Origin of the sequence: Chelativorans intermedius, from assembly GCF_025398255.1 — a bacterium.
In the GTDB taxonomy this organism is placed as follows: domain Bacteria; phylum Pseudomonadota; class Alphaproteobacteria; order Rhizobiales; family Rhizobiaceae; genus Chelativorans; species Chelativorans intermedius.
In genome coordinates this window covers 1-56656 of sequence record NZ_JAODNW010000018.1, presented here as the reverse complement: position 1 = coordinate 56656, position 56656 = coordinate 1, and the positions used below count along the sequence as shown (strand labels likewise).

General features: G+C 64.5%; 51 protein-coding genes and 2 pseudogenes (1 of these 53 cut by a window edge). 33 read left to right on the top strand and 20 right to left on the bottom strand.

The features are described 5' to 3' along the window. Positions 1 to 955, bottom strand: the 5' portion of a protein-coding gene (locus NYR58_RS13540) for a glycoside hydrolase family 140 protein (protein ID WP_261521406.1). Its footprint begins 413 nt before the window's first position; only the first 955 of its 1368 coding nucleotides appear in the window; it begins with the start codon at positions 953 to 955; the stop codon falls past the left edge of the window. Between the two features lie 277 nt (positions 956 to 1232). Here NYR58_RS13540 and NYR58_RS13535 point away from each other — a divergent pair, with 277 nt between their 5' ends. Next, positions 1233 to 2684: an oligosaccharide flippase family protein gene (locus tag NYR58_RS13535; protein ID WP_261521405.1), complete on the top strand. Its 1452-nt coding sequence runs from the start codon at positions 1233 to 1235 to the stop codon at positions 2682 to 2684. Between the two features lie 19 nt (positions 2685 to 2703). On the opposite strand, the gene NYR58_RS13530 is transcribed toward NYR58_RS13535, so the two are convergent. From NYR58_RS13530 to NYR58_RS13520, 3 genes are all read right to left on the bottom strand, one after another. Beyond that, on the bottom strand, positions 2704 to 3633 hold the full coding sequence (locus NYR58_RS13530) for a glycosyltransferase family 8 protein (protein WP_261521403.1): 930 nt from the start codon (positions 3631 to 3633) through the stop codon (positions 2704 to 2706). After that, on the bottom strand, positions 3630 to 4607 hold the full coding sequence (locus NYR58_RS13525; protein WP_261521401.1) for a glycosyltransferase family 2 protein: 978 nt from the start codon (positions 4605 to 4607) through the stop codon (positions 3630 to 3632). Before NYR58_RS13525 ends, NYR58_RS13530 begins: the two co-directional genes overlap by 4 nt. 127 nt (positions 4608 to 4734) lie before the next feature. Beyond that, a complete protein-coding gene (locus tag NYR58_RS13520; protein ID WP_261521400.1) occupies positions 4735 to 5913 on the bottom strand; it encodes a glycosyltransferase family 4 protein in 1179 nt (392 codons plus the stop codon). A 333-nt stretch (positions 5914 to 6246) separates the two neighbouring features. On the opposite strand from NYR58_RS13520, the gene NYR58_RS13515 reads away from it, so the two are divergent. Then, positions 6247 to 7374 (top strand): glycosyltransferase family 4 protein, encoded by a 1128-nt coding sequence (locus NYR58_RS13515; protein WP_261521498.1) that lies wholly within the window; start codon positions 6247 to 6249, stop codon positions 7372 to 7374. Here NYR58_RS13515 and NYR58_RS13510 read toward each other — a convergent pair. Then, positions 7364 to 8578: a glycosyltransferase gene (locus tag NYR58_RS13510; protein ID WP_261521399.1), complete on the bottom strand. Its 1215-nt coding sequence runs from the start codon at positions 8576 to 8578 to the stop codon at positions 7364 to 7366. The two genes, NYR58_RS13515 and NYR58_RS13510, sit on opposite strands and share 11 nt — an antisense overlap. 278 nt (positions 8579 to 8856) lie before the next feature. On the opposite strand from NYR58_RS13510, the gene NYR58_RS13505 reads away from it, so the two are divergent. The 3 genes from NYR58_RS13505 to NYR58_RS13495 all read left to right on the top strand — a co-directional run bounded on the left by NYR58_RS13505 (position 8857) and on the right by NYR58_RS13495 (position 11482). Further along, on the top strand, positions 8857 to 9732 hold the full coding sequence (locus NYR58_RS13505; RefSeq protein WP_261521398.1) for a glycosyltransferase family 2 protein: 876 nt from the start codon (positions 8857 to 8859) through the stop codon (positions 9730 to 9732). Between the two features lie 122 nt (positions 9733 to 9854). Next, on the top strand, positions 9855 to 11114 hold the full coding sequence (locus NYR58_RS13500) for a polysaccharide biosynthesis/export family protein (protein WP_261521397.1): 1260 nt from the start codon (positions 9855 to 9857) through the stop codon (positions 11112 to 11114). A gap of 128 nt (positions 11115 to 11242) precedes the next feature. Then, on the top strand, positions 11243 to 11482 hold the full coding sequence (locus NYR58_RS13495) for a hypothetical protein (RefSeq protein WP_261521396.1): 240 nt from the start codon (positions 11243 to 11245) through the stop codon (positions 11480 to 11482). 16 nt (positions 11483 to 11498) lie between these two features. On the opposite strand, the gene NYR58_RS13490 is transcribed toward NYR58_RS13495, so the two are convergent. Together NYR58_RS13490 and NYR58_RS13485 are read right to left on the bottom strand one after the other, a co-directional pair. After that, positions 11499 to 12341 carry a sugar transferase gene (locus NYR58_RS13490; RefSeq protein ID WP_315903338.1) on the bottom strand — a complete coding sequence of 281 codons (843 nt, stop codon included), beginning with the start codon at positions 12339 to 12341 and terminating at the stop codon, positions 11499 to 11501. A 199-nt stretch (positions 12342 to 12540) separates the two neighbouring features. Then, the gene (locus NYR58_RS13485) at positions 12541 to 14397 is read right to left on the bottom strand and encodes a nucleotide-binding protein (RefSeq protein WP_261521394.1); all 1857 of its coding nucleotides are present in this window, start codon (positions 14395 to 14397) and stop codon (positions 12541 to 12543) included. Between the two features lie 400 nt (positions 14398 to 14797). Between NYR58_RS13485 and NYR58_RS13480 the strand changes: the two genes are divergently transcribed. The 6 genes from NYR58_RS13480 to NYR58_RS13455 all read left to right on the top strand — a co-directional run bounded on the left by NYR58_RS13480 (position 14798) and on the right by NYR58_RS13455 (position 22210). Then, positions 14798 to 16168, top strand: a complete 1371-nt coding sequence (locus tag NYR58_RS13480) for a glutamate-1-semialdehyde 2,1-aminomutase (protein ID WP_261521393.1) — start codon at positions 14798 to 14800, stop codon at positions 16166 to 16168. Between the two features lie 594 nt (positions 16169 to 16762). Beyond that, the gene (locus NYR58_RS13475) at positions 16763 to 17833 is read left to right on the top strand and encodes an NAD-dependent epimerase/dehydratase family protein (protein ID WP_261521392.1); all 1071 of its coding nucleotides are present in this window, start codon (positions 16763 to 16765) and stop codon (positions 17831 to 17833) included. Between the two features lie 15 nt (positions 17834 to 17848). After that, positions 17849 to 19204, top strand: a complete 1356-nt coding sequence (locus tag NYR58_RS13470) for a DUF4910 domain-containing protein (protein WP_261521391.1) — start codon at positions 17849 to 17851, stop codon at positions 19202 to 19204. Positions 19205 to 19452: 248 nt separating this feature from the next. Then, positions 19453 to 20748 carry a class I SAM-dependent methyltransferase gene (locus NYR58_RS13465; RefSeq protein ID WP_261521390.1) on the top strand — a complete coding sequence of 432 codons (1296 nt, stop codon included), beginning with the start codon at positions 19453 to 19455 and terminating at the stop codon, positions 20746 to 20748. Continuing rightward, complete coding sequence (locus NYR58_RS13460) at positions 20745 to 21560, top strand: sugar phosphate nucleotidyltransferase (RefSeq protein ID WP_261521389.1); 816 nt, start codon at positions 20745 to 20747, stop codon at positions 21558 to 21560. The genes NYR58_RS13465 and NYR58_RS13460 overlap by 4 nt, the downstream gene beginning before the upstream one ends. Further along, on the top strand, positions 21557 to 22210 hold the full coding sequence (locus NYR58_RS13455) for a PIG-L deacetylase family protein (protein WP_261521388.1): 654 nt from the start codon (positions 21557 to 21559) through the stop codon (positions 22208 to 22210). Before NYR58_RS13460 ends, NYR58_RS13455 begins: the two co-directional genes overlap by 4 nt. 16 nt (positions 22211 to 22226) lie before the next feature. Here the strand turns inward: NYR58_RS13455 and NYR58_RS13450 are convergent, their stop codons facing one another. From NYR58_RS13450 to NYR58_RS13440, 3 genes are all read right to left on the bottom strand, one after another. Continuing rightward, complete coding sequence (locus tag NYR58_RS13450; protein WP_261521387.1) at positions 22227 to 24539, bottom strand: AGE family epimerase/isomerase; 2313 nt, start codon at positions 24537 to 24539, stop codon at positions 22227 to 22229. A 152-nt stretch (positions 24540 to 24691) separates the two neighbouring features. Then, on the bottom strand, positions 24692 to 25450 hold the full coding sequence (locus NYR58_RS13445) for a response regulator transcription factor (protein ID WP_261521386.1): 759 nt from the start codon (positions 25448 to 25450) through the stop codon (positions 24692 to 24694). Between the two features lie 291 nt (positions 25451 to 25741). Beyond that, entirely contained in the window at positions 25742 to 26452 is a 711-nt protein-coding gene (locus NYR58_RS13440; RefSeq protein WP_261521385.1) for a Crp/Fnr family transcriptional regulator, read from the bottom strand. Positions 26453 to 26783: 331 nt separating this feature from the next. Between NYR58_RS13440 and NYR58_RS13435 the strand changes: the two genes are divergently transcribed. Continuing rightward, positions 26784 to 27062 carry a hypothetical protein gene (locus NYR58_RS13435; protein WP_261521384.1) on the top strand — a complete coding sequence of 93 codons (279 nt, stop codon included), beginning with the start codon at positions 26784 to 26786 and terminating at the stop codon, positions 27060 to 27062. A 33-nt stretch (positions 27063 to 27095) separates the two neighbouring features. Here NYR58_RS13435 and rfbC read toward each other — a convergent pair whose 3' ends face one another. Then, positions 27096 to 27635, bottom strand: a complete 540-nt coding sequence (gene rfbC / locus NYR58_RS13430) for a dTDP-4-dehydrorhamnose 3,5-epimerase (RefSeq protein WP_261521383.1) — start codon at positions 27633 to 27635, stop codon at positions 27096 to 27098. Positions 27636 to 28069: 434 nt separating this feature from the next. On the opposite strand from rfbC, the gene NYR58_RS13425 reads away from it, so the two are divergent. Beyond that, positions 28070 to 28360, top strand: a complete 291-nt coding sequence (locus tag NYR58_RS13425) for a hypothetical protein (RefSeq protein WP_261521382.1) — start codon at positions 28070 to 28072, stop codon at positions 28358 to 28360. A gap of 10 nt (positions 28361 to 28370) precedes the next feature. Then, positions 28371 to 28544 (top strand): annotated as a pseudogene (locus NYR58_RS13420) (TRAP transporter large permease subunit); the annotation flags it as partial. Between the two features lie 30 nt (positions 28545 to 28574). Here the strand turns inward: NYR58_RS13420 and NYR58_RS13415 are convergent. The 4 genes from NYR58_RS13415 to NYR58_RS13400 form a co-directional block, all read right to left on the bottom strand. Continuing rightward, positions 28575 to 29354: an HpcH/HpaI aldolase family protein gene (locus NYR58_RS13415; protein WP_261521381.1), complete on the bottom strand. Its 780-nt coding sequence runs from the start codon at positions 29352 to 29354 to the stop codon at positions 28575 to 28577. Next, the gene (locus NYR58_RS13410; RefSeq protein WP_261521380.1) at positions 29351 to 30871 is read right to left on the bottom strand and encodes a tripartite tricarboxylate transporter permease; all 1521 of its coding nucleotides are present in this window, start codon (positions 30869 to 30871) and stop codon (positions 29351 to 29353) included. Before NYR58_RS13410 ends, NYR58_RS13415 begins: the two co-directional genes overlap by 4 nt. Before the next feature lie 5 nt (positions 30872 to 30876). Further along, positions 30877 to 31344, bottom strand: coding sequence for a tripartite tricarboxylate transporter TctB family protein (locus tag NYR58_RS13405; protein ID WP_261521379.1), 468 nt, complete (start codon positions 31342 to 31344; stop codon positions 30877 to 30879). A 61-nt stretch (positions 31345 to 31405) separates the two neighbouring features. Continuing rightward, entirely contained in the window at positions 31406 to 32380 is a 975-nt protein-coding gene (locus NYR58_RS13400; protein ID WP_261521378.1) for a tripartite tricarboxylate transporter substrate binding protein, read from the bottom strand. A 171-nt stretch (positions 32381 to 32551) separates the two neighbouring features. Here NYR58_RS13400 and NYR58_RS13395 point away from each other — a divergent pair, with 171 nt between their 5' ends. Then, positions 32552 to 33583, top strand: a complete 1032-nt coding sequence (locus NYR58_RS13395) for a LacI family DNA-binding transcriptional regulator (RefSeq protein WP_261521376.1) — start codon at positions 32552 to 32554, stop codon at positions 33581 to 33583. A gap of 73 nt (positions 33584 to 33656) precedes the next feature. On the opposite strand, the gene NYR58_RS13390 is transcribed toward NYR58_RS13395, so the two are convergent. From NYR58_RS13390 to NYR58_RS13380, 3 genes are all read right to left on the bottom strand, one after another. Continuing rightward, positions 33657 to 34328 (bottom strand): UPF0149 family protein, encoded by a 672-nt coding sequence (locus NYR58_RS13390; RefSeq protein WP_261521375.1) that lies wholly within the window; start codon positions 34326 to 34328, stop codon positions 33657 to 33659. Positions 34329 to 34462: 134 nt separating this feature from the next. Beyond that, on the bottom strand, positions 34463 to 35377 hold the full coding sequence (locus NYR58_RS13385) for a response regulator transcription factor (protein WP_261521374.1): 915 nt from the start codon (positions 35375 to 35377) through the stop codon (positions 34463 to 34465). Then, positions 35370 to 38741, bottom strand: a complete 3372-nt coding sequence (locus tag NYR58_RS13380; RefSeq protein ID WP_261521373.1) for a hybrid sensor histidine kinase/response regulator — start codon at positions 38739 to 38741, stop codon at positions 35370 to 35372. Before NYR58_RS13380 ends, NYR58_RS13385 begins: the two co-directional genes overlap by 8 nt. A 314-nt stretch (positions 38742 to 39055) precedes the next feature. On the opposite strand from NYR58_RS13380, the gene urtA reads away from it, so the two are divergent. The 13 genes from urtA (at position 39056) to ureG (ending at position 49859) form a co-directional block, all read left to right on the top strand. Continuing rightward, entirely contained in the window at positions 39056 to 40351 is a 1296-nt protein-coding gene (gene urtA, locus NYR58_RS13375; RefSeq protein ID WP_261521372.1) for an urea ABC transporter substrate-binding protein, read from the top strand. A gap of 78 nt (positions 40352 to 40429) precedes the next feature. Next, positions 40430 to 42046: an urea ABC transporter permease subunit UrtB gene (gene urtB / locus NYR58_RS13370; RefSeq protein WP_261521371.1), complete on the top strand. Its 1617-nt coding sequence runs from the start codon at positions 40430 to 40432 to the stop codon at positions 42044 to 42046. Further along, positions 42043 to 43221 carry an urea ABC transporter permease subunit UrtC gene (gene urtC / locus NYR58_RS13365; protein ID WP_261521370.1) on the top strand — a complete coding sequence of 393 codons (1179 nt, stop codon included), beginning with the start codon at positions 42043 to 42045 and terminating at the stop codon, positions 43219 to 43221. The genes urtB and urtC overlap by 4 nt, the downstream gene beginning before the upstream one ends. Positions 43222 to 43224: 3 nt before the next feature. Beyond that, entirely contained in the window at positions 43225 to 43971 is a 747-nt protein-coding gene (gene urtD, locus NYR58_RS13360; RefSeq protein ID WP_261521366.1) for an urea ABC transporter ATP-binding protein UrtD, read from the top strand. 2 nt (positions 43972 to 43973) lie between these two features. Then, complete coding sequence (urtE, locus tag NYR58_RS13355; RefSeq protein WP_261521365.1) at positions 43974 to 44678, top strand: urea ABC transporter ATP-binding subunit UrtE; 705 nt, start codon at positions 43974 to 43976, stop codon at positions 44676 to 44678. Between the two features lie 4 nt (positions 44679 to 44682). Then, positions 44683 to 45528, top strand: a complete 846-nt coding sequence (locus NYR58_RS13350; RefSeq protein WP_261521364.1) for an urease accessory protein UreD — start codon at positions 44683 to 44685, stop codon at positions 45526 to 45528. An 18-nt stretch (positions 45529 to 45546) separates the two neighbouring features. After that, on the top strand, positions 45547 to 45849 hold the full coding sequence (locus tag NYR58_RS13345; protein WP_261521363.1) for an urease subunit gamma: 303 nt from the start codon (positions 45547 to 45549) through the stop codon (positions 45847 to 45849). Between the two features lie 18 nt (positions 45850 to 45867). Then, entirely contained in the window at positions 45868 to 46077 is a 210-nt protein-coding gene (locus NYR58_RS13340) for a hypothetical protein (RefSeq protein ID WP_261521362.1), read from the top strand. After that, positions 46064 to 46369 (top strand): urease subunit beta, encoded by a 306-nt coding sequence (locus NYR58_RS13335; protein WP_261521360.1) that lies wholly within the window; start codon positions 46064 to 46066, stop codon positions 46367 to 46369. The genes NYR58_RS13340 and NYR58_RS13335 overlap by 14 nt, the downstream gene beginning before the upstream one ends. Beyond that, a complete protein-coding gene (gene ureC / locus NYR58_RS13330; protein ID WP_261521358.1) occupies positions 46369 to 48081 on the top strand; it encodes an urease subunit alpha in 1713 nt (570 codons plus the stop codon). Before NYR58_RS13335 ends, ureC begins: the two co-directional genes overlap by 1 nt. A gap of 17 nt (positions 48082 to 48098) precedes the next feature. Then, positions 48099 to 48554 (top strand): urease accessory protein UreE, encoded by a 456-nt coding sequence (locus NYR58_RS13325; protein ID WP_261521357.1) that lies wholly within the window; start codon positions 48099 to 48101, stop codon positions 48552 to 48554. After that, positions 48520 to 49209 (top strand): urease accessory protein UreF, encoded by a 690-nt coding sequence (locus NYR58_RS13320; RefSeq protein WP_261521356.1) that lies wholly within the window; start codon positions 48520 to 48522, stop codon positions 49207 to 49209. Before NYR58_RS13325 ends, NYR58_RS13320 begins: the two co-directional genes overlap by 35 nt. After that, complete coding sequence (ureG, locus tag NYR58_RS13315; RefSeq protein WP_261521355.1) at positions 49206 to 49859, top strand: urease accessory protein UreG; 654 nt, start codon at positions 49206 to 49208, stop codon at positions 49857 to 49859. Before NYR58_RS13320 ends, ureG begins: the two co-directional genes overlap by 4 nt. Before the next feature lie 121 nt (positions 49860 to 49980). Here the strand turns inward: ureG and NYR58_RS13310 are convergent, their stop codons facing one another. Both NYR58_RS13310 and NYR58_RS13305 read right to left on the bottom strand, forming a co-directional pair. Continuing rightward, positions 49981 to 50553 carry a gluconokinase gene (locus NYR58_RS13310; RefSeq protein WP_261521354.1) on the bottom strand — a complete coding sequence of 191 codons (573 nt, stop codon included), beginning with the start codon at positions 50551 to 50553 and terminating at the stop codon, positions 49981 to 49983. Further along, positions 50522 to 51286 (bottom strand): SDR family oxidoreductase, encoded by a 765-nt coding sequence (locus NYR58_RS13305; RefSeq protein WP_261521353.1) that lies wholly within the window; start codon positions 51284 to 51286, stop codon positions 50522 to 50524. The genes NYR58_RS13310 and NYR58_RS13305 overlap by 32 nt, the downstream gene beginning before the upstream one ends. A 262-nt stretch (positions 51287 to 51548) precedes the next feature. On the opposite strand from NYR58_RS13305, the gene NYR58_RS13300 reads away from it, so the two are divergent. From NYR58_RS13300 to NYR58_RS13280, 5 genes and pseudogenes are all read left to right on the top strand, one after another. Then, entirely contained in the window at positions 51549 to 52532 is a 984-nt protein-coding gene (locus NYR58_RS13300; RefSeq protein ID WP_261521352.1) for a zinc-dependent alcohol dehydrogenase family protein, read from the top strand. Between the two features lie 293 nt (positions 52533 to 52825). Continuing rightward, positions 52826 to 54178: an oxygen-independent coproporphyrinogen III oxidase gene (gene hemN / locus NYR58_RS13295; protein ID WP_261521496.1), complete on the top strand. Its 1353-nt coding sequence runs from the start codon at positions 52826 to 52828 to the stop codon at positions 54176 to 54178. Positions 54179 to 54212: 34 nt separating this feature from the next. Beyond that, positions 54213 to 54536, top strand: coding sequence for a DUF6455 family protein (locus NYR58_RS13290; RefSeq protein WP_261521351.1), 324 nt, complete (start codon positions 54213 to 54215; stop codon positions 54534 to 54536). A gap of 359 nt (positions 54537 to 54895) precedes the next feature. Further along, positions 54896 to 55285, top strand: coding sequence for a YbaN family protein (locus tag NYR58_RS13285; protein ID WP_261521350.1), 390 nt, complete (start codon positions 54896 to 54898; stop codon positions 55283 to 55285). Positions 55286 to 55456: 171 nt separating this feature from the next. Beyond that, a pseudogene (locus NYR58_RS13280) lies at positions 55457 to 56587 on the top strand (MFS transporter); the annotation flags it as partial. Positions 56588 to 56656 lie beyond the last annotated feature (69 nt).

Sequence of the window (56656 nt, the reverse complement as noted above, 5' to 3'; positions counted from 1 at the left end):
GCGGCGGAAAGAGGCCGGGGCCGCTGAAATGCCATATGGGATTGTTGCCATAGAGATGTCCGAACGCCCCGCTCAAGACCGCGCTGTAGGCCTGCGTCCTGATCCGTCTGGCGTCTGCATCGTGCTCGAATTCATAGGCGCTCTCCATCAGGAAGAACGGCAGGGCGTCGCTGCGCGAGTATTGCCGGCGCGCATGGCTGTGCACGGGGCCATAGGTGTAGACGTTGTTGATCGACAGCCAGGGCTCGCCCGCCCAGTAGTCCATCGCGGCGGTCTCCGGTGCACCGTGGGCCGTATGGAGCGCGCCGGGGTCGACCTCTCGGATGCCGGCGGCAATCGCCCTGACCAGATCCTTGTCCTCGGGGTTGTGATCGCCCCCATGCACCCACACGATGTTGTCGAACCCCTTGTAGCGCGCGCCGACAAAGCGGCCATAGGCGCGAAGCTTCTCCTCGCCGCTTTGCTGCATGTCGGCATACCAGCCGTCGCCTCCCCCGCCAAAGCCCAGATATGCGGGAGCCAGCAGGACGAGAAACCCCAGTTCGCATGCCTTGCCCAGCACCCAGTCGGCATGTGCGAAATAATGCTCGTTGACCGAGCCGAAATCGCCATGGGCAAGAAACGGGCGTTCGCCATAGATATTGGCGGGCGCTTTGGTCGCGAACTTGTGCTCGATCAGATTCACCAGGATGGTGTTGAAGCCGCGTGCCTTGCGGTCGCGCAGATAAAACGCCGCATCCTCGCGGCTCAGCTCCGCGATGAGTGACCAGGGTGTGTCCCCATTCATGAAGAACGGCCTGCCCGCCGCGTCTTCGAGATGGCGTTTGCCCTGCGGAACATGCAGCGGGAAAGCGGGCGCTGCCGCCGGATCTGCCGGCACGCAGGCCCTGCCCGACGAAGCTCCCGCAACGAGCAGCAAGACCGAGGCAAGCACCGCGTGACAGCACCGTTTCATGCGCCTCTCCCTTTGCTGGCAGAATCCTAGCCCGCGTGCGCACAGCCGCAATCTGCACATTCGGCGAGAGGCCGCACGCGCCCTACCACATTCGACGGCCCGCCCCCCCTTGCCACGACCCGGCCTGCAATCACAAAGCACCGTAAAGAGGGCGGCGGCGGCGGCCATCCCATAGTGGTATGCGCCTACCCTTATTGCCTTCATGACAAGTCATGGCCCGGCTGAACTAATCGCCCGAGCGCTGCAGCGGCGGCAAAAGGGAGGCGGGAAAAGCAGCATGGTCGCCGTCAAACGGGCACTCCTGTTCAGCACCGCAGACCGCTATTTCGCGTTGCTCATCGGTTTTGCAACGGTCGCCGCGGTCTCCCGGATTCTGACGCCCGGCGAAATCGGCATATCGGTGATCGCCGCGGCGGTCGTCGGCATCGCCATGTCGGCGCGGGAGTTCACCAGCGGCAGCTATCTCATCCAGCGCACGGAACTCTCCTGCGAGATGGTGCGAAGCGCCTTCACCGTCATGGCGGCGCTCAACGCGGCCGTGGCGCTGACCATTGCCGCAGCGGCGCCGCTGATTGCCCACATGAGCAATGAGGACCGGTTGATCCCATACCTGCGGGTGATTTCCCTGGCACTTTTCATCGAAACCCTTCCCTCGCTGGTCGTCACGCTGTTGCGACGGGACATGGCGTTCAGAAAGGTCGCCACCATCAACGCGTCGAGCGCCATTGCCGTTTCGGCAGCCACGGTGGGCCTGGCGCTTCTTGGTTTCAGCTTCATGAGCTTCGCCTGGGCCTGGCTGGCCGCAGCCGTCGTCACCTGTGCGGTGGCCGTGTTCATCTGCCCCTATTTCTGGATGTTCAAGCCGTCGCTGCACTACTGGAGGGAAATGGTCTCCTTCGGCGGCTACAACGGAGCGACCGTCGTTCTCTACAGGATCAGCGAGGCCACGCCCTATCTCTTCCTCGGACGGCTGGTTTCGCCCGAGGCATCGGCATTGCTGCAAAGGGCCACCATGCTGTGCACGATTCCCGACAAGGTGATCCTGGGGGGAGCGGCTGCCGTCGTCCTGCCGGCCTTTGCGACAGAGACAAGACAGGGGCGCGCCCTGAAGGACCCCTATCTGAAGGCGTTGGCGCTCATCACGGCGCTCCAGTGGCCGGCCCTGGCCGTGCTGGCGCTTCTTGCCCATCCGCTTGTCAACCTGCTGCTCGGCCAGCAGTGGCATGACGTTGTCCCACTGGTGCGGATCATCGCGATCGCCATGATGTTCACCTTCAGCTTCGAGCTGAACTATCCGGTGCTTGTGTCGATGGGAGCCGTAAGAGCCGTGTTCCTGCGCGCCATCATCGTCTTTCCCCTGACAGCGGCAATTCTCGCCGCGGCAAGCCTGCTCGGCCTGGAGGCGGTGGCTTGGGGTTTCATGGTCGCGGTCCCCCTCAATGCCCTCGTTTCGCTGCAAGTCGTCAGAAGACGAATCGGGATGGAGTGGAAAGATATTGCCGCAGCGACAGCAAGAAGCGCCGTCGTGACAGGCTCCACCGCGCTCGGACCGATTGCCGTCGCGGCGGCTGCGCGGTTCGACCTTGCCATGTCGTCAGGCCAGGCCGCTGCCGCGGTTTTGCTGGCCGCGACAGGCTGGATCGCAGCCTTGTGGGCCACAGGCCATCCCCTGCTTGCCGAAATCCGGGGAATGATTCCGGTCCTGCGCCAGGCCGCACAGCGGGGGTGAGGACACGCAACCGGCCCGATCAGACCTGCAGATGCTGGCTGATGAGGTGCGAGATGCGCTGTCGCGCACGGCGCCGGCGAAACCCGTTGGCAAGATATGCCAGGATGAAAATCCGCGGAGGCATCTCCACGGAAAGTTCGGGGACCACCGTCGCTATGCGGCGAAGCAGCGAATGTTCCAGACCATCGGCGCGGTGCGGCTTTACGGGAAGAAACTTCTCAGGGCCCGTATAGTGGCGGATCAACGCGCGCTGCCAGTGGCAAGTCTGGAACGCGGATTTCTGCACGTTGAACCCGATGGGAAGCGTCTCCCAATCTCCTCCGGCGGCCAGGTTGAGCGCGCACTGATCGAGATCCTGGCAGGGACCGTCCCAATAGGGGCAGAACGCCTTGTGGTTCTCCACCGCCGCATGATAGCGCGCGGCCATGGAGCGGTCCCGCCAGCGCGACACATCGATCGACAGGAAGCCCGAATTGAAGTAGCGCCTTGGCAGGCCATGTGTCTCGCAATTGCGAAAAAAGGCCGGATTGTCCAGCCCGGTGGAAACCGAAAGGTCCGGCACGGCGGCGAGGGGAAGGTGGCGCGGCGCGGCCCTGCGCAGGTCGACTGGCCGCATCGTCAGCATGTCGTTGTCGAGATAGCACACATGGTCGTAGGCCCCGGCGACCGCTTCGATCGCTTCCACCTTGGCAAAGGCGGTCGCCGTTATGTGCCCCCATCCCGGCCGGCCGTGCTGCCGGCCGGCCGGCAGATAGTGCGTGGCAAGGCGATGCCCCATCCCTTGCACCCACCGCAGAAGGCTGGAGGGGGGCAGGGCGCGGAAACCGGCCTGCACGACGTGGATATCCAGGCTGCGCTCATGATGCATCGCCAGCGCGGCAATACTGGCATAGGTCAGGTCGTCGCGATTGCCATCCGTCAGATAGACAATGCCCAGTCCGGCGCTCATGCACCTCCCCCCAGACGGCTGGCCACCACCGACGATACACGCCTGAAGGCTCCCTTTGTCCGGTACAGATGTCCGATCGGGGGGATGAGCATCGACAGCGGATTGAGCGCGAAGGCATAGTGCAGAAGCGCCCTGCCCTGGCCGGCATGGCCGCGCACGAAGTGCGAGGCGGCGGACCAGTATGCAGCCTCGCCAATACGGCGCTTCGACAGGGCGTGCAGCCGTGCACTGCCCGGAAGGGAGGCGCCCTCCCGTGCAAAGAAACTCTCGAACGCCCTTTCCCTTTCCTGCAGATCGAATTTCCTGTCCTGCCACATGCCCTCCGACAGGTTGTCCGCATGAAGGCGCTTGATGACGAGCGGCGACTCGATCTCCACCACCGCACCCTCACATGCCAGGCGCAACGCCAGCTCCACATCGTCGAGATGGGTGAGCGAGGCCCGATAATGCCCCACCTCCTTCTGCACGCGGGTGCGCGCGAGGATTGCGTAGGCAGCCAGATCCTGCGCATAGGTCCGGCAGCATCTCTCGATGAAGCGATGGCCGCTGGTGAGCCGCCAGCCGGAGGGATGGCGCTGCTTGCCCGGCTCCTGATCCCCAATGATCGGGCGCCCTTCCGCGCCCAGCAGGAAGGCAGCCTGTGGACAAACCTCCAGGATGTCGATGGCGCGGCTCAGCACCCCGTCCGCCAGGAGGTCGTCAGCGCACAGGATCATGAAGTAATCGGCGCCCGCCAGATCGATGCCTTCGTTGAACGAGGCATGGGGACCGAGGTTGACCGCATGGCGCACGAGGGCGATGCGGCTGTCCATTCGCATCAGGCGCTGCGCCACCTCCACGCTGTCGTCCGTCGAGGCATTGTCGATGATGATGATCCTGAGATCCCGCACGTTCTGGGAAAGGACACTCTCCACGCTGCGGGGAAGAAAGCGCCCGTAGTTGTAACAGGGGATGACGATATCGACGCTTGCCATCAGCCGGCTCCGCGCACACTCGCCGGCCGGTTCCGCACGCGCAGCCCGGTGGCCCGCATGATCCTGCGGTCGCACTTGGGCGGCGCCTGCGTGCCTGGGTGCTGCGTGCAGGCATGTCTTGGTCCGCTCATATGCCATCCACTTCCGCCATGAGTTTCAGATAGATTTCGGCGATGGTGCGCCAGGAATAGTCCCGTGACTTGCGCCGACCCGCCTCGGAAAGCTGTGCGCGCAGGGACGGTTTCCTTTCGATGTCGCTGATCGCGCTTGCCCAGCCGTCCAGATCGTCGGGATCCGCATAAAGGGCTGCTTCACCACAGACCTCCGGCAGGCAGGGCGCGGTGGAGGCCACCACCGGACATCCTGCCCGCATCGCCTCTACCGCGGGCAGGCCAAACCCTTCGATCCTCGAAGGGAAGAGGAAGCAAAGCGCGCCCCTCAGGGCCTTCTTGAGGTCGTGATCGCTGATGCGCCCGAGAAGGCGCAGGTTCTCCGGCAACGGCGCGACGAGCCTGGAAAGCGCCTGTCTGTCGACGTCGCCCGCCATCCACATCTCAAGCCCCATGGCCTGAAGCAGAGGGCAGAGACGAAGAAGGATCTCCACGTTCTTGTATCTTTGCGTCTGACCCAGGCAGAGCACGTAGCCGCGCCGCGCGGGAACCTGCAGGTTCGAATGCCAGGCATTCCAGCGCTCCACATGGTCGCTGCCATTATAGGTGACCGTTATCCTGTCTTCCGCGGCGATGCGATGGCCGGCCAGATGCTGCCGGGACAACTGCGAAACCGTGGTTATCCGGGCCGCCCGCCTGCCAAGCAGCGGAAGAATGATGCGATGCGCCAGACGAAAACCGAACCCGTAGCTCTCGGGCATGAGGCGCGTGTGCAGATCGTGGATACAGACGATCTGGCGCTTCACGAGCACCGGCGCGAGATTGCAGAAGCTCAGCAATCCGCCCTGCACGTGCCGCGGAAGCTGTACCTGAACCCAGAATTGCGGCAATCTGGGCCGCGAAAATTCCGGCACGATGCGGACCGCAATCGCTTCCAGGGGCAATGCTGAAGCTCTCGGCGCGACGAGTTCAACCTTCAGCCCGCGCGCAAGGGGATGGTCCTGCGCAATCAGACGATCGAGCGCCAGCGTCACCTCCCGCGCATAGCGGGCGACACCATTGGGAGCAAGCGCAACGAAATCGCCATTGACGGACCAGAAGCGCCGTGCCGGTCCATCCGCTGCCTGGCGCCGGACCGCCGGTCGCGCTGGTTCCAGCCGTTCGATATCGGAGTTGCCGTCCTGCCGCCCGTCCACGGTCTTGACCCTTCCCGCAACGGCGCACGTTCGCAGGCGCGCGCCACGATCCCAAACATATCATCGAGACAGGGGGCGGGACCTCCGCTCTTCGGCGTATCTCCCCCTCGCACCTCAGCCATTTGCCTGTTTCACGGGCCATCGGGAGCGAGGAAAGCCGGTCTTTGCAGGCGCCACTGCCCGAAAGGGGAAGCCTGATGCCGCCGTGCTCTCCGAGCGGGCGAATGCTTGCCCTTTTGTCGAAGAGAAGCATCGCGCCTTCCTCCCAATCGCCAGGACAACCTGGCTGCTCCCCACGCTAGAATGCACGCTTGAGCCTGAGGAGCGGTGATGGTGCGACGATGCTGGGCGATCAATGGCCGCTTCCTGGCGCAGCCCCTCACCGGCGTGCAGCGATACGCCTTCGAGATCGTGCGCCAGCTCGACGAACTCGTGGCTGCAGGCAGTGGGCTGACAACCGACCTCGATCTCGAGCTCGTGCTTCCTCCCGACGCGCAGGCGCCGCGCCTTGTGGCCATTCGCACGCGAAGGGTCGGCCCCCTGAGCGGCCATGCCTGGGAACAGACGGTTCTGCCGCTATGCCTTCGTGGCGGTCTTCTCAGCCTGTGCAACACCGGCCCCCTCGCCATCGGGAAACAGATCCTGTGCATCCATGACGTCAACACCCTCAGCCATCCGCAGAGCTACTCCCTTCCCTTCCGTCTCGTGTACCGCGCGCTGCTGCCAGCGCTCGGCGGACGCGCCGCCCGGCTTGCCACCGTCTCGCGCTATTCTGCCGGGGAGCTTGTCCGCTGGCGGATCGCCGCGGCAGACAAGATCACGGTGATCCCCAACGGGCACGAACACGCGGCCCGCTGGCAACCTCGCCATTCTGCCACGACGCTTGCTGCTTCTGGCCGCAACACGATTGTCGTGGTCGGCAGCAAAGCCCCGCACAAGAACATGCAGCTCATTGTCGCAATGGCAGACCGCCTGGCGGAGGCCGGGCTGCGCGTTGCCCTGGTCGGCTCCACCGATGCGCGGGTGTTCAGGCCGCCCGGCGCGCAGGAAGCCGGCAACATCCTTCCCCTCGGCCGGCTTTGCGACGAGGAGATGGCGGCGCTGCTGCAGGACTGTCTCTGCCTCGCCTTCCCCTCCCTTGTGGAAGGCTTCGGCCTTCCACCCCTCGAAGCGATGGCTACAGGCTGTCCGGTGGTTGCATCGCCGCGGGCGAGCCTGCCGGAGATCTGCGGCGATGCGGCCCTTTATGCCTCGCCACACGATCCGCAGGCCTGGCTTGCCTGTTTCGACAGGCTGCGCCTGGAACCCGGCCTGCGCGAAACGTTGATCGCCCGGGGAAAACGGCAAGCCGCAACCTTCTGCTGGCTGGCCTCTGCCCGGCGCTATCTCCACATCATGGCGCTGCTCGACGCTCTTCCTGCCGGCGAAGGTCGCGATATCGCACCTCAAATCACCGCATGAGATGGAGGTCCTGCACGGCTCCCACGGCCGCCAGAAACTCGCGGTCGAAGCGATCCTGCGAGAACCGCGCGGCATTGGCACGACAGGCCTGCGGCGTGATCGCCTCCCGGTTGGCCTCGAACAGGTTCACGGCCTGCACGACCGCCTCCACCGTCTGACGGGAAAAAAGAATCCCCGTTGGCTGTCCGACAGTCGAAAACGGCCTCACGATATCCCGCGCCCCTCCCCGCTCGAAGGCCAGGAGCGGCGTGCCGCAGGCCTGTGCCTCCGCAAGGGCGATCCCGAAGTCCTCGCACCCGGCGAACACCATGGCTCTGGCGCCGGCCACCGTCTTCACATATTCGCCGCGGTCGAGATAGCCGGTGAAGGTCACGTTGCGACCGGCCATTGCGCGCAGTCTCCGTGACTGCTGGCCCTCCCCCACCACCACCAGTCGCCGCGAGGGCATCGCATTGAACGCCTCGATCACCAGATCGGTACGCTTGTAGGGCGCAAGAAAGGACGCGGTTACGAAATAGTCTTCCTTGTCTTCCCGGTATTCGAGCTCCCCGATGGCGACCGGGGGAAAGACCACCCGCGCATCCCGGCCGTAGATGCGCCGGATTCGGGCGCGCACATAGCTGGAATTGGCAAGCATGAGATCGGGGCCGTGCGCGGTGCGTGCATCCCACACCCTCAACCGGTGAAGCAGGTAGCGAAACAGGAAGCCCTTTGGCCCGAAACCCAGCCCCGCCTGCTCCAGATAGGAAAACTGCTCGTCCCACGCATAGCGAACAGGGCTGTGCACATAGCACAGATGCGGTTGATCCGGCCGGGTCAGAACGCCACGCGCAAAGGCGGCCGAGGAGGATATGACCAGGTCATGGCCCGTGACGTCGAACTGCTCGATCAGAAACGGACAGAGAAAGAAAAGGGAGCGGTAGTATCTGCGCACCAACGGCAGACGGTTGGCCGCGGAGGTGTGGAAGGCCAAATGCTTGAAATGGGCTTCCTTGACCTCGGCCGGCAGGAAGTCAAACAGCGTGAAGATCTCGGCATTGGGAAACAGCGCGCATATCCGGGCAATCACGCGCTCGCCACCACGAAAATCGGGACACCAGTCGTGAACGACGGCAACGCGTGCCTGGCGGTCGACCGAAGGGGCCGGGTCTGCCCGACCGGGCAGTTGCGTCGCGGCCAACCCGGCCTTCACCGTCTGATGCATCTCGAACCCCGCGGCTTCCCGGTTCCGCAGCACTTCCCCGAGCCGGGGCCGATCCTGCCTTCCGGTACATTTGCTTCGCAAGCCCGCCTTTGGACGATGCAGCCGGGGCAGACCGCCCTGTTCCTGCTCCGAAAGCCGGTACGGCTAAGCCAAACGAACGCTTCCGACCTCACCACCAAGCCTTATGCGCAAGCTGCCGCGAAGCCCGCGACGGCCTAGCATTGATCCGGCCCGCCGCGACACGCGGGCGGGCAAACATTGCCGTCTGGGAGTCAACGATGAGGCTGGTTGTCGTCATTCCAACCCTGGGCCGTCAGGAACAGGTCTCGCGGCTCCTGATCCATCTTGCCCGCCAGCACCGGCTGCCCGACGCGGCCGTCATATCCGCATCGAATGCTGACGATGTGCCCGCCCAGCCCTTCGCAGCCGCCTTCCCCGTGTCCGTCGTTCTCGGACCACGAGGCCTGAGTGCGCAGCGCAACAGGGCACTTGAGAGAACGCTCGGCCGCTTCGATGTCATTACCTTCTTCGACGACGACTTCATTCCGGCCGACGACTATCTGGCGCGCATCTGCGCGGCCTTTGCGGAACATCCCGATTGGGCGGTGGTGATGGGGAATGTCGTCCGCGACGGCGCCTCCACCGCTGGCCTCGACTGGCAAGAGGGCCTCGATGCCCTCGGCGAACCCCCGCCAAACCCGGAGTCCCCGCCGGAAATCGTCCATCATCTCGGCGCTTATGGATGCAACATGTCGATCCGGGCCCGGCTGGTAGGCGACCTGCGTTTCGACGAACGGCTCGCCCTCTATGGCTGGCAGGAAGACGTGGACTTCACCAGCCGGCTCAGACGACGCGGCGCGGTCGTCGCCGTCAGCAACATTCGCGGTGTCCATCTCGGCACCAAGAGCGGAAGGGTCAGCGGCGAGCGCTTCGGCTATTCCCAGGTTGCCAATCCCATCTATCTCATCCGCAAAGGCAGTGTCCCGGCCGGCTTCGCCCTGCGGCTGATCGGCCGCAACGTGGCCGCCAATCTTTTAGGCAGCATCCGGCCGGAGCCCCACATCGACCGGCGTGGTCGCCTGCGCGGCAATATTCGCGCGCTCGCCCATGTCCTTACGGGGCGCATCGAGCCCGAATACATCATGAACATCTGAACAGGTAGAACCGCGCCATGCCCAGACCCCAGCACCCCTGCAATCCGAATGAGGGAGACGGACAGACGGAAAGCCGCCGTGCCATCGGGGCCGGAAGGCCGGGCCCGTTCCTGCGGAGGGTCATGCTTTCCTGCTTGTGCCTGATCCTGCCATCGCCTGCCGATGCCGATGAATATCTGCTCGGCCCCCAGGACCGGGTTCGTGTCAAGGTCTACGAATGGCGTGCCTCGCGCGACGTGATCTTCGAATGGAGCGCCCTCAACGATGTTTTCACCGTCGGCGCCGAAGGCAGGCTCGCCCTGCCCTTTGCAGGGGAAGTGGACGCTGCCGGGCGCACGGCCGAGCAGGTGTCTGCGGCCATTGCAGAAAGCCTCATGCGCAACATGGGACTGGGGCGCCAGCCGGATGCCTCCGTCGAAGTGGTGGACTTCCGGCCGGTCTACATTCTGGGCGACGTTGCCGAGCCAGGTGCTTTTCCATACAGGCCCGGGCTGACGGTTCTGCAGGCGCTCAGCATCGCAGGCGGCCTGCGCGTGTGGGAACAGGACCTTGCCCGCTTCCGCCGCGAGATCATTCAGGGGCGCGGTGACCTCATCGCCCTTGCGCTGGAAAAGATCAGCCTCCTGGCCCGAAAGGCAAGGCTTGAGGCGGAGCTTGCCGGGCAAGACGAGATCACCTTTCCAGATGAGCTGAGCAGCCAGGCAGACAGCAGCCTCGCCATCCGGGTGAAGCAACAGGAAGAGCTGATTTTCGATGCACGTCGGCAGGCCATCAGCACCCAGGTGCGGGCGCTGGAGGACCTGCGCAGGTTTCTCAAACAAGAGCTTGCCTCCCTCACCACTCAGCTCGGCTTCCTCGACAAGCAGATCGAGTTGATCAGGAAGGAACTCGGCAACGTGTCCTCGCTTGTCGCCAAGGGCCTGGCGCCGGCGCCCAGAGAGATGTCGCTGGAACGCACGCTGGCGCAGATCCAGAGCGAAAGGCTGTCTGCCGAAACGGGCCTGTTGCGCACGCAGCAGGAAATCAGCCGGACCGACGTCACAATCCTGGAGCTGCGCAACCAGCGCGCCAACGACGTTGCGTTTGCCCTGCGCGAGACCCAGGCACAGCTCGACGCCCTCGCGCGAAGGACCGACACCGCCATGCGCCTGCTGCGCGATTCCGAGGCCACCGCACCCCATCTGGCGGCAAGCCTTGCCGGCATCGACGCATCCCAGGCGCGCTACACGATCCTCCGTCCGGGCGAGAACGGCCCCGATACGCTACCGGCGCAGGAAGCAACCCCGATCAAGCCGGGAGATACGATCAAGGTGGAGATCCCCATCCCCTCCGGCATCGAAATGCCGACCGGTCCGGCGCAGGCCGCCGGCATCGACTTCTGAACATCTTCGGCCGGCATGGACAAAAAGGCCGCAGGCCGGCATCTCGTCCGCTTCACAAATCCATACGACTCTGCTTTCCTGACGCCAATGCTGTTCCTCAAGGACAGGACGCGCAGAGGGAGCTTTCGGTGGCGTGGAGCCTTGTTTCCGTAGGCATGGTGGGCCTGCTGATCGGGCTTCGCTATCGGGTGTCTGCGCTGATTGCGGCGACACTCCTGACCGTCATTGCAGGTTTCGGCGCCATGTGGTTTCTGGAACTGCCGGGCCAGCGCAGGCTGATGTGGACGCTCTTTCTGGTGATTGCCCTGCAGGGCGGCTACATGCTGGGGCTCGTGTTGACCATGCTGTGGCACGCAAACTCAAGATGAAGGCGTCATCCCGCCGTCAGGAAGCCTGTTCAAACCGCATGACGGCGACAACCGTCCAGGCCAGAATTGCGATATCGCCCCACAGCGACCAGTTGCGGACGTATTGGGCATCAAGCACCACGCGGCGCGCATAGCCGGTCGAGCTCCTGCCGCTGATCTGCCACAGCCCTGTCAGCCCCGGGCGCGCACGCAGATAATCGCTGGAAAAGGCCCCATATTGCTGGAGCTCGTCCGCCATGATGGGACGCGGACCGACACAGCTCATCTCCCCGCGCAAGATATTGAAGAGCTGCGGGAGCTCATCAACGCTCGACTTGCGCAGCATGCGGCCAAGAAAGGTGACGCGCGGATCGTGCAGCAGCTTCCGGTCTGTACGCCATTCTTGCTCGGCTTGCGGATTGTTGGCCAGATGATCCCGCAGCACATCCTCCGCATTCGCCACCATCGTGCGAAACTTGTAGCAATCGAACGGCCGGCCGTTGAAGCCCATGCGCCGATGAGCGAACAGAACGGGTCCGCCGGCGGTGACCTTGACCAAAAGGGCGACAACCAGCATCAGCGGGGCGGAGACGATGAGCGCCGGAACGGCCACCACCAGATCCAGAATCCGCTTTGCTCTGCCCCCAAGCGGTACCGGTTCGAGCCTGCGGCTGTGCGTGCCGGCCAGGGCCGCATTCTCCTGTCCGCTCCCCTGGCCTGCCGGCTGGGCCGGCGATTGGGCGAGCATGGGCGTGGCAGGATCCGAAGGACAGGACCCATTTGCCTTTGCAGGATTCACGATACCGTACCCCGTCCCCGCCAGAAGGCTGCGGGAAACAAGATTGATATTGCGGGCATTCACTCCCATCGCGGCCGCCAATGTTTGCAGGTTTCCAATGGGAATGTTTCAACCGGAAGCCCTCGGCGGCAAGGACGGCAAAGGAGGTAGGAGAGCAGCTCGGGACAGGCAGCCCTACGCCTAAGAGGCTAGAGATCGCGGCACCCGTTGCGCAAGATTGCCCCGTTTCCCGGCAAGCCTCGAACCCGGCGGAACGCCGAGGCGCATTCCGGCTGTTGGCTCAGCGCGGCAGGTCGGCCGAATCCCGCCGTTGGCGGCGGATGGAGGGCAAACGGACCCGCGTCATCAACACACCGATCAGCGGGGCCTTGACGGCCCGCAATGTGCGCGTGAGTTCGACCAGCAGGTCGAGCGGCGTGCTGCGCCATTCGGCGACGATCACCACCCCGTCGAGCAGCGAGGCAATTTCCACAGCGGAGACGCCGGACATGAAGGATGGCAGGTCGACCACCACCATCTCATAGCGCGCCAGCTCCTTCAGCTTCTCCTGCAATCTCTTCGGAGAGAGAAGATTGTGGGCCTTCGCCGCCGTGGCGGGCATGAATTCGTAAAGCCGCCCCTCCATCCGAAGGATTCCGCCGCCGGCCTCATCGTCTTCCGCCTCCGACGTTCCCGTCGAGGTTCGCAGCAGTTCGCGCGTCAAGGCGCAATGGTTCAGATCGACGTCGATGAGCAGCGTGCGCAGGCCCGATTGCGCATAGAGCGCTGCCAGATTGGCGGCCACCGTGCTCTTGCCATCGCCTGGCAGGGCCGACGTGATGCCGATCAACCTCACAGACTGGACGCCATCGGCCACCGCAATGGCGGCGCGCGCGCTCTGAAGATTCGTGGCAAAAGCCGAATGACGGCATCTCGACACCTCGTCAAGACGGCCAAAACCACCCCGGCGAAACCGCACCACCGGCAGTTCGCCGATGCAGTCCGTTCCAAGCTCCTGGCGGATCTGACGCGGCGAGCGGATCGTTCGGTCAAGCAGGTGTCGGCTGAAGGCAAGCCCGATTCCGGCCATGAGGCCCGCGGTGAGACCGAAGGCCAGCATCAGGGACTTGCGCGGGTGGCTGGGCCCAAGCGGACGCGTCGCCGTGGTAATAACCCGCGCATCGGCAATCAGATAGGGCTTCTGATCCACCGAGCTCGTGAATGCGGCAAGCAGGCTCTCATACATCTTGCGATAGGTGTCGGCCGTCACCTCCAACTCCTCGAGTGTGGGTCCGGTCACACCCTCCTGGGCGCCGTCAAGCCGGCTTCCTATCCGATAGTCATGCCGGGCGCGAAACTCCTGGGCGATCTGCACGGCTTCGTTCATCTGGGCGCGCACCTCGTCGATGCGGTCCTGAAGCCATTTGAGCCCCTCGCTGGCGGCCGCCGTTCGCGTCTCCAGTTGCTCGCGCATGAAGGCCTCCGCCGTCGCATTGGCGACACGTGCGGAAAGCGCAGCATCCCGGGATCTGAAGAAAATGTCGATGGCGTAGGAAACGCCCACCCTGTTGACCGCCAGCCCCTCGCCGAACGCGTCGATCGCCCGGCGCCTGATCTCAAAAGCCGGATCATCCGCCGAAGCCACGGCCGACGCTGCAATCGACATGTCCTCGTCCACGCCCCTGGCCAGGGCGTTCAGGAAATCGATGCCCCCAAGATCGAAGGTCTCCACCAGAAGCGCGGCCAGGCGCTGCAGCCGCTTGATCATGGTGGTCTCGCTCAACTCCCTGAAGCCGGGATGCTGGGCAAGGTTGAGTTCATCGATCACCATCATGGCGATCTTCTCGGAGCGCAGCACGGCAAGCTGGGTTTCCACCTGGGAGGTGTCGAGCGAAAGGTTCACCTCCGCCGCCTGCTGCTGCAGGAGCTGAGGAATCTTCGGCTCAATCAGAATCTGTGTGCGTGCCGTGTATATCTTGTCGCCGGTGACGATGAAGAAGGCCGCCACAAGCACCCCCAGCAACGCAAAAAGCACAATCGACAGAAAATTGCTTCTTGTGAAAAGCAATATGTCCGAGAGGCTGATGAACTCCCCGTCGCGGCCGCGTTCGGGGAAAATATCGCTTTCGAGAGCACGAGGGCGACTGCGTTCAAGCATGGCCGCCTCCGCTTCGCTGCAAAATGGCCGAAGGGGCATCCAATGCACAGACTTCGGGCGAGGCGCGCAACCCGGCGCAGGGGGCGGTGCGCGCAGAGACCGCGCCAAGGAAAAGAAGCCTGGACATGACGGAAGCGTTGATCCTCATCCTCCACAACGAGAGGGTTCAGGGTAGCCCCCCACCGCAATGCGGAAAACGCCACCAAAGGGGGTAGGACCCGGCGGGCCGGCTGTCCCGGCCACGAAATCACGCAGGCAGGGGACAAGGCCCTTCCGCAGCCGCACATGCCCTCCCACCAGCCCCTTTCGGCCAAGGGTCCACGCCTTAAGGCCGAGGCGCATTCGGCGTGGTCTGCGCTAGACTGCCAGGACGCGAACAGAGTGCAGGGCGGACGTGACGATGCACCCACCGATCCTCGATTTCCGCGTCTCCGAGGCGCTTCGGGCACGCGCCCACCGGGTCATTCCCGGCGGCTGCCACACCTATGCGAAGGGTGACGATCAATATCCCCTTCTGGCACCTGGCTTTATCGACCACGGCCTCGGCAGTCACGTCTGGGATGTCGACGGCAACGAATTCATCGAATACGGCATGGGCAACCGCGCGGTGGGTCTCGGTCACGCCTATCCCCCGGTCCTGCAGGCGGTCAGGGAAGCCCTCGGTGCCGGTGCGAACTTCACGCGGCCGTCCCGGATCGAGGTTGAATGTGCCGAGACGTTCCTGGACCTCATCCCCTCCGCCGAAATGGTGAAATTCTGCAAGGACGGCTCCGATGCCACCTCGGGCGCGGTGCGTCTGGCACGCGCCTATACCGGCCGGGAGCTCATCGCCATCTGTGCCGACCACCCGTTCTTCTCCACCGATGACTGGTTCATCGCGACAACGCCGATGAATGCCGGCATTCCCGAGGCTGTGCGGGAACGCACCGTTTCCTTTCGCTACAATGACATCGAAAGCGTGCAGGCGCTGTTTGCGCGCCATCGCGGGCAGATCGCAGCCGTGATCCTGGAGCCGGCGCGAACCGAGGAGCCGCGCGAGAACTTCCTGCACAAGGTCCGTAACATCTGCCGGGAGGAAGGTGCGCTCTTCATCCTGGACGAGATGATTACGGGCTTTCGCTGGCACGCCCGCGGCGCCCAGCACCTCTACGGCGTCGAGCCCGACCTGTCGTGCTTCGGAAAGGCGTTCGCCAACGGCTTCTCCGTCTCTGCGCTGGCGGGCAAACGCGAATTCATGCGCCTCGGCGGGCTCGACCACACCGACAGGCCGCGGGTGTTCCTCCTTTCGACCACGCATGGGGCAGAGACACACGCGCTGGCAGCGGCGATGGCTACGATGCGCATATATGGCGGAGAACCCGTCATCGAGCACCTTCACCGGCAGGGCCGCGCGCTCAAGGAGGGGCTGGAGAACGTCATTCGACTTCACCGACTTGAGGCGTTCGTCAAGATTGTCGGCCGGCCATGCTGCCTGATGTATGCCACCCTCGGCCCCGATGGCAGGCCCTCGCAGGCCTTTCGCTCCCTCCTGTTGCAGGAGACGATCCGCCGAGGCGTGCTGATGCCCTCGCTTGTCGTCAGCTACAGCCATGACGACGAAGACATCACCCGCACGATCGGGGCCTTCGAGGCAGCGCTCGTGATCTATGCCCGTGCCCTGGAAGATGGCGTGGAGCGCCACCTCGTCGGTAGGCCGTCACAGATCGTCTATCGCCGCTTCAACCAGCCCCATGGGTCGGCGCGGGCGGCCCCGGCCGACGCCGCATCCTAGACCGGTTCATCGTTTCAATGAAACGCTGATCCGGTCCATCTCTTTGTTTTTGCCGCATTTGTGCGACGCCAGGTGATTCCATCTGGCTGCAAAATGCTGTAGCAGCGCTTCGGGTCCACGCCCCTTCGCGCCACCCGGTCGAAAAATGACCGCCCGTGCAGAGGGGGCTTGACACGGGCGGTCCAGCCGCCAGCGGACCGGGGATTGCGAGGAACCGCCGCAACGGCCAATCACAGTCTAGCATGCGCTGCCCTTTCGGGCTGCAAGCCGAACGGACGAGCCCCCTGATACGAGAGGCACCGGCAGCCCGCCGAAAGGCGGAAGCACGGGCATCCTGCAGATGCCGGAATGTCCGGACATGCGCCTTTCGTGGCCCTGCCGGGCGCTGGGCGAAGCCATGGAGGCGGGATGCCCACCGGAAGCGGTAACCGGCCTTCCAAAAGACTGACCCGGAAACGGCGCACCGCCTACCGATAAGCCGATCGGCTGCATCGCCGCCCATTCTGCCCGCTGCTATGAAGGCTTGCGAGGATTGTTCGGGTCTGTCCCGTTGCGTGCAGTCCTGCCCCTTTCCGCTCGGGAGCTTGCAAGATCATGAAGGTTCTGCTGACGGGCCACCGTGGTTACATCGGTTCGGTTATGATCGGCAAACTGCTCGAGGCCGGCCACGAGGTCTGCGGTTATGACTGCGGCCTCTACCGGCGCTGCGCCTACGCGCCTGGCGGCAAGCCCGTCGCCATCCCCGAGATCTGCAAGGACATCCGCGACGTGACCCCCGGCGAACTCGAAGGATTCGATGCGGTCATCCATCTGGCAGCGCTGTCGAACGATCCCTTGGGCAATCTCGACCCCGAAACAACCTATGAGATCAACCATCACGGAAGCGTTCGCTTTGCCAAAGCCGCCAAGAAGGCCGGAGTCGGGCGCTTTCTCTACGCCTCATCCTGCAGCAACTACGGCCTTTCGGGCGACGACCTTGTCGACGAGACCGGGGCGCTGCAGCCCGTGACGGCCTATGGATGGTCCAAGGTCCGCGCCGAGCGTGATATTGCAGCACTGGCAGACCGCGACTTCTGCCCCACCTACTTCCGGCCCGCCACCGCCTATGGCCTGTCGCCGCTGCTGCGCTTCGACATCGTGCTCAACAATCTGGTCGCCTGGGCGGTGACCGAAGGCAAGATCTTCCTGAAGTCCGACGGCAGCCCCTGGCGGCCCATCGTCCACGTGGAAGATATCTGTCGTGCCTTCATCGCCGGCCTCGCCGCACCGAGGCAGACCGTCCACAACGAAGCGTTCAATGTCGGGCGGACGGAGCACAATTACCGCATCCGCGACATCGCCCGGATCGTTGCCGACACCGTGCCCGACTGCCGGCTGGAATTTGCGGCCGATGCAGGCCCCGACAAGCGCTCCTACCGGGTGAGCTTTGAAAAGATCGCCCGCATTCTGCCCGCGTTCCAGGCGCGATGGGATGCGCGCCGCGGTGCCGAGCAGCTCTACAGGGCCTATCGCAGCGCCGGGCTCGCCAAGGAGGAGTTCGAGGGTCCGCGCTATCAGCGCATCAGCCATATTCGCATGCTTCTCGCCGAAGGCATCCTGCGGCCCGACCTCCGTTTCGCCGCGCCCGAAAATCCCGCCGGCAGGCTGGCTGCGGCGGCGGGCTGACGGCAGACCAGGATCATGAGCCCGCAGGCCGACACCCATCCGCCGTCACCCGACACGGTGGACAGCGAGATCGGCGAGGCGATCCATGCGCTGGCCAGCGAAATCTATCCGATATGCCGCAGCATCACCGGCGCCGGCGTGCGACAGACCCTCGACATCCTCGCCCGTCACATCGATCTGCGCCGCGTCGAAATTCCCACGGGAAACCGGCTGTTCGACTGGACGGTTCCGAAGGAATGGAACATCCGTGAAGCCTGGATCAAGGATGCTTCCGGCCACAGGATCGTCGATTTCGCGGAAAACAACCTGCACGTCGTGAACTACAGCGCGCCAATCCATGCAACGGTGGGCCTGGACGAGCTCAAGCAGCATGTTCACACCCTGCCTCAACAACCCGACCTCATTCCCTACCGAACCTCCTACTACGCGGAGACATGGGGCTTCTGCATGGCGCATCGGCAATTTGAGGCGCTGCCGGATGGGCCTTATGAAGTGCGTGTCGACGCCGAGCTTTCCGACGGGCACCTGACCTATGGAGAGTATCTGCACCGCGGCGAAAGCGAGCGGGAATTCCTCCTGTCGGCGCACATCTGCCATCCTTCGCTCGCAAACGACAACTGCTCCGGCCTGGCGCTGCTGACCCTCCTGGCGCAGGAGCTGTCAAGACGCAGCACGCGGCTCAGCTACCGCTTCATCTTTGCGCCGGGCACCATCGGCGCCCTGGCCTGGCTGCACGGAAACGAGACGGCCGCGGCACGAATCGACCACGGTCTCATCGTTTCATGCGTCGGCGACGGCGGCGGCCCCACCTACAAGCGCAGCCGTCAGGGGGATGCCTTCATCGACCGCGCGATGGCCTGCCTCTTGCGCGACAGCCAACCGCGCGGACGTGTTCTCGACTTCTTTCCCTATGGCTATGACGAGCGCCAATATTGCTCGCCCGGCTTCAATCTGCCCGTTGGCCTTTTCCAGCGCAGCCTCTTCGGAACCTTCCGCGAATACCACACCTCGGCCGACAATCTCTCCTTCATCCGCCCCCGGTATCTTGGAGAGTCCTACCATCTCGTCAGGCAGGCCATCGAGATCGCCGAAGGGAATTGGACACCCCTCAGCCTTTGTCCCATGGGCGAGCCGCAACTGGGCAGGCGCGGCCTCTACGCCGCAACGGGCGGCAGGAAGACCGGCCAGGCGACCATGGCGCTTCTGTGGGTGCTCAATCTGGCCGACGGCCGGCACTCCCTGCTTGCCATGGCCGAGCGCTCGGGACTCCCCTATGCCGAGATCGCCGACGCTGCGCGGCGTCTGCATGACAACGGGCTGCTCGGAACGGTGAGCGACCAGACCGCCGACCGACCTGCACCGGAAGGCTGAGCCTTTCGGCAAATCGGCCAATCGAGGGCGAAGGCAGCGCCGCGCAGCCCGATGCCATCCCCTTTTCAGACTGCCGGAAAAGACGCCGCATGCGCCGTTTGGATGATGGCGAAAACCGTAATGACAGGTCGGCGGCAAAAGGACAGCCGGGTATCCTTGCGCAGGATGACACAAGGCCACGTGACCGCAAGGGACCGGCGGCGCGATCCAGGCCGGGGATCGGCGGCTTTCACGATTTGGAGGCGGGCATGAACATACAGGCCGCCAAGGCGGACAGGCAAACGCACGCCATTGGCCCGGCAGCCACGTGCCGGCAGTGCGGGAAACCGCTCGAACATACATTTGTCAATCTCGGAATGTCGCCGCCTTGCGAGAGCTTTCTCGGCATCGACCAGCTCGACCAGATGGAGGCCTACTATCCTCTGCATGTCCTGGTTTGCGATGACTGCTTCCTGGTGCAACTGAGAGAGTATCTCACTCCCCGCGCCATTTTCACCGAGTATGCCTATTTCTCCTCGTTCTCGACGAGCTGGGTGGAGCACGCACGGCGCTACTGCCTTGCCATCAAGGAGCGCCTGAACCTCGGCCCGCAGAGCCTCGTCGTGGAGCTGGCCAGCAATGACGGCTATCTGCTCCAGCATTTCCTGCCGCAGGGCATTCCCGTGCTCGGCGTGGAGCCTGCGGCAAATGTCGCGAAGGTGGCGATCGAGAAAGGCATTCCGACGTGCGTCGACTTCTTCGGTGTCGCCCTTGCGGGCCGGCTTGCCGCCGAAGGACGGAGCGCGGACCTCATCATCGGCAACAATGTGCTGGCGCAGGTGCCGGATCTCAACGATTTCGTCGCCGGAATGGAACGACTGCTCAAGCCCGAGGGCGTCATCACGCTCGAATTTCCCCATATCGAGGCGCTGATCGCGGAAAATCAGTTCGACACCATCTACCATGAGCATTTCTCCTACTTCTCGCTGCTCACGGTGGGAAAGCTTGCCGAAAGGCACGGGCTGAAGCTGATTGATGTGGAGGAACTTTCGACCCATGGCGGTTCGCTTCGTGTCTATCTGGCACGTCGATCGAGCCGGCACGCCGAAAGCCCCCGCGTCGGCCAACTCATCGAGCGGGAAAGACAATTCGGCCTGACAAGGATCGACACCTACACCTCCTTCTCCACGCGGGCACAGCGCGCAAAGCGCGACCTGCTGTCCTTTCTCGTCTCGGCCAAGAACGAGGGAAAGCGGATTTGCGGCTATGGCGCGCCAGGCAAGGGCAACACCCTGCTCAACTATTGCGCCATCGGTACGGACTTCCTCGATTTCACGGTCGACCGGAATCCCTACAAGCACGGCCGCTTCACGCCGGGCATGCACATACCGATCCGGCCGGTCAGCGCCATCGACGAGGCGAAGCCCGACTACATCCTCATCCTGCCGTGGAATCTGAAGGACGAGATCGTGCGCCAGATGGCGCATGTGGGCGCATGGGGCGCCAGGTTCGTCGTGCCGATTCCGTTTGTCAGCGTGTTCGATCCGAAGGAGGTGGCGAGATGAAGGTCGTTCTGTTCTGCGGCGGTCTGGGCACCCGCATCCGCGAGTATTCCGAGGCGGTGCCCAAGCCCATGATCCCGCTCGGACACCAGCCGATCCTGCGTCACGTGATGCAATATTACAGCGACTACGGGCACAAGGACTTCGTCCTGTGCCTTGGCTACAAGGCCAATGTCATCAAGGAGTTCTTCCTCAACAGCCGGCCCCAGACCTTCGCCGACTGCGTGATCACCGCCGGGGGCCAGAACGTCCAGCTTCTCAACGAGACCGACAGCGACTGGCGCGTCACGCTGATCGACACGGGCATCTGGCGCAACATCGGCGAGCGGCTGTGGGCAGCCCGCCACCACGTGAGGAACGAAAGAATGTTCCTCGCCAACTACAGCGACGGACTGACCGATGTGGACCTCGACGAAATGACCAGGCTTTTCGAGGCCAGCGGCAAGCTGGCCTGTTTTCTGGCGGTCCGCCCGCCGCTCACCTATCACCTGGCCGACATCGCCGCCGATGGCTCCGTACGCCAGTTCGTGACCTCGGACCGCTCCGACATCTGGATCAACGGCGGATACTTCATCATGCGCCCCGAAATCTTCGACTTCATGCGCGAAGGCGAGGAACTGGTCATCGAGCCCTTCCGCCGGCTGATCGAGGCGGATCAGCTGATGGCCTACAAGCATAAGGGCTTCTGGCGCTCGATGGATACGTTGCGCGACTGGCAGTCCCTCGAGGACATGGTGGAAAAGGGCGACATGCCCTGGGATGCGCGCACACGCGCCGAACGCGCCAGGAAGACCGTCGCCATGGCCGCGTCATGAAGTCCCTGGGGCTGGTGGCCGCCGGCGGTTCGCTGTGCATACTGTGCATCGGAGCCCATTCCGACGACATCGAGATCGGCGCGGGAGGCACAATTCTCGCCCTGATCGCCGCGGGCGTGAGGCTGGAGGTGGATTGGTGCGTGTTGTCTGCCCCGGGGGGCCGGAAAGAGGAAGCCCGCGCATCGGCAAACGCCCTGCTGGCCGAATGCGCCGGCCACCGGATGGAGCTCGGTTCTTTCCACGACAGCCATTTTCCCAGCCAGAGCACGGCAATCAAGGAATGGCTGAGCGCCATCCGGGAGAAAACCGCGCCCGATGTCATCTTCACGCATCGGCTGGAAGACGCCCACCAGGATCACCGCGAGATCGCAAAGCTGACATGGAACCTGTTTCGCGATCACCTGATCCTGGAATATGAGGTGCCGAAGTGGGATGGCGACCTGGCCGCGCTCAATGCCTATGTTCCGCTTTCAAAGGACATTCTCGAACGGAAAATTGCGCTGCTTGACGGCCATTTCGCCAGCCAACGGTCCAAGGACTGGTTCGATGCCGAAACCTTTCGCGGGCTTGCGCGTCTGCGCGGCATGGAGTGCCGCGCGCCCGAGCATTATGCCGAGGCGTTCATGATGCGCAAGCTGCGCCTGCTGTGAGGGCACCGCACCACAATCAGGACCGAGCGGCGGATGCGGGAGAAGGCGAACGGGCAAAGGGCGCGGCCACTCCCTCCGCAACGCCGGAAGCCTGCGCCGCCGGCTCCATCTTGTCCAGATACTGCGTCAACGCCATCATGAGATGATAAAAGATCGACGCAGGGACGTCGGATGCGACCGCGCGCCCCCTCTCGTCAATCCTGTCGATCCACAACCCCCTTGGGGCCGGATCGAGGTGCCAGTGAAAGAGACGGCCCACCCGCGCCTCGATCTCGGGCTTCAGGTCCGGTCCGTCCGTCCTGTCCAGTGCCAGGGCTGCCTTGATGGCCTCCGTCTGGGGCCAGCTTCTGGAGATGTTGTCGAGCGGCATGCCCGTTCGCGAGACGGCGCCATAGGCAAGGCCGGTGGCGCGGTTGAGCCCATGGGCGATGGCCGATGCATAGAGCTTGCGCGCAAAGCCCACAAGATCGCTGCGCCGGCTGCGCTCGGCAAATTCTATGAGAAGGGACGCCCACTCGAAGTGGTGTCCAGGCTCGGTCCACTGACCGGCCTCGCCGTCGGCAGGGCGCCACTCCTCGTCGAAATACTCGCCCAGCGTCCAGCTTTCGGGATCGAAGAAATGGCTGCGGAACAGGTCGACGATGCGCGCGGCACGGCGCAGATGACCGCGATTCCCCGTCGCCCAGTGCCAGGCAAGGAACGCTTCCAGAAAATGCATGTGAGGATTGGATCGCCGGTATCTTGCGCCGTCCGTGCTTTCGCGAAAACCGCTCAGGCGCTCGTCTTCGAGATGGGCATCGAGAAAGGCCAGTGTTTCCTCGCCAAGCTGCAGCGCCTCGGGATGTCCCGCCCGATGCGCGTGTGCAAGCGCCAGAAGCACGCAGGCATGGTCATAGGCGTCTTCACAGGAATCGGCCACCGTTCCGTCGACGTTGAAGGCGCGCGCCCAGCCGCCGCGTCGGGTGCGGCCCCGCGCCATGAAGGCAATGCCGTGCTCGATCAGATCATCCGCCGGGCCGTCCCAGCCGTGACTGGCCGCCACGCAATAGGCATAGACCTGGCGCGCCATGGTGCGCATGCGCTTGGGCTTCATCACCGGCTCGCCCGCAAAGGACAACGCCTCGAAAAAGCCGCCATGCCGCTCGTCCACGCCAGCCCGGGACCAAAGCGGCAACGCCTCATCCAGCAGCCAATGCGCAACCCGCTGCCGCCACGCACCCGGCAGCAGCACGCGATCCACCGCGGGCGTGAACTTCGCCTCGAGACGCCCGCTCCTCTCCAGCGTTTCCGCCACCCGCTTGGCGTTCTGGCTCTCGCTCACGGGCGCCGCAAAGGTCGCATCCCGCGTCGCCACCACTGCTACGCCCTTCAAACCGGTCGCCGACAGAAGGCGCCCGTGACTGCGCAGATAACAGTCCGAGCAGCCGATCGCCAGCACATCGCCGACCACCACATTTCCGTTGCCATCCGCCACACCCGCAGCCAGCAGGGCCTGCCAGGAGCCGAGATCGCTCCAATGGAACCTCGCCGGGATCATGACGATACCCTCGGCCTTCTCCATGATGGCGTAGTCGATCGAGACGACCGGAATGCGCTCATAGGGTTCCAGCGCCAGATAGGTGCCGGAAAGATCGCTGCTGGTCTCTCGAAAGGCCGCCTCGGCCTGGTGCCAGATCTGCGGGCAATGCTTGAGGAAGGCATCGCGCATCGTCCTGGCCCGGAAGAGGAAGATGCCGGTATTCCAGAAGAAGCGACCGGACTCGACATAGCTCTTCGCGGCGTCGCGACCCGGCTTCTCGACGAAGCGGACGACCGCCCGCATCTGGTCCCCACTCCCCTCCCCCACTTCGATATAGCCGTAGCCGGTTTCCGGCTGGCTGGGGCGAACGCCAAAGACGACCAGTCTGCCGCCACGGGCCGCACCGACGCCTGCCTCGATGGTGTCCCAGAACTGCTGCGGGCTTTTGGCCTCGTGGTCGGACGGCACGACGAGCGACAGACCGTCCGGATCGAGCGCAAGGGTCTGCAGGGCGGCGATGGCGACCACGGCTGCGGTGTTTCGGCCAACCGGCTCGAAGATCATCCCACCGCCCGCGAGTTCTGCTCCTGCAAGCTCGTCGCGAAGACGTTCGGCATGGCGCTCCGATGCGATCAGAAAAACCGGCGCCTTCCCGCGCGGGCGTGCATTCAGCCGCTGAACGGTCTGCAGAACCATCGAGCCGCTGCCGGCGAGCTGGTGAAACTGCTTGGGGTTGTCCTCGCGCGACAAGGGCCACAGCCGAGCGCCGGCTCCGCCACTCATCACGAAACAGGTGAGTCCGGCTGCCATCTTCTTCCTCTTCGCCGGCCCCGCCGTTCCGGCATCCCTCCGATGGAGGGTTTCTGCAACGTGCCGCACGCAACCGGCACCGCACCTTGCCGGCCTGCCTCGGCGGCCGGACGCCCGTCGACCCGGACAGACAAGCCCTGACCGACGACCCCCTAATTCGGGAACATCTCGCTCAGCTTGTAGGCCACCTCGGTCCTGTTGGTGGCCTTGAGCTTCTTCATGATGTTGCGAATGTGAACCTTCACCGTGCTCTCACGCAGGTTGAGCTCGTAGGCGATGATCTTGTTCGCCTTTCCCCGCCTCAAGGCACGGATGACCTCCTCCTGGCGCTGCGTGAACATGCCGGCAAAGGGGCGCTCCTCGCCGGCGCCTTCGTCGATGACCTTGCGCATGGCAAGCACGCTGCTGGCCGGAACGAAGATTCCGCCGGCCATCGCCAGATTGACCGCCTCCATACACACGCCCACCCCGGTGGACGTGGGAATGTAGCCCTTTGCTCCACATTCAAGCGCCTTCAGGATCTGCGCCAGCTCGTCGCTGTCGGCCAGCACGACCACAGGCGCCGGGCGAAACTCGCTGGCCACGGCGCCGATTTCCTTTGCGACACCCGGATCGGAGCAGCGACGGCCACCCAGATTGAACAGCACGGCCGAGGGGGCGGCGAGCGCATCCCGTCTGGCACGCCATTCATCCATCGAACCAAAGGCGAGAATATCCATCTCCAGGCCCCGGGCGCGCAGGCATTGGGTCAGGCACTCCCGATCAAGCGTGCGACTGTCGAGGATGACGAGGGACTTCTCCGGTGTCGCTTCTGGATCGCGATCATCGCAGAACGCATTTCCGGAATCATAATCCTCTCGAGACAGAATTCCGGTGGCCGTACGTTCGTCGGCCCGAATTGAGGTGTGCATGGCCTTACTCCCTTACTGGTGCACATGCTTCTCATGCCATGGTTGACCAGTTTATTCAGCCGATCGCACAAGAAGCAGAAATGGATCGCCGATCTTTCTGAGATCAAGAACCCAAACCCAGTTTTGTATATACCACGGAGCACCTTTCTATAAATTAACATATATTAATGAAGTTGATAAATTTGTTTACTCTTATACATTATAATAAACCTTTCCCGGCAGAAAATGTTCCGTCAGGATTATACTATAGTCTGTTTCTTTCTACGGCCTTCTTACATCTCCAACCACAGCCTATGCCAGATATGCGCCGTCAAAATCGGCAAGCCGCTCCAGACCGGGCCTGTTCAGAAATCGAACCGAACCGTAGCGGAACTCGACCAGTCCTCTTTCCCTGAGCTCGCGCAGCACGCGGTTGATATGGATTGTCGTCAGTCCCAGCGCGTCGGCAAAATCATATTGCGTGAGCGGACACCTGAATTCATACCGCGTGATCTCGCCCGTCTGTTCCAGCCGAACGGCCAGTTCGAGAAGAAGATGGGCAACCCGCGCGATGGCCCTTCTGCAGCCCACGCTGACGAGGTGCTGGGCAAGAATTGCCCTTTGCCGTCTGATGGCAGCCCAGAAGGCCGTACAAAGCGGCGGGGACCGTGCCAGCCCCGCAAAGAGGGAACTGACGGGGGCCTCAAGCAAGACAAGCGCCGTGTGGGCGCACAGCGTTTCGCCTGAATCGTCCCGATGGTCGCGCGGGATGACGATGTCGCCCCGCATCGGAAAATCCGTGATCTGACGGTCGCCGTCCGGGAGGTGGCTGTACAGGCAGCCCCATCCGGACCGCACCAGAAAGACCTTGTCCTCCTCCAGGGTTCTGCGCTGAACAACCGTATCTTGAGGATAATTCTTCAGGATAAAGCCAAGCTCTTCGACAATTCTCCTATCGTCGACGTTAAACCATGTCTGCAACTTCTGTGCCTGCTTGACTTCAGGCCATAGGTGAACTGTCATTTTGCGTCACACCACCATTCCAGCAATATTGTTACATTGGATAGGGGCAAGGATAACTAGCCAATCGGAGCTAGGCCGAATTCCATAGATTGCGCCCGTGGGAACTTGCCGCGCGCCGGGCTAGTATGCGCCAAGGATCTCAGCTGCCAGGAGCCTGGCGTTTTCGAGAAATCGGGCCTTTGCCAAACAATACGGAAACGCCCGGAACTCCCGAAAAGCGGGCTTCGAATGGAAGCCGCCCAATCCCGGCTTTTGGACGTGACGTCAATCACCGCAGGACACGGTCTTGCACCAGTGCCGGTTGGCATGGTGGAGCCGGATGGAAACCCGCATGGCAAAGAAGAAGTCGGTCGAAGGCATCTCGCGCGCAGAACCCCTGATCCTCAATGCCAAACCGAAAGCGATCGCGCTCGCTGCCCTCTACATCAGTGAATCGTTGTTGCTCGAGCTCCACGCTTCCCAGGTCCTTTCAACGAAGGACGTGGAGGGGCTGCTCACCGACGCCCTTACGGCCCTTCACAATGAGGAGGAGAGGTTCGGCAAGGAGAGCTGCACGATGGCCAGAAAGATCTTGCACGCGCTTTTCAAACAATATGAGGGCCGGGCGTGAAAGCGCTTGCCGCCCTTCCGCCGGCCGATCGGTTCAGCAAGCAGACTGCTCCAGGAGCGGCCAGTTCCGGTCCTTACGCGATAGGACCGTGGGAACACGTGGCCAGGCGATGGCGAGCGCCGGATCATCAAAACGCAGCCCCGCCGACGCCTCGGGAACATAGAATTGCGACATGAGGTAGCTCACGGCAACATTGTCGGCAAGTGTCTGAAAACCGTGCGCAAAACCCTCCGGCACATAGAGCAGGCGGTTGTTGCTCGACGTCAGCTCGACGCCAAGGGACTGCAAGAAGGTGGGGGAATCGCGCCGCAGGTCGATGACGACATCCCATATGGCTCCCGCAAGGCACGACACCAGTTTCGTTTCGCCATGGGGCGCCTTCTGGAAATGCAGGCCCCGCAGGGTTCCTGCCCGCACCGTGCGCGAGACATTGTGCTGCACGAAGCGGGTTTCGAGACCGCGCGCGCCGAATTCCCTCCCGCAGAAGATCCGGGCAAAGGAACCACGCTCGTCGGTGAAGGGTTCGCTCTCTATGAGCCAGACACCTGCAAGATGCGTCTTGCTGAACTTCATGGCATTTTCCGCCGGGCTGCCGCTCGTGTCCCATCTTCCACGCTGCGCTGCGGCGCGGCAAAGAGCCTCTTAAGCGGTAGGCGCATCGGCCAGAGGGAGGACTGCCATCGCCGCGGCAGGAAATCCACGGTGCCGCCGTGGCGTAGCCGCGCAGGGTCGACGTGCTGCAGCGGTGGATGACGGCCGTGGCAGGCCATGGAAACCATGGCCACCCGGCCTCCCGAAACTTGCAACGGCGCAGGTGATGACTACATGAATGCCTGTGAGGGCGTGGTCTCTTGTGAGTCACCGTCCTTCCTTCGCGCCCCCGGCAATGGGGCATGTCAGGCGTCTGCCGTTGGTGCATGACGCCCGAGGTACCCTTCTTGGAAGGGAAAGATCTTTATCCTGACAAGAAGTTCCTTGTTTCGAATTTCAAGATAAGGAGTTAGCCGATGTCCGAGAGAGAGCAGTTTATCGAGAAGGCGAAGGCCCGGCTCGACCAGTGGAACGCCGACATCGACAAGATGAAGGCGAAGATGGAAGAGGCCAACGCCGACGCGAAGATCCAGTATCAGAAGCAGCTCGACGAGATGCGTGCCCGGCGCGACGAGGCGGAAGCGAAGCTCAAGGAGCTTCGCGAAGCCAGCGACGACGCCTGGGAAGACGTCAAGTCCGGGTTCGACAGGGCCTGGGACAGCATCTCCGGCGCTTTCGAGAGCGCCATGGCGCGTTTCAAGCGCTGAAGCAAGGCCGATCGCGCCGCCCGTGGGGCTCAACGTCTTCATCATCAATTCCGTGGCCCGCGATGTGCCGATGCGCGAGACATTCAAGGGCGTGATGCCGTTCTTCCTCGCCGAGATCGTACGGGTGGTGCTCCTGGTGGCCTTCCCGGCCATCAGCCTGCTTCTGCCACGGCTGATGGGTTGAGAAACCAGGCCGGGCGGCCTTTTCCCTTTCTCAGCCGTGCTTCAACTGCGCGTCGCGCACCGCCGCCGCGGCGCGCGCGGCACCCGCCAGCATGCTGATGTCGTTGGGCCCGACGATGAAGCGATAGCCGAGGGATTTGAGCCGCGCATAGTCACGCCCGGCCCCCTCGATTGTCCCGAAGGTGCGCGAAACGCGACCGATCCTGGCCTCGATCTCGCCCAGCACCTCCTGTACGCGCGGATGCTCGAGCTGCTCGAAGAACCCGAGGGATCCGGCAAGGTCATTGGGACCGACGAAGGCCATGTCGATGCCTTCGACGGCCAGAATGGCATCGAGCTCGGCAACCGCCTGGGCCGTCTCGATCTGCACCATCAGGAACAGCTCTTGGTGGGCATTGGCCGCATAGCCGGGCAAGGCGCCATAACCGGAGGCGCGCACGATGGGAGCGGCATAGCCGCGCCCGCCACGCGGCGGGTAAAGACATGAGTGCGCAACCGCGCGCGCGCGCTCGGCGGAGTTGACCATCGGCACCATCAGCGAACGCACGCCGCGGTCGAGCGCCCGCTTGAGCGTCGTATCCGCGCCGTCGGGAACGCGCATCACCGCCTCGCCACCGGCTGCCTCGACGGCGCGCACCAGATTGAACCCCTCTTCAAGGTCCGCCACCCCGTGCTCGCAGTCGATGACGATGACATCCCAACCGGTGCGCACCAGGATCTCCGCCACCTCGGGGCTGCCAAGCTCCAGCCAGGCGCCGGTTACGGTCTCGCCAGCCGCGATTCGCGCCTTCAGGCGATTTCTCATCATCATGTGTTCGTTTCCCTCGAAGATGCGGCCGGACGGCGTCCGGCCAGTTCAAGACCGGCCCGCACGAGCAGAAGACCCCATATCAGAATCGTCGCCACGCCCAGAAACGCAGCGGTCTCACGGGCGAAGAAACCCGACAGGTCGCCCTGCGCCTTCATCATCGAAACCATGAAATTGTCTTCCACCACCTGCCCCAGGACAATGCCCAGAATGGCCGGAGCGATGGGGATTTCGGCATGGCTCATCAGATAACCCAGAAGGCCGAGCGCCAGAACGATCCAGATCGCAGTGGTGCTGCCGAGAATGGCATAGGCCCCCAGCATGGAGAGGATCAGAACACTGGGCATGAGCACGGAACGCGGCGCGCGCAGCAGGAAGGTTGCGGCAAGAATGGCCAGCGTGCCCGACAGGAGCATGACGAGATTGGCCAGGAAGAAGGATCCGAACAGCGTGTAGACGAGAAGCGCATCGGTGCTGAAGATCTGCGGTCCCGGCGTCAACCCCTTCATGAGGAGCACGCCGATGGCGATGGCCGTCACGCTGTCGCCGGGAATACCGAAGACAAGCGCCGGCGTCCAGGCGCCTGCCAGCGCCGCATTGTTGGCGGCACCGCCGTCGATCATGCCCTCGGTATGGCCCTTGCCGAACCTTTCCGGCGTCCTGGAGAAGCGGCGCGAAATCGCATAGCAGATCCATGCCGCCACATCGGCTCCCGCCCCGGGCAGCGAACCGATCACCGTTCCGGCAATGCCCGAACGGGCGACATTGATCTTCCGGCCGCGCACCTCGCGCCAGCCGGCGGCAACCGCTTTGCCAAGCCCCTCCACCTTCAGGCGGCCGAGCCGCACCGGGTCCCGCGTCTCCGCATTGCGCAGCAGCTCGGCAACCGCAAACATGCCGATCATGGCCGGGATGAAGGAGATGCCATCGAGAAGATCGTTGATGCCGAAGGTGAAACGGGGATGGCCGACCGCCACGTCGATGCCGACGGTCGCAATGGCGAGGCCGATGAAGAGACTTGCGAAGTTGCGCGGCACGGAAGCCCCGCCGACAAAGACCGCGCAGCTCAAGCCCAGGCAGGCGAGCCAGAACATCTCGTCGCTCGAAAATCTGGCCGCCACGCGCGCAAGCTGCGGGGCAGCCGCCGAAAGGATGGCAACGCCGATGATGCCGCCGATGCAGGCGGCGAACAGGGAAACGAACAGCGCCGTGCGCGGCCGCCCGCCGCGCGCCATCGCATAGCTGTCCTCCACATAGGCCGCCGAGGCCGGCGTGCCCGGCATCCTCAACAGGGCGCCGGAGATATCGCCGGCAAAGATGGCCGTCGTAGTGGTTGCGACAATCGCGGCCACCGCCTGTGCCGGGTCCATGAAATAGGTAAAAGGCACCAGAAGCGCCACTGCCATGGTGGCCGTCAGGCCCGGCATGGCACCGACAAAGGCGCCGTAGAACGTGCACACCACCACGGTCACGACAAGCTTGGGCGCCAGAACAGCGGCAAGAATGGCTGCGATATCCATGGGATCTACCACGCAAGGGGGGCCATCAGCCCCCACGGCAAGGGTACGCGCAGGAATGTGTAGAAGATGACATGGGTTATGACCGGCGCCACGATGGCGACCGACAGAGCCAGCCCCCAGCCGCCTGCGAACACCCGAACGGCGGCGAGCATTGCCAATGCGGCGGCGATGTGAAAGCCAAGCACCGGCAGGGTCAAGGCAAAGAAGGCGATGGTGAGCAGCACCGCCAGCATCGGCCACAGGGCGCGCGCCTGCTCGCCGGCCTGCGCCGCCGCGGCGCGACGCGCCGGGGTTGCCCCCTCTGCGACAATGCCAACACCGCTGACCATCAGGCCCACCGCGGTTATGGTGGGGAAGAGATCAGGCCCGAAGGCCATGCCGCCAAGGCTCGGGAAGCCCCGCGCTTCGATGGCCATGGCCGCGCCCAGCACGAACAGCCCAACCCCCGCCAGCAAATCCGTCCGGTTGATCATCGTCGTCTGCCCGGCGCATCCCGGGGACACCCGGAATGCGCTCCTTCTTCCTAAGGATGCTTCACTTGGCCAGGCCAATGGCCTCGATGGTCTCACCAAGGGCGACGTTGGAGGTGCGCAGCATCTCCGCCAGCTCCTCGCGGCTCATGGAGACCACATCGGCTCCGCGGCTGGCCTTGAACTCCGCCCATTCCTCGGTCGCGAACAGCTCGCTCAAGGCCGCCTCGTAGGAACAGGCGATCTCCTCGGGAAGACCGGCCGGGCCGCTTACGGTGATCCAGGCCGCCAGCGTCCAGCCGCTGTCGAGAAGCTCCTTCGTGGTGGGCACGTCCGGCAGCGCCTCCATGCGCGTGTCGTGCATATAGGCAAGCGCCCTCACCTCGCCCGACTCGACCAGCGACTTGCCCTCCGACAGGGCCGGCGTGGCCACATCGACACCGCCGGCAATCAGCTCCTGCAAGGCGGGTGCCGCACCCTGGGAGGGAATCCAGCGGATCGCGTCGGGCGCCAGGCCCTCGGCATTCAGCATGCCGGCCAGGGCCAGATGCCAGATGCCGCCCTGCGAGGTGCCCGATGCCGTAAGCTCGCCCGGATTCTCGCGCGCATGGTCGAGCAGATCCTGCAGGCTCTCGAAGGGGCTGTCCTTGCGCACAAGCACACTGGCCGGCACGATATCGACGAGGGCCAGGGGGGTGATGTCCTCATAGGTCAGGTCGGTCAGGCCCACCCAGTGCATGGTGTTGATCTCCACCGTCGCGGCACCGATCGTGTAGCCATCCGGCTCGGCATTGGCGATCGCCGAATGCCCGGTCACACCATTGCCGCCCGTGCGGTTGACCACATTGAAGGGGACTCCCCATTTGCGTTCCAGCATGCTGGCCACCATGCGCGAGTTGGCATCGGTGCCGCCGCCGGCACCCCACGGCACGATGTAGGTGACCGCCCGCTCGGGCTTCCAGTCGCATTGCGCCTGCGCCGCCACAGCGCTCAGGGCAAGCACCGCCGCGCTTGCGGCAGTCGTCAGCAACGTCTTCATGGTCTTTGAAACCTCCCTTTGAAATCTTCATGTGCTGCGACGGGCAAGCCCCGCACAGCCAGCGCCTCCCAGCGCGTGGGCGCAGCTAATCATAGGGATACAGTGTAGTCAATCGATTGACTTGGCCCATTTCCTGATTCTAAGCTCAGGAGGCCACAGGGATGAGCGCCCGTGAACACCAGCCGCCGCATAAGGCTTCGCGACATTGCAGACCGTCTGGGGCTCTCGACCTCCACGGTTTCGCTGGCCCTGCGCAACCATCCGCGCATACCCGAGGAGACGACGCGGCGCGTCATGGCCGAGGCGCAAGCGCTCGGCTATATCTACAATCGTGCGGCCGCCGATCTCAGGCGCTCGCACAGCGACGTCATCGCCGTGTGCCTGAACGACCTGTCGAATCCGGTCTTCAACGAGTTTCTGACCCATATCGAGGATGAGCTGCGCCAGCAGGGGCGCACGGTCTTTCTGGGCGTGGCGCGCGAGGACAGGGCGCTGCAGAACGTCTTCATCCGCAGCGCGCTGGAATATGGCGTCAGTGGGCTTCTCCTGTGCCCTTGCCATGGCACGACGGCCGGCGATCTGGCTGCCGCCCTGCCGGCCCATCTGGCCCGACACTTTCCCTGCATCGCCTTCTCGCGTGCCATAGAGGGCGCCAGGATCCCGCAATTCGTCAACGACGATCTGGAAGCCGGCCGTCTCGCCGCGCGGCATCTGCTGGAAGCCGGACACCGCCGCATCTGCTGGCTGGGCGGCGGCCAGTCCACCAGCACCGCGCGCGGCCGGCAGCAGGGTTTTGTCGAAACGCTCAGGGCGGCCGGCGTGCCCGCTCCCATCATCTGCCACGGCCCGACCTCGCGCGCTTTCGGCCACGAGGCGGCCTCCCGGCTGCTGGCCGGCACGAAGCCGCCCGATGCCTTCGCCTGCTTCAGCGACCTCATCGCCTTCGGCGTGCTCCATGCCTGCCACACGCTGGGCCTCGTGCCGGGACGCGACGTCTCGGTGGTGGGCTGCGACGACATGGAGGAAGCCGCCTATGCCAACCCGCCGCTCAGCACCGTACGGGTGGACAAGGGCGCCATCGGCCGCGGAGCCGCCACCGCCTTCCTGCGCATGCAGGCCGGCGAGCCGATCGCACCCGAAACAACGGTGATCGCCGCCTCCTTCATCTCCCGTGCCACCATCCGCCAGGCACCCTTCAGATAGACACCCGCCCGCTGCGCCCTGGCCACCGCACCCGCCGCGCACCGTGGCCGGCTCGAATTCGGAACCCGGCTGGTCAGTTCAGCCCGCAGCACTGCTTGTATTTCTTGCCGGACCCGCAGGGACAGGGATCGTTGCGGCCAACCTTGGTGAAGGATGACAGCGGGTCGTCCGGCCGGTCGTCGCGATGCTGTCCGAGCCGCCAGGCATTCAGAGTCTCGACCCAATGGGCAATCAGCTCGGGAGCGTTGTCGACAAGCTCGTCAATGTCCGGCCCGAAGAGGCCGCTTTCATCGCGGCTGATCTCAGCAAGCGCCACAAGCCCGGCAATTGCGATCTGCGTGTCTTCATCACCCTCCATGAGCTCGGCCCAGCTGGCAGGGCGAAGCTGCATGGCCAAGGCAAAGCCGTCGATCCAGAATTCCCACAGAACCTCGTCGTGCCGCGTATCGACCTCGAAAACGGGCGCATATCGGCACCGGTGCAGATCGTTGGCGGTGGCGTTGTAATGCTCCATCACCAGCCGGGTGACACTTTCCAGCTGCCCGGCGTTCTCGAAGACGGGAGCCGTCTGCCCTTCCCCGCCGCCCCACACGAATGGCAGCCATTCGCTCGGCATGATGAGCTCCGGGCAGACAAGGATCCCGGCGATGAACCCGTCAAACTCACTAAGCAGCATCGCATCGCTGTCTGCCGGCAGGCGTGCAAGCTGTCTGTCGAGCTGCTTCAGGCGGCGCGGTAGGGTCATGTTGTGGCTTTCCGTTGGCAACCGTGCTGTTCCGCCAATTGCGTTGGCGGGAACCGCTTGAAGCCTTGCGCAGCCGCACGGCAAGATCAAGGCCCGGACGCACCATTTTACAGGCGCCCGCAGTCTGCCGAAGCCTAAGCGAGCACGTGCATGGCCTTGACGGCGGCCGAGGCGCGATTTTCCACGCCGAGCTTGATGTAAATCTGTTCCAGGTGCTTGTTGACCGTGCGCGGGCTCAGGCCCAGCACCTCCGCGATGTCACGGTTGGACTTGCCGCGAGCGATCCAGAGCAGAACCTCGCTCTCCCTCAGGGTGAGGCCGAAATGCTGACGCAGCGTTTCCTCCTGGTTCCGCTCCCCCCGTGCCACGAGACGGAAAAGATGCTCGTCCGGACCGATGATGCCGAGGCAGACAAGCTGGAGCTCCTCCTGTCCGTCAGGCTGCAGCATCACCTCGCCGCCGGCGATCGACGCCACGTCGCGGGCGGCAAGCCACTCCCGCACACGCTTTCCGAGCAGCGCGCGAAGGTTCTCGCCCGCCCCGGCAGCATCGAGCAGGCGGGACGCCTGGGGTGTTGCCCAGTGCACCGCGCCGGAGGCGGAAAAGGCCATCAGATGCCGCCCCGCCGCATCGAGCGCCACACGGGCGCTCTGGGCGCGCCGCGCATTGGCCAGGTGCACGCGCATGCGCGCGGCAAGCTCCTCAAGGTCGATCGGCTTTGTCAGATAGTCGACGCCGCCCGACTCCAGCGCATGCACCACATGCTCCGTCTCGGTGAGCGCCGTCATGAAGATGACCGGTACATGCGCAAGACGCGCCGACGCCTTGAGCCTGCGGCAGGTCTCGAAGCCGTCGAGGCCGGGCATCACCGCATCCATCAGCACCACATCCGGCACCAGCTTCTCGACCACGGAAAGGGCCGCCTCGCCGCTTGTGGACACCAGAACGGTGACACCGGCCTCCTCCAGCGCACGGGTGAGGAAACCGAGCGCCTCGGGCGAATCGTCGACCACCAGCACGATGTCCCCCCGCGGGGCAAGCTCACTCATCGGCGTTCATGCTCTCCAGAAGCCTGGTGTATCCGGCAAAGTCATAGACATCCATATGCGCCCTCAGCCGCTCCACCAAGGGGGCGTTTTCCGGCTGGCGCGAAAGTTCGGCGAGCTTGCGGTCGATGGCGCGCACATGACCGATCCTGCCGAGGCTCAAAAGCTCCCGCAGATGCTCCGCCCCGGGCGACTTCAACGCCTGCCTGCGCGCGGCGGGCATCCGCGGCCGCGCCTGACCGTCTTCCTCCTCGATCCACTCAATGTGCAGCTGGGCGGCAATCGTCTCCAAGAGCTGACGCAGGCCAAAGGGCTTTGCCACGGCACCATTGTGGCCGGCGTCGCGGTCCATCCTGGCGATGCCATCTCCGACATTGGCCGACAGCATGATGATGGGCGTGGCCAACCCCTTTTCGCGCAGCCGCTCCACCAGCGTCCAGCCGCTCATGCCCGGCATGTGGATGTCGATGAAGAAGAGATCGGGGGCCGCGCTTTCGACCATCGCCAGACAGTCCGGCCCATCGACGGCGGTCAGAACCGTGAAACCGAGCGGCTGCAGCATCTGCCGCATCATCTCGCGGTGCTCGGCATTGTCGTCCACAACCATGATGATGCGCCGCGCGCCCCGGTAGCCCAACACCCGGCGGCTTTGCGCCTTCAGGGCCGCCGGCCGGTCCACCTTTGCCAGCATCAGCCGCACCTGGAAGGTGGATCCCCGTCCGGGCTCGCTGTCGACGCGGATCTCGCCCCCCAGCGTCTCGGTCAGCAGCTTGGTGATGGTCAGTCCCAGCCCAAGCCCTGGGGAAAGGCGGTCGCGCTCGGCCCTGCCGCGCGCAAAGGGCTCAAAAATGCGCTCCCGATCCTCCGGCGCAATGCCGGGGCCGCTGTCGCTGACGCAAAAGCTCGCCACCTCTGAACGGTAACGCACCGAGAAGTCGATCCGGCCATGGTCGGTGAACTTGATGGCGTTGGAAAGGAGGTTCACCAGGATCTGGCGCAGCCGCTTCTCGTCCGTGCGCACATAGGCAGGCAGGCCGGCATCGCGCTGATGGGAGAAGACGAGCCCCTTGGCCTGCGCCTGCAGGCGGAACATGCCGACGATCTGATCGAGAAAGTCGGACAGGCTGATTTCGTTTGCATAGACCTGCAGACGGCCGGCCTCGATCTTCGAGATGTCGAGCAGACCGTCGATCAGACCCGACAGATGCTCCGCGCTGCGACGGATGACCCCGAGGGAACTGCGCCAGTGCGCCGGCAATCCCTCCTCCCGTTCAAGGATCTGGGCATAGCCGAGCACGGCATTGAGCGGCGTGCGCAGCTCGTGACTGAGGCCCACGACATAGCGGCTCTTGGCCTGATTGGCAGCCTCGGCCTTCTCCTTTGCTCTTTGCAGCGCTGCGTCGGTCTTGCGGTGCGCGGCGATCTCCCGCATCAGCGCCGCGTTCTGCCGGGCGCTCTCCGTCTCGGCAATCCTGCGGCTGTCATGGGCAAGCACCAGAAACCAGCTCACAATGCCTGCCACCACGCACAGCACGAAGAACACCACCAGGATGGTGCCGCCCACCACCTCTGCCGTCTGCGGCGCCGCACTGACGGCAAAGGCATAGACCAACGCCAGAATGGCCCCGAGCAGTGCCACCGAGAACGCCATCGCCATGGCGAAGCGGCCAAGCCGGGTCTTGAGCTTCTCCACCGCCACCGCCGGCAACAGGCCCTCGGCAAGCGCCATCGCCTGCGCGCGCAGATTGGCCCTGGGCTTGCACAGATCGTGGCAACGCGCGTCAAGCGAGCAGCACAGCGAGCAGATGGGCGCGGCATAGGCCGGACACCAGGCCATGTCCTCGGGCTCGAAGGGATGTTCGCAGATCGAGCAGGTGACGGTGCCGACCCCGGCCCAGGCCCTGCGTGGCTTGCGCGCCAGATAGTAGCGCCCGCCCGTGGCCCAGGCGATGGCGGGGGCGGCGATGAAGGCGGCCCCAAGCGCAACATAGGGGGCAAGGGCGGCCGCCATCTGCCCGAATGCGCCGAAATGGGCAGCCAGCGCAAGGCCGCCGGAGATCGCCATGGAACCAAGCCCCACCGGGTTCACGTCGTGAAGATGAGCCCGCTTGAACTCGATGCCGGGAGGCGCAAGCCCCAGCGGCTTGTTGATAAACAGATCGGCCGACACCGTGGTCAGCCACGCCATGGCGACGATGGAGAAGACGGCAAGGGTCTCCTCCAGCAGGCGGTAGATGCCGAGCTCCATGAGAAGAAGCGCTATGGCGACATTGAAGACGAGCCACACGACGCGACCAGGGTGGCTGTGGGTCAGCCGCGAGAAGAAATTCGACCAGGCGAGCGAGCCCGCATAGGCGTTCATGACATTGATCTTGAGCTGGCTGACGACGACGAAGACGGCCATCAGCATCAAGGCCAGCGTCTCGTTCGGGAGCATGTAGCCGAAGGCGGCAGCATACATCTGCGCCGGCTCCGAGGCATGGTCGGGCGGCACGCCCAGAGACAGAACCAGGACCGCAAGAAACGACCCGGCAATCAGCTTCGGCGCGCCCAGCAAGACCCAGCCGGGACCGGCGAGAAACACGCCCAGCCGATGGCGCCGGCCGGCCGCCCCCTTGGGCGGCAGAAAACGCAGAAAATCCACCTGCTCGCCGATCTGCGTCATCAGCGCCAGGATCACCGCCGAGGCCGCTCCGAACTTCGCGACCTCCAGCGCCGAAACCGCGTCGGGCGCCGCGTCGACGCCCGGGAAGGCCCGCCAGAGATCGAACCGCTCCCAGTCGAGCCAGGCAATGAAGAGAAAGGGCAGGATGTTGAGCACGATCCAGACCGGCTGCGTGAGAAGCTGAAAGCCGCTGATGAGCCTTACCCCGTGGGTGACAAGCGGGATCACCGCCACCGCGCTCACGATATAGCCGATCCACAGCGGGATGCCGAAGGCAAGCTCCAGCGCGCTCGACATGATCGAGGCCTCGATGGCAAACAGGATGAAGGTGAAGCTCGCATAGATCAGCGAGGTGATGGTCGAACCGATATAGCCGAATCCCGCTCCACGCGTCAGCAGATCGATGTCAAGCCCGTGGCGCGTGGCATAGCGCGAGATCGGAACGCCGACGGCGAGGATGACCACCGAAGCGACGAGAATCGCGGCAAGGGCATTGGCCGTGCCGTAGGAGAGCGTTATCGCGCCGCCGATCGCCTCCAGTGCCAGGAAGGAAATGGCACCAATGGCCGTCTGTGAGATGCGCCGGCTGGAAAAACGCCGGGCGCTCTTGGCCGTGAAACGCAGCGCATAGTCCTCAAGGGTCTCGTTGGCGACCCAGCGATTGTATTCGCGCCTGATGGGAAGAATCCGCTGCCGCGCCATCGCCCCTCATGTTCCCCTCGCCGCCATTCTTTCGATGACGGCTTGTTGCGGCTCGTTTGCCGTTCTCCTCCCAAGACCGCATTATCGCGCCGGCAAGGCAAGACCTGCAAGCGGATTTGTCCTTGCCGCCCGTTCCGGCATCGATGGCGGAGGGTTCGGCCGGCGGTGCCCCAATCCACGCAGGCCGCAGACCACCGCACCGCGCGACGCCGTGCCTACGTCGTTCAACGTATAGGCACCTGGCGCGCTCGCCTGCAAAGTTCCCTCCGGCACGAGACTCTCTCTGCCTCAACGAATTTCAGGGGAACACACAGATGACCAGAACACTCACCCGTCGCACGGTTCTTGCGACAGCGCTCGCCGGCACGCTCTGCCTTTCCGCAGGCACGGCCCTCGCGCAGGAGGAGACCATCAAGATCGGCGTCCTGCATTCGCTGTCGGGCACCATGGCGATCTCCGAGACGACGCTCAAGGACACCATGCTCTTCCTGATCGAGGAGCAGAACAAGAAGGGCGGGCTTCTCGGCAAGAAGCTGGAGGCGGTTGTCGTCGACCCGGCTTCCGACTGGCCGCTCTTCGCCGAGAAGGCGCGCGAACTGATTTCCGTGCACGAAGTCGCTGCCGTCTTCGGATGCTGGACATCTGTCAGCCGCAAGTCGGTGCTGCCGGTCTTCGAGGAGCTGAACTCCATCCTCTTCTACCCCGTCCAGTATGAGGGCGAGGAGAGCCAGCGCAACGTCTTCTACACCGGCGCCGCCCCCAACCAGCAGGCCATTCCCGCCGTCGACTACCTCATGAACGAGGAAGGGGTCGAGCGCTGGGTGCTGGCCGGCACCGACTATGTCTATCCGCGCACGACCAACAAGATCCTCGAGCAATATCTCAAGGACAAGGGCGTTGCCGATGACGACATCATGATCAACTACACGCCCTTCGGCCACTCGGACTGGCAGACCATCGTCTCCGACATCAAGGCCTTCGGCTCGGCCGGCAAGAAGACGGCCGTGGTCTCCACCATCAACGGCGATGCAAACGTGCCCTTCTACAAGGAGCTTGCCAACCAGGGCATCTCCGCAACCGACATCCCCGTCGTCGCCTTCTCGGTGGGAGAGGAAGAGCTTGCCGGCATCGACACCGCGCCGCTGGTGGGACATCTGGCGGCCTGGAACTACTTCCAGTCGGTCGACACGCCGCAGAACGCCGAATTCATCGACAAGTGGCACGCCTTCATCGGGGATGAAGACCGCGTGACCAACGATCCGATGGAAGCCCACTATATCGGCTTCAATCTTTGGGTTCAGGCGGTCGAGAAGGCCGGCACCACCGATACGGACGCGGTGCTCGATGCCATCATCGGACTGGAGACGCCCAATCTCACCGGCGGTGTGGCCAGGATGCTGCCCAACCACCACATCACCAAGCCGGTGCTTATCGGCGAAATCCAGGACGACGGCCAGTTCGAGGTGGTGTGGGAGACCGAGGATACCGTGCCGGGCGATGCCTGGTCCGACTTCCTGCCCGAATCCAAGATGATCGAGGCGGATTGGACCGACCCGATCAACTGCGGGAACTACAACACCGAAACCGAAACCTGCGGCGGCGCGAGCTGACCGCGCGAAGGGGCGCCGCCCACGCCGCGCCCCTTCCCCGACCCGCCGTCCGTCACCACCCGGGAAACACACCCTGTCATGCACCCGATCCGCCTCATACTGACGCTTCTCCTGGCGCTCCTGCTCACTGGCGCGCCCGGTGCGCTCGCACAGGCAGACACCGTCGAGGCCCTCGTGAGGGCATTGCCCGAAGGCGGCTATTCCGAGCGCGAAAAGGTGATCTTTGCGCTGGCTGAAACCGGCGACGACCGCGTGGCACGTCTCCTCAGCGTCCTCGGCGAGGGTGACCTCTACCTGCACGAGGCCGACGGTCGGGTGGTCGCCGCCAGACGTTCCGGCGAGGGCTACGCCATCTCCGATGCGCTGAGCGGCGAGGCGCTCGGCACCGTCGAGAAGGGCGCCCTGGAAAAGATCCGGGTCAACAACCGGCTGCGCCGCGCCATCGACGGCGCCATCGCCCAGCTCACCCTCATGAGCCCCAGGGCCCCGGTGCGCCTGTCGGCAGCGCGCAACCTGCTGAAGACGGCCGAGCCGGATGCGCTGGACCTGCTGGACAAGGCCCTTGCGAGGGAAAGCGATGCCGATGTCAGGAGGGTCATGGAGCAGGCGCGCGCCGCCATCGTCCTGAAGACCGAGACGAGCGTCGAGGAACAGCTCGCTGCAGTGGAGATGCTGGCGGAGCGCGGCGACCGCGAGGCGCTTGCCATGCTGACGGGTGCACTCGCCGGCGCCGCGCCGCCGGTGCAATCCGCCCTCAGGAGCGGCATTGCGTCCGTCGAACGCAGGCTTGCCCTGTGGGATGCGCTCCAGAACGTCTGGTATGGGCTGTCGCTCGGCTCCGTGCTTCTGCTGGCCGCCATCGGGCTTGCCATCACATTCGGCGTGATGGGCGTCATCAACATGGCGCATGGCGAAATCGTCATGCTGGGTGCGTATACGACCTTCGCCGTGCAGCAGGTCATCCGCACCTCCTTTCCGGGCCTGTTCGACTATTCGCTGGCCATTGCCCTGCCGCTTGCCTTCCTGATTGCCGCCCTGGTCGGGATCGCCATCGAGCGCGGCATCATCCGCTGGCTCTATGGGCGACCGCTGGAGACGCTGCTCGCCACCTGGGGGCTGAGCCTGGTGCTGCAGCAGACGGTGCGCACCATCTTCGGCCCCAACAACCGCGAGGTGGGCAATCCCGCCTGGATGTCGGGCGCCTTCGAGCTGGGAGGGCTGTCCATCACCTGGAACAGGCTCTGGATCGTCGCCTTCGCGCTCTTCGTCTTTGCCGTGCTTCTTGCGGTGCTGAACCGCACGCAGCTCGGCCTGCAGATGCGGGCGGTCACGCAGAACCGGCGCATGGCCTCGGCCATGGGCATCCGCACGCCCTGGGTGGACGCCATGACCTTCGGGCTCGGCTCCGGCATCGCCGGCATGGCCGGCGTCGCGCTCTCGCAGATCGACAATGTCTCGCCCAATCTCGGCCAAAGCTACATCATCGATTCCTTCATGGTGGTGGTTTTCGGCGGCGTCGGCAATCTGTGGGGCACGCTGGTGGGCGCCTTCACGCTCGGCGTCGTCAACAAGTTTCTGGAGCCCTATGCCGGCGCCGTGCTCGGCAAGATCCTGATCCTCGTCTTCATCATCCTCTTCATCCAGCGGCGCCCGCGGGGCCTGTTCGCCCTCAAGGGCCGGGCGGTGGACGCATGATCACGAAAACGCTGCTTCGCGCGCTTGACGGCAAGGCTCTCTGGGTGCTTGCGGCCCTGTTGCTGATTGCCATTGCCGTGCCCGCCTCCAACCTGGCGCTGCCTTCCGGCCATCCGTTGCGCGTGCCCGACCATTTCGTACCGCTTCTCGGCAAGTACCTCACCTATGCCATGCTGGCGCTGGCGCTCGATCTGGTGTGGGGCTTCTGCGGAATCCTCTCGCTTGGCCATGGCGCCTTCTTCGCGCTGGGCGGCTATGCGATGGGCATGTATCTCATGCGTCAGATCGGCGATCGCGGCGTCTATGCCCACCCCATCCTGCCCGATTTCATGGTCTTCCTGAACTGGAAGGAGCTGCCCTGGTTCTGGTACGGCTTCGACATGTTCTGGTTTTCGGCCGTCATGGTGGTCGTGGCGCCGGGGCTGCTTGCCTTCGTCTTCGGATGGTTCGCCTTCCGCTCCCGTGTCACCGGCGTCTATCTGTCCATCATCACCCAGGCCATGACCTATGCCCTGATGCTGGCCTTCTTCCGCAACGATATGGGCTTTGGCGGCAACAACGGACTGACCGACTTCAAGGACATTCTTGGCGCGCCCATCCAGGCAGGCACGACGCGCGCAGCCCTCTTTGCCGCCTCGGCCGTGGCACTGGGGCTATGCTTCCTGGTGTGCTCGGCCATCGTCAACTCGAAGCTCGGAAAGGTTCTGGTCGCCGTGCGCGACGCCGAAAGCCGCACCCGCTTCCTGGGCTATCGCGTCGAACGCTACAAGCTCTTCGCCTTCACCGCCTCGGCGATGATGGCGGGCCTTGCCGGCGCCCTCTATGTGCCCCAGGTGGGCATCATCAACCCCGGGGAGTTCGCACCGGCCAACTCCATCGAAATTGTCATCTGGACCGCCGTTGGCGGACGCGGCACGCTGGTCGGGCCGATCATCGGCGCGGTGCTGGTGAATGCGGGCAAATCCTGGTTCACCGGCCTCTTCCCGGAGTTCTGGCTGTTTGCGCTGGGCGGGCTGTTCGTCGCCGTCACGCTGTTCCTGCCGCGGGGGATCGTCGGCACGCTCGCCGATGCGTGGCATGCGATGAAGGCGCGGCATCGCCCCGCCAGCCTGGAGGAGGGCTCCCCGAGACCGCCGAAGGGCTCAGCCCGCATGGACCCCTCACCCGCGGAGTAGATGATGAGCGACAGACAGACCCTTCTCTACCTCGACGGCGTTTCGGTCTCCTTCGATGGCTTCAAGGCGATCAACAATCTCTCGCTCATCGTCGGCCACAGGGAGCTCCAGGCAATCATCGGCCCCAACGGCGCCGGCAAGACGACCATGATGGACATCATCACCGGCAAGACCCGGCCCGACGAGGGCGAGGTGTTCTTCGAAGGTGCAATCGACCTTACCCGCCTCGACGAAACGGCCATCGCCGAGCTCGGCATCGGCCGCAAGTTCCAGAAGCCCACCGTGTTTGAAAGCCACACCGTGTGGGACAATCTGGCGCTGGCCCTGAAGAAGCCGCGCGGCGTCTTCTCCACCTGGTTCTACCATCCGTCGCAAGAGGACGTGGCCCGGCTCGACGAGATTCTCGACATCATCCGCCTGCGCCCGCGCCGCGACGCGCTGGCGGCCAATCTGAGCCACGGTCAGAAGCAGTGGCTGGAGATCGGCATGCTGCTTGCGCAGGATCCCAAGCTGCTTCTCGTCGACGAGCCGGTGGCCGGCATGACGGATGCCGAAACCGTGGAGACAGCGAAGCTTCTGAAGGAGATCGCCAGGACACGCTCCGTGGTGGTGGTCGAGCACGACATGAGCTTCGTCCGCGATCTGGCGGCGCGCGTGACGGTGCTCGCAGAAGGCTCGGTCCTCGCTCAGGGCAGCCTCGACCATGTGAGCGCGGATCCGCGCGTCATCGAAAGCTATCTGGGAAGGTGAAAATGGCCGTCGCACTCCATGTCGACAGCATCGACCTCTACTATGGGGCAGCCCGGGCGCTGAAGGCGGTGAGCATCGAGGCAAGGCCGGCGGCCATCACCGCCGTGCTCGGCCGCAACGGGGTGGGCAAATCCTCGCTTCTGAGGGCCATCGTCGGGGTGCACCCGGTGGCCGGGGGCGAGGTGCGCCTTGCCGGCTCGGCCCTCGGCAAGGCGCCGCCCTACCGCCGGGCGCGGCTTGGCCTCGGATACGTGCCCCAGGGGCGCGAGATCTTCCCGCTGCTGACGGTGCGGGAAAACCTCATGACCGGCTTTGCGGCACTCAAGGGCGACGAACGCACGATCCCGGAGACGGTCTTCACGCTCTTTCCGGTGCTCAAGGACATGCTTGCGCGGCGGGGCGGCGACCTGTCCGGTGGCCAGCAGCAACAGCTGGCCATCGGGCGGGCGCTCGTCACACGTCCCAAGGTGCTCATCCTCGACGAACCCACGGAAGGCATCCAACCTTCCATCATTAAGGATATCGGCCGCGCGCTCGCCTTCCTGCGCGATGAAATGGGCATGACGATCCTTCTTGTCGAACAGTATCTCGACTTCTGCCGGGAACTGGCCGACAGTATCTACATCATGGACCGGGGAGAAATTCTCCATTCCGGCCCGGCCGCCGACCTGGACCAGCCGGAGATCCGGCGCCACCTGATGGTGTGAAGGCATGCCAGCCAGCGCAACCAACCCGGCATCCATGCCGCAAGCGCCCGCCCCGATGCAGCGCTCTCGCGGCACGGGCAGGCTCGGCACGAAGCTGCGGGGGGAGAAGACCTGCCTCGATACCTTCTTCCAGGAAGGCTGTGCCAAGATCCGCCTGCCGCGCGCCCGGGACCGCGCATTGGAGGCTGTGCTCATCAACACCTCCGGCGGCCTTGCCGGCGGCGATCGGGTGCACTGGCAGGCCGACGCCGCGCCCGGCACCCGCCTGGTGCTGACCACACAGGCCTGCGAGCGCGTCTACCGCACCACGGATGAGCCTGCGCACATCAAAACCGTTCTGAAACTCGGCGCTGGCGCGCATGTCGACTGGCTGCCGCAGGAAACGATCCTCTTCGAAGAGAGCCATCTTGAGCGCACGCTCGCGGTGGAGCTTGCCGGAGACGCCACCTTTACCGCTGTGGAGGCCGTTCTGCTGGGGCGCGAAGCCATGGGCGAAGCCGCACGCGCAGCGCGGCTCACCGACCGATGGCGCATCCATCGCGATGGCCGGCTTGTCCACGCGGAAGCAACACGGCTGACGGGCGCCGATTTCGAGCGCGACGGCCTGTCGCTGCTTGCTGGCCACAACGCCTTTGCCACCCTGATCGCAATCGCACCCGACGCGCAGGAGAAGCTTCGGGCACTGCGCGCCAGGCTCGACCCCGGCCTTGCTGCGGCAGCCAGCGCGATGGGCGAGCGGCTGGTGCTGCGCATGCTCGCGCCATCCGGGCTTGCCCTGCGGCGCGCCCTCGCCCCCGCCATTGCCCTGCTTTCAGGCGCCGGCGCCCTGCCCCGCCTGTGGACCATGTGACGCAAGAACGAGACCGCCATGAACCTTACACCCCGCGAGAAAGACAAGCTTCTGGTTGCCATGGCCGCCATGGTGGCGCGCCGCCGATTGGAGCGCGGCGTCAAGCTGAACCACCCGGAGGCCGTCGCTCTCATCACCGATTTCGTCGTGGAAGGTGCGCGCGATGGTCGCCCGGTGGCGGAGCTGATGGAAGCCGGCGCCCATGTGATCACCCGCGAGCAGGTGATGGAAGGCGTGGCCGAGATGATCCACGACATCCAGGTGGAGGCCACCTTTCCCGACGGCACGAAGCTCGTCACCGTTCACGAACCCATCCGCTGAAGAAGGATAAGGACCGTCATGAAGACCAGCCTGAGCCTGATGGCCACGGCCATCGCCTCCCCGGCGCTGGCCCACGGGATTGCCGCCAACCACAGCCATGTGGGCGGGACGGTGCTGTTTCACCTGTCGCCTCTGCTTGTGCTCGGCGCCGGCATCGCACTGATCGTCTTCCGCATCCTGTGCAGGAGGGGAGAGAAGATCGGAAGGGGCCGTCATGATCCCCGGTGAAATCATCACCAGGCCCGGAGAGATCGAACTGAATGCGGGCGCCGATCCATGTGTGCTGGAAGTCAGCAACACCGGAGACAGGCCGGTGCAGGTCGGTTCGCACTATCACTTCTTCGAGGTGAACGAAGGACTCGCCTTCGACCGGGAGAAGGCCCGCGGCATGCGGCTCGACATCGCCGCCGGCACCGCCGTGCGTTTCGAGCCCGGCCAGACGCGCGAGGTGCGGCTGGTGCCGCTTTCCGGCGCGCGGAAGGTCTACGGATTTCAGAAAAAGCTCATGGGAGCGCTTTGATGCCAGCAAGAATTTCCCGGGCTGCCTATGCCGACATGTACGGCCCGACCACCGGCGACAGGGTGCGGCTGGCCGACACCGAGCTCTTCATCGAGGTGGAGAAGGACCTGACCGTCTATGGCGAAGAGGTGAAATTCGGCGGCGGCAAGGTGATCCGCGACGGCATGGGCCAGAGCCAGGCAAGCCGCGCCGAGGGCGCGGTGGACACCGTCATCACAAACGCGCTCATCGTCGATGTCACCGGCATCTACAAGGCGGATGTGGGGCTGAAGGACGGCCTCATCGCGGCCATCGGCAAGGCCGGCAACCCGGATACACAGACCGGCGTCGACATCATCATCGGGCCGGGCACGGAAGCGATCGCCGGGGAAGGCAAGATCCTCACCGCCGGCGGCTTCGACGCCCATATCCATTTCATCTGCCCACAGCAGATCGAGGAAGCCCTGATGAGCGGGATCACCACCATGCTGGGCGGCGGCACGGGGCCAGCGCATGGAACGCTGGCCACCACCTGCACACCGGGCGCCTGGCACATCGGGCGCATGATCCAGTCCTTCGACGCCTTCGCGATGAACATCGGGCTTGCGGGCAAGGGCAACGCCTCGCTGCCCGACCCTCTCGTCGAGATGATAAAGGGCGGAGCCTGCGCACTGAAACTGCACGAGGACTGGGGCACCACCCCGGCCGCCATCGACAACTGCCTGTCGGTCGCCGACGACCATGACGTTCAGGTGATGATCCATACCGACACGCTCAACGAAAGCGGCTTCGTGGAGAACACGATCGCCGCCTTCAAGGGCCGCACCATCCATGCCTACCACACGGAAGGAGCCGGCGGCGGCCACGCGCCCGACATCATCAAGGTGTGTGGACTGGCGAACGTCATCCCATCCTCCACCAATCCGACGCGCCCCTACACGGTGAACACCATCGCCGAGCATCTCGACATGCTGATGGTCTGCCACCATCTGGACAGCGCCATACCCGAGGACGTGGCCTTTGCCGAAAGCCGCATCCGCAAGGAGACGATCGCGGCGGAAGACATCCTGCACGACTTGGGCGCCTTCTCCATCATCGCCTCCGACAGCCAGGCCATGGGCCGCGTCGGCGAGGTCATCATCCGCACCTGGCAGACGGCCGACAAGATGAAGCGCCAGCGCGGGCGCCTGGCGCAAGAGACGGGCGACAACGACAATTTCCGCGTCAAGCGCTACATCGCCAAATACACGATCAACCCGGCCATTGCGCACGGCATCTCCCGGCATATCGGCTCCATCGAGACGGGCAAGCGCGCCGATCTCGTCCTGTGGAATCCGGCCTTCTTCGGCGTAAAGCCGGAACTGATCCTCCTCGGCGGGACCATCGCGGCCGCTCCCATGGGCGATCCGAACGCCTCCATTCCAACGCCGCAACCCATGCACTACCGGCCGATGTTCGGTGCCTACGGCAGGGCGGCGTCCGCCTCCTCCGTCACCTTTGTCTCGCACGCCGCCCTGGAAGACGGGTTGAAGGAAAAGCTGGGGGTGGAAAAGGGCATGCTGGCGGTAGAAAACACGCGCGGGCAGATTGGCAAAAAATCCATGCTGTTCAATGATATGACACCGCATATCGAGGTTGACCCCGAAACCTATGAGGTGCGGGCCGACGGGGAGCTGCTCACCTGCGAGCCTGCGACGGTGGTTCCCATGGCGCAGCGCTATTTCCTGTTTTGATGAGCCGAGGCATCAGGATGAACCGCGCCACCGCCATTTCCCGCTCCTTCGCACAAGCCGCCGATACGATCACGCTCGACGAGACGGCCCGCCATCGTCGGCGCATGGCCATGCGGTCCGACAACGGCATCGAATTCCTGCTCGATCTCAGCGAGGCCCGGCTGCTTTGCGATGGCGACGGGCTTGTGCTCGACGATGGGCGCATCATCGCGGTGCGTGCGGCGCCCGAACCGCTCTACGAAGTGCGCGGGCGCGACCGGCGCCACCTGCTGGCGCTCGCCTGGCAGCTGGGGAACCGCCACCTTCCCGCCGAGATCTGCGAGGAGCGGATCCTCATCCGTCGCGACCACGTCATCCGCGACATGCTCATCGGCCTGGGCGCCACCGTCATGGAGATCAGCGCACCGTTCTCGCCGGAAGGTGGCGCCTATCACAGCCATGCCCATGGGTCCCATCACCACCACCATGATTGAGCGGCGTGCCCTTCAGAGACTGCTTGCCTGGTCGTCGCCCGCCTTCCCCGCCGGCACCTTCGCCTATTCCGGCGGCCTTGAGACAGCCATCGCCAATGGCATGGTCAACAATGCGGCGCGAACGCGCGACTGGATCGAGGCTAACCTTAAAGCGGGCGGGGCGCGCAACGACGCGATATTCGCCGCCGAGGCGGGGCGCGCGCATGCGGATGCCGGACGGCTCGGCGAACTTGCCGAGCTCTGCCTGGCGCTCCTGCCGGCACGCCAACGGCAGGAGGAGATGCTCGTGACGGGCGGCGCCTTTGCCGAGGCCGCGCGCGTCTGGCCCGACCCGGTGCATGACCGGCTGCCCGCGCCCTGCCCCTACCCGGTCGCCTTCGGCGCCGTGACAGGCGCTGCCGGCATCGAGACGGGAGAGACCATTGCCGCCTTCCTGACGGCCCACGTGCAGTCGCAGGCATCGGTCGCGGTGCGGCTGGTGCCCATCGGCCAGAGCGAGGGTCTCGCCATCCAGGCAATGCTGGAGCCGCTCGTTGCGGAACTGTCGGCCGGACTGTGTGATGCCACGACCGCGGATCTGGGTTCGGTGGCCTATGCGGCCGACATCGCCGCCATGAAACATGAAACGCTTGGGACGAGGATTTTCCGCTCATGACATCGCTCAACGGCCCCCTTCGCATCGGCATCGGCGGTCCGGTCGGCTCCGGCAAGACCACGCTTTGCGAAGTCCTGCTCAAGGCCATGCGCACGCGCTATTCCATGGCTGTGGTGACCAACGACATCTACACCAAGGAAGATGCGCTGATTCTGGCACGCCTGCAGGCAATCTCGGAGGATCGGATCGTCGGCGTGGAGACCGGCGGCTGCCCGCACACGGCCATCCGCGAGGACGCTTCCCTCAATCTCGCAGCCATTGCCGATCTCAACCGCCGCTTTCCCGATCTCGACATCGTGCTGATCGAGTCGGGCGGCGACAACCTGGCGGCCACCTTCTCGCCCGATCTGGCCGACCTCACCATCTATGTCATCTCCGTCGCCCAGGGGGAGAAGATTCCGCGCAAAGGGGGCCCAGCCATCACCCGCTCGGATCTGCTCGTCATCAACAAGACAGACCTTGCGCCCCATGTCGGTGCCGATCTGGAGGTGATGCGCGCCGATACCGAAAAGGTGCGCGAGGGCCGGCCCTATGTGATGACCGATCTCTTGCGCCGCAGAGGCGTGGAAGACATTTGCCGCTTCATCGAGGAGACAGGCGGTCTCCGCCTGCCCGGCGGCTCCGGGATGCCAGGCAAGGCGACGGCCTGATGCGCCCTTTCGCACGGCACCTCTGCCGGCGCTTTGGAGGCCCTCTTCTTCAGGCCGCCGAACCGTCTGCCATCCACGACAGACAGGTTGGATGAAGGCCGTAGGGCGGCAACGCGGTTCTTCAATGGGTGCCGGGCTCTTGCGGCAGGACGGCACCGCTGCGCTCAAGCTCCTTCAGGGCGGCGGCAACGATCTCCTCGACCGTCATGGCGATGTCGACGGCCACCACATGAGCCTCGCCACGCGGGTCTTCAAGCGTCGCGAGCTGGCTGTCGAGAAGCGCCGCCGGCATGAAATGGCCCGTGCGCGCCCTCATGCGCTCCCGCAGCAGCGCCCTTCCACCATACAGGAACACGAAGAAGAGCCTGCCGCCCGCAGCCGCGTTCAGCCGGTCCCGATAGGCCCTTTTCAGCGCGGAACAGGCAATGACAAGGCCCTGACCCTCGGCCGCGGCGGCCGAGATGGCAGCGCCAATGCGCGCAAGCCAGGGCCAGCGGTCCTCATCCTGCAGCGGAATGCCGGCGGCCATCTTCTCGATATTGGCCGCAGGGTGGAGCGAATCCCCCTCGATGAAGGGAAGTCGGAGCCGCGCGGCAAGGCGCGCGCCGACGCTCGTCTTCCCGCAACCGCTGACGCCCATCACGACGACGAGCAGCGGCGGCTCACAGGCAGGCCGTGATGCCGCCATCGACATAGAGAACATGCCCGTTCACGAACGAGGAGGCGGGCCCGGACAGAAAGACAGCCGCGCCGACCAGCTCCTCCACCTTCCCCCAACGGCGGGACGGCGTGCGGTTCTCCAGCCACGCCGAGAAATCGGGATCATCGACCAGAGCCTGGTTGAGCGGTGTCTCGAAATAACCCGGGGCGATGGCGTTTACCTGAATCCCGTATTGCGCCCAGTCGGTGCACATGCCGCGCGTCAGGTTGCGCACAGCACCCTTGCTGGCGGTGTAGGGGGCAATGCCCGGCCGTGCCAGCTCGCTCTGGACCGAGGCGATGTTGATTATCTTGCCACGTCCACGCGTGATCATGTGGCGGGCCACCGCCTGGCCGACATAAAAGACGCTGGAGACGTTGGTCGCAAGAATCTGTTCCCAGCGCTCGGCCGGAAACTGTGCAAGCGGTGCGCGGAACTGCATCCCGGCATTGTTGACGAGGATGTCGATGGGCCCGACCTCGCGCTCGATCCGATCGACAGCCTCCTCGACCGCCTTCTGATCCGTGACGTCGAACGGCGCTGCGAGGGCATCGAAGCCCTCGCCACGAAGGGCTTCCACGGCCGCATCGAGCCTCGCCTGCCCCCGGCCGTTCAGGACCACGGCGGCACCATGCTGCGCCAGGCCGCGCGCCAGCGCCAGGCCGATCCCCTGGCTCGACCCGGTCACCAGGGCGCGCGCGCCCGTCAAATCGAAGAGTGAACTCACCCGCTTCCTCCCGTGCTGCAGCGCCGCAACCTCGCAGCCTGCGTTCCTTCCCGGCTGCATGTCATCCATAACACAACTGCAGGGCAGGCCGTCTACATCGAAGCGCCGCGCCTGCTCACGCCGGGCAGCGGGCCGCCGGGCAAGAAGATGGTGTACTTTGCCCGGCCTTGCCGGTTTAATCATGGATGTGATGGGAGAGGTTGCCAGCCCTCGGCCAAGGCAGCCGCCGAGAGGCGCTCCAGGCAATCGGGAGGCAAAAGCCATGAAGGCGATGGTGCTCGAAAGGGTGGGCGAACCGCTGCGTCTCACCGAGCGGCCGGATCCCGCGCCGGGGCCCGGTGAAATCAGGCTCAGGATCGAGGCCTGCGCCGTGTGCCGAACAGACCTGCATGTCGTGGATGGCGATCTCGAAAACCCCAGGCTGCCGCTCGTTCCCGGTCACGAGATCGTCGGCATCGCCGAGGCAGTGGGCAAAGGTGTGGACCCGGCGCGCATCGGCCGCCGCCTGGGCGTCGCGTGGCTGGGGCACAGCTGCGGTTCCTGCTTCTACTGCCGGAGCAACGAGGAGAATCTCTGCGACAGGCCGGTCTTTACCGGCTTCACGCGCGATGGCGGTTTCGCCACCCATGTGGTGGCCGACGCAGACTTTGCCTTCGATCTTGACCCGGCTGCCGATGCGGTGGCGACAGCGCCGCTTCTGTGCGCCGGGCTCATCGGCTGGCGCTCGCTCAAGAAAGCAGGCGACGGGCGCCGCATCGGCCTTTATGGTTTCGGGGCAGCCGCCCACATCATTGCCCAGGTGTGCCGCTGGCAGGGGCGCGAAGTCTACGCCTTTACCCGCCCCGGGGACGAGGATGCGCAGCGCTTCGCCCTGAGCCTCGGCGCCGTGTGGGCCGGTGGCTCCGACATGGCGCCGCCACACCCGCTCGATGCGGCGATCATCTTCGCGCCCGTGGGATCGCTGGTGCCCGCAGCACTCAAAGCCGTGCGCAAGGGCGGGCGCGTGGTCTGCGGCGGCATCCATATGAGCGACATTCCCGCCATGCCCTATGCGATCCTGTGGGAGGAACGCCATCTGCTCTCCGTGGCCAACCTGACCCGTGCCGACGCCCGCGAGTTCTTTCCCCTCGCCGCACAGGCGGGCGTGCACACCCACACCACGCCATATCCCCTCGAGCAGGCCAACCAGGCTCTTTCGGACCTGCGCGAGGGCCGGCTGAGCGGCGCGGCCGTGCTCGTTCCCTGAGCCCGGAAAAAAGCAAGGCGGCAGCCGCGGCATCGTGCCGTCTTTGCGTCAGAGCAAAGTGGGTGTCCCTTGTGTGCGCTATGGATTGTCCATTCGCAGGGCTGGCCGGTGCCGGCCCGTCGCTCGATGCGTGAATTTCGAGGATGTGACATCGTGATCGAGGGTCGCCCGCTCAATGCCGCTGAAAGCCCGCAAGACCACGGCAGATCGAGCCGCCCGAGGCTCAATGACGGAACGCCCCGCCGATGCAGGACGAGCGCCACCGCCCAATCGACGAAAAGGCAGATGAGATGATGCGACCCGAGCTTGCCGCGCGCCTGCGCGAAGAGCGCCTGCCCCGCTACACCAGCTATCCAACGGCTCCGCATTTCTCGCCCGCGATCTCGGGAGAGACCTATGCGGAATGGCTGAACGCCATGCCCGGCGGCATCACCAGCTCGCTCTATGTGCATATCCCCTTCTGCCGGTCGATGTGCTGGTATTGCGGCTGCCACACGCGCATCACCAAGCGGGATGCGCCAATCGCCGATTATCTGTCTCTGCTCCGGCGCGAGATCGACCTCGTTGCCGACCACATCGGACAGGCACCCCCGGTGCGCCATCTGCATTTCGGCGGCGGCACGCCGACGATCATGGCCCCGGAGGCCTTCTTCGATCTCGTCGCGCTCATCACGGAAAGATTCCCGTTTGCCGCCGACGCCGAGATTGCGGTGGAGATCGACCCGCGCACCGTGGATGGCGCGATGGTCTCCGCCCTCGGCTCGGCCGGTGTCACGCGGGCCAGCCTCGGCATCCAGAGTCTGGACCCCGTCGTCCAGCGGGCGGTCAACCGGGTTCAGGATTTCGAGCAGATCGCCCGCGTGAGCGAGGCACTGCGCGCCGCCGGGATCGCCGGCCTGAACTTCGACCTCATCTACGGATTGCCGCATCAGACCGTGACATCCTGCATCGAAACCGTGCTGCAATGCTTGGCGCTGCGCCCGGAGCGGTTCGCCGTGTTCGGCTATGCCCATGTGCCCCAGTTCAAGAAGCATCAGCGCATGATCGAGGAAGCCACCCTGGCCGATGGCGCCGAGCGGCTCGCCCAGGCCGAGACCATCGCCGATCTGCTGGTCGAGGCGGGATATGTGCGGATCGGCTTCGATCATTTTGCACTGCCCACCGACACCATGGCAAAGGCCCTGGAAAGCGGCCGGCTGCGCCGGAATTTCCAGGGCTACACCACAGATCCGGGCGATGTGCTGATCGGCTTCGGCGCCTCTGCCATCGGTCGGCTCTTCCAGGGCTATGTCCAGAACGAGGTCTCCCTTTCGCGCTATGCCGAGCGCATTGCAGACGGCAGGCTTGCAACATCGAAAGGTTACGCGCTGACGGCGGACGATCGCCTCCGCGCCGAGATCATCGAGCGGCTGATGTGCGACTTCCGCGTGGATCTGGAGGCGATATGCCGCAAGCATGGTGGGCGTGCGGATCTCCTGCTCGGCGCCAATTCCCGGCTGCACAGCCTGGCGGCCGAGGGGCTGGTGGCGATCGACGGGCGTGTCGTCACCGTTGCCGAGGAAGCGCGCCTTCTGGTGCGCAGCGTCGCATCCGCCTTCGATGCGCATCTGGGATTTTCCGAACGCGCCTACAGCCGCGCCGTATGAGGCGGTGCGGGCAAAAGGCCCCGGCGAGGGGATCGTGAAGACACCCTCGCCGACATCCGCTCCAACACACGGGAGGCAACCGTGCGGCCCTTTTGAACAACGCTGGTCACAAACGCACAAGGTGTGGCGCCAGTTCGCCCAGTTTGACCTGATGATGAAGCGCACCGGGGTCGATCCGGTGGCGGCGGCACGCACCTCCGGTGGAGTGGAGATGGCGCAGGCCCGCAATGTCTGCCTGCAATGCCTTGAGCATCGCGAATGCCGCGACTGGCTCGCCAACACCCAGGATTTGCAGCCACCCCCGGACTTCTGCCCGAACGCCCTCTTCTTCCGCCGCTTCAGACAAGAACCGGGTTGAGACGCCAGAGCGGCGGTTCGGGGACAGGTTTTGTGGTCGATGTTCAGCAAATTCGAGCGGCATTGATGCCGATCATGCCGTGGCCTTGCGTATGAGCTTGTTTTGCTCCTTGAGTTTATCCATGTTGATAGAGCGGCAGGCTTCGAGCGAGTGTTTCATGGAGTCGCAGGAAATCAGAGAAGTGCCATCCTGGCGATTCTTCCGATAACCTCAAGCACCGCACTCTCGCAAGAAGGGCGGGCGTGTTCGAATCGACTGGATAGCAGTGGCCGAACAGATGGCCGCCGCGATGATCAGGAGATCTGCCGACACGTCACAGTGCGCGCCATCGCCTCCCCGGCGCGAAACTGGAATGTGATATGACGCTTCGTCTTGTCTGGATGCTTGTGGGTCTTGCGGCAACCGCCTGCGGCATCGCCGGCGCCGTGCTGCCGCTTCTGCCCACCACGCCCTTTCTGCTTGTCGCCGCCTATGCCTTTGCGCGGTCCTCGCCGCGCCTGCATGCCTGGTTGATCGACCATCACTATTTCGGTCCCCTCATTGCCAACTGGCAGCAAAATGGCAGCATCGACCGCAAGACGAAGCGCGCGGCCATCGCCGTGATGGCGGCAACCTTCGCCCTGTCCTGGCTGCTTGGCGTCACGGCGGTGGTTCTGGTCGTCCAGGCAATCGTCCTTTGCGCCGCGACGACATTCGTGCTGACGCGGCCGAGCGGGCCGCATAATCCTGACCAAGACCGGCAGGCCTGAAGCCCGGTCATCTCGATGGTTTCGCCGCACGTGGCAGAAACCTGCACGGGGCCTGTCGGGAAAGACGAGTCTTCCTTGATCTGGCGCAAAGAACAGAACCGCCATCTTTGGTGACGGTGGCTCTGGTGATGCGGGGGATGTGACCCCCCGGGCCAATCGGGGAAACGGACCATGAGCCATATCCAGCCAATGGACCGCGGCGGACAGACCCGCGCGCTCACAATGAGCACCGTCGCATTCACCGTCTGCTTTGCCGTCTGGACGATCTTCTCCATCATCGGCGTGCGCATCAAGGACGAGCTGGGCCTGAGCGAAGCCGAGTTCGGCCTGCTGGTCGGCACGCCGATCCTCACCGGCTCGCTCTCCCGCATCTTCCTTGGCGTCTGGTCGGATCAGTATGGCGGACGCCCGGTCTATGTGGCGGTCATGCTGTCTGCCGCGGCTGCCACCTTTCTCCTTTCCTATGCCGAGACCTACCCGCAGATGCTCCTTGCTGCCCTCGGTGTGGGCATAGCCGGCGGCTCCTTCGCCGTCGGCGTCGCCTATGTGTCGCGTTGGTACGAGACGCAGAGGCAGGGAACGGCGCTCGGCATCTTCGGCGCCGGCAATGTCGGGGCGGCGGTCACCAAGTTTCTCGCACCCTTCGTGCTCGTCGCCTATGGCTGGCAGACGGTCGCGCAGGTGTGGGCTGTCGGCCTTGTCGTCATGGCAGCCCTCTTCTGGTTCACCACCAGCGACGATCCGGTAACCCGCAGCCGCCGGGCGCGCGGAGAAAAACCGAAGAGCGCCTGGCTGGAGCTGGAACCGCTCAAGAAGCTCCAGGTCTGGCGCTTCGCGCTCTACTATTTCTTCGTCTTCGGCGCCTTCGTGGCGCTGGCACTGTGGCTGCCGCGCTTTCTCATCGGCGTCTACGGCCTCGACATCACCACCGCCGGCATGATCGCAGCCGCCTATTCGGTGCCGGCCTCGATCTTCCGCGCCTATGGCGGCGTGCTCTCCGACAGATATGGCGCAAGACGGGTGATGTACTGGACCTTCCTGGTCTCCGTCGTGATCACCTTCATCCTGTCCTATCCGCCGACCGACTATATCGTGCACGGCATCGAAGGCCCGATCGCCTTCCGCTTCGAGATCGGCGTCGTCTCCTTCACCGTGCTCGTCTTCATCCTCGGCTTCTTCATGAGCCTCGGCAAGGCGGCGGTCTACAAGCATATCCCGGTCTACTACCCGGACCATGTGGGCGCCGTGGGCGGCCTCGTCGGCATGATCGGTGGCCTGGGCGGCTTCGTGCTGCCTGACCTGCCCCCAAGAAACTGGGCCATTCAAAAGGAGAGTTTGTTCTCTTAACGTTCGAAGCAACAAGGAGAACAG

Excerpts from the sequence above, each read along its gene's own strand:
- NYR58_RS13335 (WP_261521360.1), top strand. The coding sequence starts at position 46,064 with ATGATCCCCGGTGAAATCATCACCAGGCCCGGAGAGATCGAACTGAAT.
- NYR58_RS13460 (WP_261521389.1), top strand. The coding sequence starts at position 20,745 with ATGAAGGTCGTTCTGTTCTGCGGCGGTCTGGGCACCCGCATCCGCGAG.
- NYR58_RS13320 (WP_261521356.1), top strand. The coding sequence starts at position 48,520 with ATGCCCATGGGTCCCATCACCACCACCATGATTGAGCGGCGTGCCCTT.
- urtD (WP_261521366.1), top strand. The coding sequence starts at position 43,225 with ATGAGCGACAGACAGACCCTTCTCTACCTCGACGGCGTTTCGGTCTCC.
- NYR58_RS13390 (WP_261521375.1), bottom strand. The coding sequence starts at position 34,328 with ATGACCCTACCGCGCCGCCTGAAGCAGCTCGACAGACAGCTTGCACGC.
- NYR58_RS13410 (WP_261521380.1), bottom strand. The coding sequence starts at position 30,871 with ATGGATATCGCAGCCATTCTTGCCGCTGTTCTGGCGCCCAAGCTTGTC.
- NYR58_RS13415 (WP_261521381.1), bottom strand. The coding sequence starts at position 29,354 with ATGATGATGAGAAATCGCCTGAAGGCGCGAATCGCGGCTGGCGAGACC.
- NYR58_RS13340 (WP_261521362.1), top strand. The coding sequence starts at position 45,868 with ATGAAGACCAGCCTGAGCCTGATGGCCACGGCCATCGCCTCCCCGGCG.
- NYR58_RS13425 (WP_261521382.1), top strand. The coding sequence starts at position 28,070 with ATGTCCGAGAGAGAGCAGTTTATCGAGAAGGCGAAGGCCCGGCTCGAC.
- NYR58_RS13380 (WP_261521373.1), bottom strand. The coding sequence starts at position 38,741 with ATGGCGCGGCAGCGGATTCTTCCCATCAGGCGCGAATACAATCGCTGG.
- NYR58_RS13435 (WP_261521384.1), top strand. The coding sequence starts at position 26,784 with ATGGCAAAGAAGAAGTCGGTCGAAGGCATCTCGCGCGCAGAACCCCTG.
- NYR58_RS13530 (WP_261521403.1), bottom strand. The coding sequence starts at position 3,633 with ATGAGCGCCGGACTGGGCATTGTCTATCTGACGGATGGCAATCGCGAC.
- NYR58_RS13405 (WP_261521379.1), bottom strand. The coding sequence starts at position 31,344 with ATGATCAACCGGACGGATTTGCTGGCGGGGGTTGGGCTGTTCGTGCTG.
- NYR58_RS13300 (WP_261521352.1), top strand. The coding sequence starts at position 51,549 with ATGAAGGCGATGGTGCTCGAAAGGGTGGGCGAACCGCTGCGTCTCACC.
- urtB (WP_261521371.1), top strand. The coding sequence starts at position 40,430 with ATGCACCCGATCCGCCTCATACTGACGCTTCTCCTGGCGCTCCTGCTC.
- ureG (WP_261521355.1), top strand. The coding sequence starts at position 49,206 with ATGACATCGCTCAACGGCCCCCTTCGCATCGGCATCGGCGGTCCGGTC.
- NYR58_RS13450 (WP_261521387.1), bottom strand. The coding sequence starts at position 24,539 with ATGGCAGCCGGACTCACCTGTTTCGTGATGAGTGGCGGAGCCGGCGCT.
- NYR58_RS13505 (WP_261521398.1), top strand. The coding sequence starts at position 8,857 with ATGAGGCTGGTTGTCGTCATTCCAACCCTGGGCCGTCAGGAACAGGTC.
- NYR58_RS13325 (WP_261521357.1), top strand. The coding sequence starts at position 48,099 with ATGAACCGCGCCACCGCCATTTCCCGCTCCTTCGCACAAGCCGCCGAT.
- NYR58_RS13350 (WP_261521364.1), top strand. The coding sequence starts at position 44,683 with ATGCCAGCCAGCGCAACCAACCCGGCATCCATGCCGCAAGCGCCCGCC.
- NYR58_RS13285 (WP_261521350.1), top strand. The coding sequence starts at position 54,896 with ATGACGCTTCGTCTTGTCTGGATGCTTGTGGGTCTTGCGGCAACCGCC.
- NYR58_RS13440 (WP_261521385.1), bottom strand. The coding sequence starts at position 26,452 with ATGACAGTTCACCTATGGCCTGAAGTCAAGCAGGCACAGAAGTTGCAG.
- NYR58_RS13510 (WP_261521399.1), bottom strand. The coding sequence starts at position 8,578 with ATGCATCAGACGGTGAAGGCCGGGTTGGCCGCGACGCAACTGCCCGGT.
- NYR58_RS13535 (WP_261521405.1), top strand. The coding sequence starts at position 1,233 with ATGGTCGCCGTCAAACGGGCACTCCTGTTCAGCACCGCAGACCGCTAT.
- hemN (WP_261521496.1), top strand. The coding sequence starts at position 52,826 with ATGCGACCCGAGCTTGCCGCGCGCCTGCGCGAAGAGCGCCTGCCCCGC.
- NYR58_RS13465 (WP_261521390.1), top strand. The coding sequence starts at position 19,453 with ATGAACATACAGGCCGCCAAGGCGGACAGGCAAACGCACGCCATTGGC.
- NYR58_RS13480 (WP_261521393.1), top strand. The coding sequence starts at position 14,798 with ATGCACCCACCGATCCTCGATTTCCGCGTCTCCGAGGCGCTTCGGGCA.
- NYR58_RS13455 (WP_261521388.1), top strand. The coding sequence starts at position 21,557 with ATGAAGTCCCTGGGGCTGGTGGCCGCCGGCGGTTCGCTGTGCATACTG.
- rfbC (WP_261521383.1), bottom strand. The coding sequence starts at position 27,635 with ATGAAGTTCAGCAAGACGCATCTTGCAGGTGTCTGGCTCATAGAGAGC.
- NYR58_RS13445 (WP_261521386.1), bottom strand. The coding sequence starts at position 25,450 with ATGCACACCTCAATTCGGGCCGACGAACGTACGGCCACCGGAATTCTG.
- NYR58_RS13345 (WP_261521363.1), top strand. The coding sequence starts at position 45,547 with ATGAACCTTACACCCCGCGAGAAAGACAAGCTTCTGGTTGCCATGGCC.
- urtE (WP_261521365.1), top strand. The coding sequence starts at position 43,974 with ATGGCCGTCGCACTCCATGTCGACAGCATCGACCTCTACTATGGGGCA.
- urtA (WP_261521372.1), top strand. The coding sequence starts at position 39,056 with ATGACCAGAACACTCACCCGTCGCACGGTTCTTGCGACAGCGCTCGCC.
- NYR58_RS13475 (WP_261521392.1), top strand. The coding sequence starts at position 16,763 with ATGAAGGTTCTGCTGACGGGCCACCGTGGTTACATCGGTTCGGTTATG.
- NYR58_RS13485 (WP_261521394.1), bottom strand. The coding sequence starts at position 14,397 with ATGCTTGAACGCAGTCGCCCTCGTGCTCTCGAAAGCGATATTTTCCCC.
- NYR58_RS13400 (WP_261521378.1), bottom strand. The coding sequence starts at position 32,380 with ATGAAGACGTTGCTGACGACTGCCGCAAGCGCGGCGGTGCTTGCCCTG.
- urtC (WP_261521370.1), top strand. The coding sequence starts at position 42,043 with ATGATCACGAAAACGCTGCTTCGCGCGCTTGACGGCAAGGCTCTCTGG.
- NYR58_RS13385 (WP_261521374.1), bottom strand. The coding sequence starts at position 35,377 with ATGAGTGAGCTTGCCCCGCGGGGGGACATCGTGCTGGTGGTCGACGAT.
- ureC (WP_261521358.1), top strand. The coding sequence starts at position 46,369 with ATGCCAGCAAGAATTTCCCGGGCTGCCTATGCCGACATGTACGGCCCG.
- NYR58_RS13525 (WP_261521401.1), bottom strand. The coding sequence starts at position 4,607 with ATGGCAAGCGTCGATATCGTCATCCCCTGTTACAACTACGGGCGCTTT.
- NYR58_RS13500 (WP_261521397.1), top strand. The coding sequence starts at position 9,855 with ATGCTTTCCTGCTTGTGCCTGATCCTGCCATCGCCTGCCGATGCCGAT.
- NYR58_RS13470 (WP_261521391.1), top strand. The coding sequence starts at position 17,849 with ATGAGCCCGCAGGCCGACACCCATCCGCCGTCACCCGACACGGTGGAC.
- NYR58_RS13310 (WP_261521354.1), bottom strand. The coding sequence starts at position 50,553 with ATGTCGATGGCGGCATCACGGCCTGCCTGTGAGCCGCCGCTGCTCGTC.